Here is a 48,213-nt window from a genome sequence, read left to right as displayed (position 1 = left end):
ATGTATGGAGCTGACAGGTACTAATCGGTCGAGGGCTTATCCAAAATATCACTCTGAAGAGTGGCGTCAGGCTGAGCAAGCCGTGAAGAGCACTCCAAGAGAACTAACACGCAAAGACGTTTCGTATCCAGTTTTCAAGCGATTAAACGCTTGAATCGTTTGGTGGCGATGGCGGAGGGGTTCCACACGTACCCATCCCGAACACGACCGTTAAGCCCTCCAGCGCCGATGGTACTTGGACCGAAGGGTCCTGGGAGAGTAGGACGTTGCCAAGCAAAGACGAGAAGCACTGCCGATCATAAATCGGCGGTGCTTTTTTGCTTATGTTTATAAGCATGAATTTGGACGTAGTGAATATAAGAGAGAGTGCTTGATGGGGATGAAATATTATCCAAAAAGGGGCTGAAATGACGGGTTTGTGCGCCTTGAATAGACAGGCGTATGCGGTGGAAAGTCGTTGGCTTGTTTGGCTGCGGTTGTCCTTGACAGCCTATAGGGCCTTTGCTAAACTTGGCATAATATATTTTCGTAAGTAGCTCTAAGGCGCAAAAGGTTGCTGCGATGGAGCTGCTTTTCGTGCTATTACGTCGCAGACGTTTTTTCTTTGGATTCGGGACAAACCGCTCCATCCAGAGGTTCCTGATTTTGCAAGAGAAACAGCCGGGATATGGCCCGACAATCCAATAGTCTAAAGGAGGATAATTCACGGTGTGGGAAAGTAAATTTAACAAAGAGGGCTTAACATTTGATGATGTGCTTCTGGTTCCCCGTAAATCTGAAGTACTGCCTAAAGAGGTAAGTGTGTCTACTAGCTTGAGCGATAAGGTTAAGCTTAATATTCCGCTGATTAGTGCGGGCATGGATACGGTGACCGAGTCGGCATTGGCTATTGCCATTGCTCGCGAAGGTGGTCTTGGCATCATTCATAAAAACATGCCCATCGAACAACAAGCTGAGGAAGTAGATCGTGTCAAACGTTCGGAGAGTGGTGTAATTACAAATCCTTTCTCTCTGACTCCGGACCATCTGGTCTCGGATGCTGAGGAAGTGATGGGTAAATTCCGCATTTCCGGGGTTCCCATTGTGAATGAAGAGAATAAGCTTGTAGGTATTTTGACCAATCGCGATTTACGCTTTGTGCATGACTATAGTATTAAGATCAGTGAAGTGATGACGCGTGATGAACTGGTTACTGCTCCGGTAGGGACGACTTTACAAGAAGCAGAAGGCATCTTGCAGAAGCACAAAATCGAGAAGCTTCCGTTAGTAGATCAACAAGGCATTCTGAAGGGACTTATCACTATCAAGGATATTGAGAAAGCCATCCAATTTCCGAATGCAGCGAAGGACGCTCAAGGACGATTGTTGGTGGGAGCTGCGGTCGGGATTTCCAAGGATACGTTCGATCGAACCGATGCTCTGGTTAAGGCGGGCGTAGATGTTATCACTGTCGATTCGGCGCATGGCCATCACATCAACATTCTAGAGGCTGTAGCAGAGCTGCGCAAACGTTATCCGGAACTGACCATCATTGCGGGCAACGTTGCGACGGGTGAGGCCACGAGAGCCTTGATTGAAGCTGGTGCATCGGTCGTCAAGGTTGGAATTGGACCAGGATCGATCTGCACTACGCGTGTCATTGCCGGGATTGGCGTACCGCAAATTACGGCAGTTTACGATTGTGCGACAGTAGCCCGCGAGTACGGTATTCCGATTATTGCCGACGGCGGTATCAAGTATTCCGGTGAGATCACAAAGGCGGTTGCAGCCGGGGCACACGCGGTGATGCTGGGTAGCTTGTTTGCCGGTACGGAGGAAAGCCCGGGAGAGACAGAAATCTACCAGGGCCGCCGCTATAAAGTGTACAGAGGCATGGGCTCCATGGGGGCTATGAAGCAAGGCAGTAAGGATCGTTATTTCCAGGATGATGATAAGAAGCTGGTTCCGGAAGGTATTGAAGGACGCGTTGCTTACAAAGGTCCTATTGCCGACACCATTCATCAAATGATCGGCGGCTTGCGTGCAGGCATGGGATATTGCGGAACCGGCACATTGGACGAGCTCCGCAATGACACCCAGTTCATTCGTATCACCGGGGCTGGCTTGCGTGAAAGCCATCCGCATGATGTACAAATCACGAAGGAAGCACCGAACTACTCGCTATAATTATTACAGACCATAATTTTCCACATAAGGCAGGGTGATTTTCACCCTGCTTGTCTTTTTTTGTAGATACCCCTGTGATAGAATAGATAAAGCAAATGAAAGAATACGAGAGGAGCTTTTAAGGGCATTGAAACTCAAATTATTAAAATCTAAAACTATGACAACCAAGCAGCGCTTCCTGCGCAAGAGCGTAGCTTCCGTACTGCTGCTGAACTTGCTATGTTCTTCTCTCGTACCGGCGCTGGCGTTGGCGGAAGGCGAGCAGACCGAAACAGGAACGAACCAAACGACAACCACGGAGCAGACTTCGACACAGAATGCGGCAACCATTCCTTCGGTGGAGTCACTAGGACTGGAAGTGAAATCGGCGATCTTGATGGAGGTCTCTTCTGGACAAGTATTATTAAATGTGAATGCGGAGCAGCCGTTTCCTCCGGCAAGCATGACGAAAATGATGACCGAATATATTGTTGCCGATCTCGTCAAGCAAGGTAAATTCAGTTGGGACGATGTGGTTACGGTGCAGGAAAATGCAGCCGAGACTATAGGTTCCCGGATTTTTCTGGCTAAGGGAGACCAACATACGATAAGAGAGTTATATATTGCCATGGCGGTGGGATCAGCAAATGATGCCACAGTCGCGTTGGCTGAGCACGTCGCTGGTTCTGAGCAAAATTTTATTAAGATGATGAACGATGAGGCCAAGCGTATGGGGATGAAGACGGCTCATTTTGCCAACTCTACAGGACTCGACATTGCGGATATGCCGGAGAAGTTCCGAACCCCTGGCGATCAGGAGACGGTGATGTCTGCACTGGATGCAGCGATTTTGGCCCGGTATATCGTAACCGACCATCCTGATTTTGCTGAGTTCACAGCACTTCCGTCTTACCAGTTTAGAAAACGCGACAAATCACCCATTATCAATTATAACTGGATGCTGGAATCGAACAAAAATGTGACGAACTTCAAGCAGTTTGCTTACGAAGGTTTGGATGGCTTGAAAACGGGCCACACAAGCAATGCAGGCAATAACTTTACTGGTACGGCCGTTCGCGATGGAGTAAGAATGATCAGCGTTGTAATGGGGACAGCTACAGATAAGGCTCGATTTGTTGAAACCCGTAAAGTGCTCGATTATGGCTTTAATCATTTTGAAACGAAGCAAATCGTAGCACCCAAGACAACGGTGGTTGGTACCGAGACTGTAACCATAAAGAAAGCCAAGAATACGAAAATTCCGGTTGTTACGGATCAGGCGGTCAGCTTTGTGGTCCCGAAAGGCGTGGATACCAGCGCAGTAAAAGCTCAGGCTACGCTAGTGGATGAAACCGAGCTTGTAGCTCCATTACAGCAAGGTACGAAGGTAGGGACTGTAAAATACACCTTTAAAGCTCCAGGGATGGAACAGGAGTTGGAGAAGACGGTCAACCTAATTACGGTGGAGGATGCGGAGAAGGCAGGCTGGTTCAAGCTGATGATGCGGGCGATTGGACAATTTTTCAGCGATATGTTCAATGGAATTAAGAACCTGTTCTAATGAACAGGAGTCAAATCCGAGTAAAAGAGTTGTATTTTCAGGGCGATTATTGTAGAATAATAAGTTAGATTATTATCGGGGGGATTGGACATGGAAACAGGAACATCGCGTGTAAAAAGAGGTATGGCTGAAATGCAAAAGGGTGGCGTTATAATGGACGTCATGAATGCCGAGCAGGCTAAGATTGCTGAAGCGGCTGGAGCAACCGCCGTTATGGCACTGGAGCGTGTTCCTTCCGATATTCGGGCAGCGGGTGGCGTGGCCCGTATGGCGGATCCTACGATCGTTGAAGAGGTAATGAAGGTCGTATCCATTCCGGTTATGGCTAAGGCACGGATCGGTCATTATGTGGAAGCGAAAGTTCTGGAATCGCTTGGGGTAGACTATTTGGATGAAAGTGAAGTGCTGACTCCGGCGGATGAAGTCTTCCATATCGATAAACGTGAATTTACCGTACCGTTCGTTTGTGGAGCGAAGGATTTGGGCGAGGCTCTGCGCCGGATTAGTGAAGGGGCTTCTATGATCCGTACGAAGGGCGAACCGGGAACCGGGAACATTGTCGAAGCGGTACGTCATATGCGCTTGATTAATAGCCAAATTCGCAAGGTGCAAAACTTGTCCAAGGATGAACTGTATGCCGAAGCGAAGAACCTGGGCGTAGCCTATGATCTGTTGCTTGAGGTGCATGAGAATGGGAAGCTGCCAGTAGTCAACTTTGCCGCAGGAGGTGTAGCTACACCGGCTGACGCTGCTTTGATGATGCACTTGGGAGCTGATGGTGTATTTGTAGGTTCTGGTATCTTCAAGTCGGATAGCCCTGAGAAGTTTGCTCGTGCTATTGTAGAAGCGACAACTCATTATACAGATTACAAGCTGATCGCCGAGGTGTCCAAAAACTTGGGTACTCCAATGAAGGGCATCGAAATTTCCAAGCTGTCTCCGGCAGAACGTATGTCTGATCGCGGCTGGTAATTCCTGAATTGCTTCGCTTACTTTATTCATAGCAAGTAGGATATTCACCCCGGCCGTTGTTAACCAATGACCGGGGTACATATAGTTTAGGCTGCCAGAGAAAGAAGGTTTGTCATGAGAGTAGGAGTGTTGGCGCTCCAAGGCGCTGTTGCCGAGCATGTGCGCAGCTTGGAGAAGGCTGGTGTGGAGGGTGTTGCGGTCAAGCATACGCAGGAATTGGCCGAATTGGACGGCTTGATCATTCCTGGCGGGGAAAGCACCACCATTGGCAAATTGATGCGAAAGTATGATTTTATTCAGGCCATTCAGGATTTTTCGGGGCAGGGCAAGCCTGTATTTGGTACCTGTGCAGGTCTGATTGTGATGGCAAAGGAGATCGAGAGCGGTGAAGAAGCGCATCTCGGGTTAATGGATATCAAGGTATCGCGTAACGCCTTTGGACGCCAGAAGGAGAGCTTTGAGACAGATCTTGAGGTAAAAGGGCTGGAGGCTCCGCTTCGCGCCGTGTTTATCCGAGCGCCGTTAATTACGGCAGTAGGAGAAGGAGTCGAGGTATTGTCCGTTTACAAGGATGAGATCGTTACGGCCCGCCAGGGGCATTTGCTAGTATCGTCGTTCCATCCGGAACTGACGGATGATTATTCGCTGCATACGTATTTTGTAGAGATGGTCAAGCAAGCCAAACAGCCGTAAGCAGACCTTGACTCCTTTGATGGGTTAAGGTTTTATCTGTTTATACGGCGTTTCTATATTCCATAGCAGCCTTTCCGTCCGGAGAGTCTTCCAAAGAGAAGGTCGGCAGGTCTGTGCAGGGATGATTCTAGGAGGGACTACTCATGTTAGATGTGAAAGTAATGAGAAATGATTATGCCAGAGTGGAAGATGCGCTAAAACGCCGGGGAAAATCGCTGGATTTAATCGAAGGTTTTCCGCGGTTGGATGAGAAACGCCGTGAGCTGCTTCAAGAGAGTGAGACCTTGAAGAACCGCCGGAACACGGTGTCGGCGGAGGTGGCCCAGCGGAAGAAGAACAAGGAGAACGCGGACGAGTTGATCGGGGAGATGCGTCAGGTCGGTGATCGCATTAAAGAGCTGGACGAGGAAGTTCGGGCATTGGAAGCGGATATTGAAGAGCTGATGCTGTCGATCCCGAATATCCCGCATGAAAGTGTGCCTGTAGGCGCTTCTGAGGAAGAGAATGTAGAAGTGCGCCGTTGGAGTGAGCCGAAGTCCTATGCCTTTGCTCCAAAGGCTCATTGGGATGTGGCGGCGGATCTGGGCATTTTGGATTTTGAAGCAGCGGCCAAGGTAACCGGGTCAAGATTTACCTTCTACAAAGGATTAGGAGCCCGCTTGGAGCGTGCGCTCATTAACTTTATGATGGACTTGCACAGTAATGAACATGGTTATGAAGAGATGCTGCCGCCTTACATTGTTAACCGCGACAGTCTGTATGGAACGGGTCAGCTTCCTAAATTTGAGGAAGACTTGTTCAAGCTATCGGGCGGCAGTGACTATTATCTGATTCCGACGGCTGAGGTACCGGTGACCAACTATCACCGTGACGAGATTTTGAATGCTGAGGATTTGCCGCGCAAATATGTGGCCTACAGCTCTTGCTTCCGATCGGAGGCTGGGGCCGCCGGGCGTGATACCCGCGGGTTGATTCGTCAGCATCAGTTCAATAAGGTAGAAATGATCAAAATTGTGCACCCGGATCATTCGTATGAGGAATTGGAAACGATGACCGCCAACGCCGAACGCGTGCTGCAATTGCTCAATCTGCCGTATCGGGTTCTGGCCTTGTGCACGGGTGATATGAGCTTTACCTCGGCTAAAACCTACGATCTGGAGGTCTGGCTGCCGGAAAGTGGAGTTTACCGTGAAATTTCGTCATGCTCTAATGTTGAGGATTTCCAGGCGCGCCGGGCCAATATTCGATTCCGTCCGGAGCCGAAGGCTAAGCCGGAATTTGTGCATACACTCAACGGCTCCGGGTTGGCCGTAGGCAGAACCGTTGCCGCTATTCTGGAGAACTACCAGCAGGAGGATGGCAGTGTGGAAATTCCGGAAGTGCTGCGTCCATACATGGGTAATATTGAGAAGATCACAAAGAAAAAATAACTTGCATAATCAGTGCTTTGTATGGTAGAATCTGATTTGTTACGCTAATCGGATTCACCTTTGGAGAGGTACCGAAGTGGTCATAACGGGGCGGTCTTGAAAACCGTTAGGGTGCAAGCCCACGTGGGTTCGAATCCCACCCTCTCCGCCATATATATCGTCGAACCAGAGAGCAGAGATGCTCTCTTTTTTTATGCATAAAGAAGGCTGTTTCATCACACATTAAGCCTGTGTATGAACAATCTCCAAGGATGTTCATCATTTTGTATAAGAAGAGAGGATGAAACTGCTATGACTAAGCCTCAGACGTATCAGACTGCCGGCTCCGAGAACGAATCAGATCGCAAGCGTGAGCGGCACGAGGAGAAGAACGGGCAAGAGCCGTTGTCAGGCTCCAAAAAAGTAAAAAATCAAAATCATGTGGATCACCATAATCCACAAGGATAATTCGATGCTTTTCTCGCAACCCTCAGCCTTCGGCTGGGGGTTTTAGTGTCACTTCCGTTGTTAACGGCACTTAGCCACTCCTTGTGTATAATATAGAAATCACAAGACAGGAAGGGAATAAAATGTCATAATATAGATAAGTGTCTTAAGCCGTAGCAATAGTGCACGGGAACATAAGAGGCAGCCAAAAGGCAGAATGAACGCGAAAGGATCGTGATGCTTATGAACGTAATCAATCCAAGCCATGTTACGGACAATGACACCGCGACACAGGTTCGGCAACATAAACAACGCTCCATGCGGAGCGTGATGTTCAGAACATTGTTTATTGTCATCGGAGCCATGATTGTTTCAGTTGCTTTGGAGCTATTTCTGGTCCCTAACAAAATTACCGATGGCGGTATAACCGGTATATCCGTCATGACCTCGTATTTATTGGAGTTACCGCTGGGGATCTTTCTCTTTCTGTTTAATCTTCCATTCTTGATTATTGGCTACAAGCAAATTGGCAAGACGTTTGCTATATCCACGTTGATAGGTATTTCGATCATGTCTCTAGGTACGGCATTATTGCATCCGGTAGAGCCTTTTGTGACGGATACGCTATTGGCATTTGTCTTTGGCGGTATTTTGCTGGGTTTGGGGACAGGACTGGTTATACGCTTTGGCGGATCGCTTGATGGGACGGAGATTGTGGCTATTCTGATTTCCCGAAAGACGCCCTTTTCCGTGGGTGAAGTGATTATGTTCTTCAACTTCTTCATTCTGCTCTCTGCTGGTTTTGTATTTGGTTGGGAACGAGCCTTGTTCTCGCTGTTGGCTTATTTTATTGCTTACAAGACGATTGATATCGTCGTGGATGGATTGGATGAATCCAAATCCGTCTGGATTATCAGTGATCAAATTGATGAGATCGGGGATGCAATCCTGAGCCGTTTGGGTCGTGGAGTTACTTATTTGTCAGGCGAGGGGGGCTTCTCGGGGGACCCGAAGAGAGTCATCTTCTGTGTGATTACTCGCTTGGAGGAAGCCAAGCTCAAGGAAATTGTTAATTACTATGACGAGCATGCATTTCTGGCAGTGGGAAATATCCATGATGTTAAGGGGGGACGCTTCAAGAAAAAAGCGATTCACTGATACACCGAAATGTACCCCAAATGATATGTAACTATAGAAATGAAGCCCGTAGGAGGGTTTATGTTTAAGAGAAGTGTAACAATTACTTTGCTATTTGCGTTCGCGTTGATGCTTATTGCACCTGGCTGTACAGGGCAAAAGGCAGCGAAGGATGCCTTAAGCCTCGCTGTTAGCAAGATCGTTGAGGCAGATTCCTATGTGCTGGAGAGCCAAATTGAAGTATTGAGCGTGGAGCTGGACTTGGAAACCGCTGAAAAAGAAGTGGAAGAAGCAGAACCCACAGGTTCGTCAGAATTGTCAGCATGGAGTATACTTCTGCCTTGGCTAAAGGATGCCGACATTCGAGTGCGGCAGATATACCATAAGGAGCCGGCCCAAGCTGAGGCATTGCTGGAGATCAAGCTCCAGGGCAAAATGGCTATTACGGTGACCATTCCTTTAATCATCACTCCGGACAAGCTATATGTTCAGTTGCCAAGCACGCCGCTGCTCCCCATGCCGGAAGAACTGGCAGGGCAGTTCATAACGCTTGATTTCAAGGAGCTTGCTCAGCAAAGTGGCCAAGCCGCTACCGAGTTACCACAAGTGAGCGCTGGGGAAGTACAGAATCTTGGTTCTATATTCATGGCAGCCCTGCTGGCTGGCTATGATGGAGATACCTATTTCAAATATGTCGGGGTAGAGCAAGCCGCGCTACCGGAAGAGGTGCCAGCAAAGCAAGTGGTGCAGTTCGCAGTAAGCAATAATGAGGCGAAGCAAGCGCGAGAGGTTCTTAAAGGTCAGGTTTTGCCGGAAGTGCGGAGTATATGGGAACAAAAGGGATACCCTTTTATGCCCGAAGCTCTGGCTGATGCATTAGTAATTAATACAGTAACGGTTCACACCGCCATAGACGAGCAAAATTACCCTGTCTATACCTCGGGGGAGATGGACCTTACTCTGGATGCTCCAAATGCCCAGGAGAGCGCACGAATCGTCCTGAGGCTGACTCGCCAGTATAGTCAAATCAATGAGCAACCGCCATTTGAAATCGGTATCCCTACGAACCCAATAAGCACAAAGCAATGGCAGGAAGCTATGCATAGCTTCGGTTATTGACATAATATTCCATTTCGCCTATTGACTCTTGAAGTGAGCAGGTCAACATTATATAACCTCCGGCTTTATGTTTTTCCATAGGGCTGGAGGTTTATATGTTTTTAATAGAGGGTTATTTGCTGCGCAGCCTCCGGAAGAAGGTTGTCAGCAGGGAAGCACATTCCTCTTGCATAATGCCATGGGTGACTTCGGTGCGATGGTTGAAGCGCGGCTCCTGCAGCAGATTCATCAATGTACCAGCACAGCCTGCTTTGGGGTCGGGTGCTCCATAGATGACATGAGGCACGCGGCATTGGACTATGGCCCCGGCACACATAGGGCAGGGCTCTAGCGTTACGTAGAGACGACAGTGGAGCAGCCGCCAAGCCCCAAAATGATTACTGGCTTCGCGAATCGCAATCATCTCTGCGTGGGCGGTGCCATCGTGGGAGCTTTCCCTTAGGTTATGCCCGCGCCCAACTACTTCATCTCCCCAGACAACGATGGCGCCGATGGGTACCTCTCCGATGGCTTCAGCTTTACGAGCTTCCTCGATCGCTTCTGCCATCCAATATTCATGAGAGTGAATCGAGGCGGGGGGCTTGGGAATAAGGGGGGATGAGAACGGCATATCGAAATTCAGCTCCTTCAGATTCGTTAATATCCTCAACATTGTCCAACGAACAAGCATTCGTTGTTAACATGTTGTTAATAACATTGTGCATAAGTGCTGCATTATCCCCAATTTTACTCACATATTATCCAAAGTGCTTGTTAATATGTTAATATATTGTGGATAAATCAACCTGATGTGATTCAATACAATGAGTAACTTTTACTTATTGTAAGAAAGCAATCTAGGGATTTCAATGTCTTTGCATAACATTACATAACAGATAGGATGAGAATAGACAGCCCTGGATTCCCATAGATATCCACATTTATCTTGGAGGTGGGAAGCCACATGAAGATTAAGACCAAGCTCGCTTTAATTATATCTTCTTTTTCTCTGATTATCTTGTCTTTAAATATTGTGATTAGCTTTTTGTTGACCCGTGATAATTTACATAAGGACAGTGAAGATAATATGATGCTTACGGCCAATCACATAGCGATTGCTGTCGAGCAGAGTCGGTCGGTCTATAGTTATGTGAAATTGACGTTGGGCGACAAGATGAGTGAGGATATGATTGAACCCGTCCTGCAAATGACCAGCCCGGATCGTATTTGGGAGCGATCACTTACGCGAAACAAAAATTTGTTGGAAATTACCGGAATTGATCCGGGATACACGGATGATAGGCGTTGGTTGTTCGGTACATACAACTATAAAAATGATCAGGTTGTGGATGAGGCTGTTAAAGCGTCGATTGCCCAGAATCGCAGCCTGCTCTATAATACTTGGATCGATGGAAAGCATGTACTGGAGTGCTACGTTCCTATTGCGGCCAGTATGCAGGAGCCCTACGTCATCCGGGTTGTATCGAGCTACGATCCCATTGCAGCGGTGATTGCCGAACAAATTATGAGCCAGATTCTTGTTTCCCTTGGGTTACTCGGTTTGTTGATCCTGGCAAGCTATTGGCTGTCCGGTGGGCTGATTCGCCCAATTCGCCACATCCTTGACCAGGTGAGTGTCCTTTCGGCCGGTCAATTCGAAGCTCGCCTGAAGGTTGGTCGTCATGATGAACTTGGTTTGTTGGCACATAAGATTAATTCCATGGCCGACAATCTGGGGCAGTATATGGCAGAGCTGAAGCAGAAGAACGAAGAGAATCGCTCCATGAAGGAATACATGGAGTCCATCATTAGTCAGACGGCTGATGCAATTCACGTTACGGATGTGCAGGGGAGAGTGTTGCAGGTTAACTCTGCCTTTGAGAGCCTGTATGGTTGGACCAGTGAGGAAATCGTGGGTTCAGTGCTGGACTTTATCCCTTCCTCAGAGCAGGTTGGTCGACCAGTCTGGCAGTATGAGGCGGAAGTCATCAGCAGGTCGGCTTCTGTTCTTGCAGAGACGGTTCGCCTTCGCAAAGATGGTAGCCTGATAGAGGTAAGCATCAGTGTGTCACCGATCTTTAACCAGGAGGGGGAAATCACGGCACTAATCAGTATTTCCCGGGATATGACCGAACACAATAGAATGGACGAGTTGCTTCGTCGCTCGGAGAAGCTTACGACCGTTGGGCAATTGGCGGCGGGAGTTGCGCATGAGATTCGCAATCCGTTAACCACGCTGCGTGGCTTTCTGCAGATGCAACAACGAACGGGTACGATTAATGTTATGCATACCGATGTGATGTTATCGGAATTGGATCGAATCAATTTGATCGTTAGTGAATTTTTAATTTTGGCCAAGCCCCAGGCTGTACAATTTCAAATCAAGGATGTGCGTTTTATCGTGGGTGACGTTACCTCCTTGCTGGATAGTGAAGCGCATTTGCGCAATATTGAATTCAATGTGCTTTTCTCATCGAGTCCTATTCTGGTACACTGTGAAGAGAATCAATTGAAGCAAGTATTTATCAATATTCTAAAGAATGCCATCGAGGCTATGCCTAAGGGCGGAAAGATTATTCTTGATCTGGGGATTGGGAAACATCATGCCGTACTGCGGGTAGTTGATGAGGGCGAGGGCATTGCCAAGGAGCGGCTGCATAAGCTGGGTGAGCCCTTCTATACGAATAAGGAAAAAGGGACCGGACTTGGACTTATGATCAGTCATCGTATCATAGAGGGCCATCGCGGGACAATGGTGATTGAGAGTGAGCTAGGTGAAGGGACTGTTGTAACGATAACGTTGCCGCTGGCACAGCGAGTGGAGCGGGAGGAAAATGAAGTGCAGGCAGATCTCGCCAAATAAGGTGGGTTGCTAAGTACGAAAGGATTAAGAGAGGTTATCTATGCGAATTAATAAATTTATCAGTGAGACAGGATTTTGCTCTCGCAGGGAGGCCGACAAGCTTGTAGAGTCCGGTCAGGTAACGATTAATGGAGTCCAGGCCTTGTTGGGCAGCCAAGCGGAGCAGGGAGACGATGTACGGGTTAATGGCCGGCCGATTCAGTCGCAACGTACTCGGCATGTCTATATTGCGTTGAACAAGCCGGTTGGCATTACAAGTACGACAGAACGGCATATCAAGGGTAATATTGTAGACTTTGTAGGTCATCAAGAGCGCATATTCCCAATAGGGAGGTTAGACAAGGACTCGGAAGGGCTGATCTTGCTGACTAGTGACGGAGATATCGTCAACAAGATCCTGCGGTCGGAAGGCAAGCATGAGAAGGAGTACATTGTGACGGTGGACAAGCTGATTACTCCGATCTTTACCCGGGCCATGAGTGAAGGCGTGAAAATCCTTGGCGAGAAGACCTTGCCTTGTCAGGTGACACGAGTGACTGAGCGAGTGTTCCGCATTGTGCTGACCGAGGGGAAGAACCGGCAAATCCGCCGTATGTGCAGTGCCCTGGGATATGGAGTCCGCAAGCTGCAGCGCATACGGATTATGAATATTCGCCTGGGACAACAAAAGATCGGCAGTTGGCGTGAGCTAACAGAACAGGAGAAGCAAGAACTCGGCGATGCTTTGAACTACAAGCTAAACTAAATTGTTAAAACCGCATAGCGGAGATACAAAGGAAGGAGCCTGCCATCGGTCACTATGCAGTGAATGGCAGGCTCCTTCTCTTATGTCTCATGGTTTGATTAGTGTGCGGCAGTTACACCTAACTGCTGGCTATTATCCGAATACTTCCGGATGATGGATACTTCCACACGGCGGTTCTGCGCTCGTCCGACCGCCGAGTCGTTCTCGGCTACAGGATGATATTCCCCATAACCGATCGCACTGAATTTCTTCGGGTCCAAATGTTCATTAAGCAGCAGAATTTTCATAAAATTCAAGGCGCGAACGGAACTCAAATCCCAGTTAGAGGGATATTGATAAGTGTTGATTGGCACGTTGTCCGTATGTCCCGAGACGATGACTTCATAATCGGGAAATTGTTGCAGCATGACAGAGATCGCCTTGGCCAACAACCGGGCTTCGGGTTTCACTTCCGCTTCCCCGGAGGGGAACAAGGCTGTGTCACTGATAGTAATCATAAGCTGAGACTGATTGAGGTTCGTATCCAAGTCTTTCGTTAATCCATTTTGCTGAATATAATTGTCCAGTTGTTGCTTCAGGTCCTCCAGATTTTGCTGTTCCTGACGTTTCAACTCATTATGTTTGGAAATCAAATCAGAAGAGGATTCTGGCAAATCTCCCTCACTGTTCGAGGTGTTCGAATTGCTGATCATGGCGTTCTCATCCAGAATGCCTACTCCACCGGTGAGCACGCTGTTGAATGCTTCACTCATCTCCTGAAATTTCTGGGCATCGATGCTACTCATGCCGAACAGTACGATAAAGAGGGCCAGCAATAATGTCATCAAGTCAGAATAGGGCAGCAGCCAGCTCTCGTCGGCGTGCTCCTCATGTTCCTGATGCTTATTCTTTTTGCTCACCTTCACCCGCCCCCTTTTCTAGGATTTTAGCGCGTTCGGAAGGGGTTAAGAACACGGAAAGCTTCTGCTGGATTGCGATGGTGGAGACGCCGGATTGAATCGACAGCAGACCTTCTACCATCATCAGCTTTACTTCCATTTCTTGTTTGGAAAGACGTTTTAATTTGTTGGAAATAGGGTGCCACAAGACATAACCGGTAAAGATACCGAAGACGGTGGCAATAAATGCGCCAGCAATGGCATGGGACAGCTTATCGATATCACTCATATCAGCCAGAGCGGCAATCAAGCCAACTACGGCCCCGAGTACCCCGAGGGTTGGAGCATACATCCCTGCCTGAGCAAATATCAAGGCACCTGCTTTATGGCGTTCTTCTGTAGCGGCAATGTCCTCGGTCAAGACGTCCTGGACGAACTCCTGATCATTACCGTCAATGATCATCCGCATACCGCCGCGGAGGAAGTCATCATTAATTTCATCTACCTTAGCTTCGAGAGCGAGCAGGCCCTCGCGGCGGGTAATCGTAGCCCATTCCATGAATAGGGTTATCAGTTCGCCTTTGCTAATCATTTTAGGTTTGGTAACCGTCAGCTTGAGCAGCTTCGGGAATTTCTTCAACTCCGACATGGGGAAGCCTACGAACAGGGTTGCCGCTGTCCCGACAAATATAATGACAAAAGCTGCGGGGTTTTCAACCAGGGATTCGACAGGCGCGCCTTTTAGAAACATCCCCAAAATAAGAGCGACGAATCCGAGAATAAGACCAATAATTGTTGAAATTTCCATTGTACACCTCGTCCTTGAGATAAATTGATTCCTTTCCTTGCTTCTCCCGCATCCTTGCAGAATAGGCAGTCACTCCATTTGAAACGATGTATCTACTTTATCGACAGAATTCCCTTTTTTTTTAAGGGGTTTTTTCCGGTATAATAGGAATACAGTCCAAATCGAGACATCGGAAAGGAGGATATAGCAGTGGGCGTAAAGCATGGCAGAGATTATGAATATATTTTGGCCGATTTGATGAAAGCGGTTAGCCAGATTAGTGATAGCTATCTTTTCTTCGAGATGGAGCCTTCCGAGTGGGAGGGTTTGTCTGAAGCGGACCGGGAGGAAGTGCAAGAAGCATTGGCCGAAGATTTATTCTTCGCCTTGGGAACTGAGTCGGTGATAGAGGTTGGCAGTGCTATAGTTATTTATGATCCGGAAGGTCATCGAATCAACTTTCTGATGGGAGAAGCTGAGTTGACTTCAGTCACGCTAATCTGAAGGAATCATTCGCAGAGGTGGACAAGTCTTAGTGTTGCCTAATGTGGGTACGCATGAAGCTGTGAGGTTGGGAATACAATAGATGGAGAGCGAAGCCGGGACAGACCAACGGGGAATCCTGGTGCGCAGACCGCAGGCTTACATACAGGAGTTCTTGAAGAGGACGGGGAGGAAGAAATATGCCGTTTACACCGCAAGAAATAAAAGCGCATTTGGAGAAGCTGGAAGGCTGGGAGCTTGAGGAAGGGCGATGGATCTTTCGTAAATATACTTTTTCCAGCTTTATGAAGGGGATTGCCTTTGTGGATGAGGTTGCGGCAATTTCCGAGGCTTTCAATCACCATCCTTTTATTACGATTGATTACAAGACAGTTACGCTTCGATTGACCTCATGGGAAGACGGGGGTATTACCGCCGTTGATATTAAAGAGGCACAGCAATACAATGAGGCCTTCGAGAAGATGTCCTGATTCCAAAGTAAACACCCCCACCAAGGTGCAAAATGCATGGTGGGGGTGTTTGTCTATTGGCTATTTCTTCTCCGCAAGCCACATGGCTACGTTCGCAATTTCTTCGTCCTGCAAGCGGTCTTTGAACGCAGGCATCATGCCGCCTTTACCCTTGGAAATAGTGGAATATAGCTCTTCTGTTGTCATTTGGGCCCCGATTTTGTCCAGAGCTGGTCCTGCCCCACCCTGGAGCTGGTCGCCATGACAGCTAATACAGTTGGCTCGGACCAAAGCCTCGGCTTGCTCCGCATTCATCGTAATTTCAGGCAATTGCGGGGGCTTGGCTTCTTCTTCAGTTTGTTCTCGGCTAGGTAAGGTAAACATGAGTACAAGGGCAAAAGCGCCTGCTATAATGAACAAACCGCTCATGATCCACTTTTGCATTTCAATCGTCCCTCCTATGTGAGCTAACTATCATTATAACGGAACAAATTGCCCGTTCATAGCCTTTGTGACAAATTTGGGAACGATTTAACTTTAAATTCATTCGAAAATGTGCTTTAGTTCATAGTACATTACTAGTCAATAAAGAATGTATTGGTTTGACTTATTGAGCTGAAGTGGAACCATCTTTATATACCATGCAATAAAATGGCTTGGATACCCCGCCCGGAGTCATCTTCTCGTACAGATCTGTAATGGTAAACCCTACCTTCTGATAAACTCGAATCGCTCGAGTGTTCCAGGTGAGCACCTCCAGGTCGATCTCATTCTCGGGCTTGCGTCTGCGAGCTTCTGCGACTATAGCTTCGACAAATGACTTGCCTAAGCCAAGTCCGCATAACTCAGGTTTCAAGCCTATGCCCAGACGGGTAACACCTTGTAAGGGAAAATATTGGGCAAATCCCACCAGGGTTCCGTCTTGGTCCAGAACGGATATATACTGATCAGTCCGTATTACGGGATTGCCGAACTCTACATCGAGCGCTTTCATTTGTTCCCACGGCAGCCAGCTATAGATATCATAAGGAGAATCGTAATGCCATGTGCAAATTTCGGCGCCATGAGCTTCTTCCATCGGTGCAATCTGAAATTGGGTGATTGGTTTATCCATTTTGCCTCTCCTTTAACCTGGCATGAATGAGGTAATAGAACCGTAAATAATCTTGTACCCTCACAATAACGGGATTTATAGGGCTTGTAAAGGCTTTACCAAGGGAATTGTTTGTTTTCTGACCGGGGTATGAAGCAAATAAAAAACCCGCGAAGATGTTGTAATCAACATCTCCACGGGTTCTAGTGTTATGACCTATTCAACATCATCGTGCTCGGTAGAATCACCGGTCACTTCTTCATACTTATCAGTACTCAAAATACGTTTGGCACCAATATAGCGTTCTGCATAATATTTCTGGCTTAATTTGCTAATGATGACTCCTTTAGAAGTAGAAGCATGAGCAAATTCGCCGTCGCCTACGTAAATGCCTACGTGGGAGACTCCTTTACCGGAAGTGTTAAAGAATACCAAATCGCCAGCAATGAGTTCACTTTTATTTACGGCCGTTCCCATCTTATATTGTGATCCGGATTGATGAGGAAGTTTAATGCCAATTTTAGAGAACACATACATAGTAAATCCTGAGCAGTCGAAACCGGATGTTGAGGTTCCGCCAGCAACATAGTCGGTACCAAGAGCTCCATCAATCGCGGTGTTCAGTTTGGTGTCCGCGAAAGCGCTACCTGTTCCGAGGGTGAAAAGCAAGGCAAAACTTACTGCTGCTACGGTTAAACGCTTCTTCAAGAAGTTATGCTCCTTCCAGTGCCTGCGAGGTTAGCTTAAGGATTCGGTTGAAGGTCCCCTATGATCCCTCTACTGCGAGATCAATTCACCCAAAGTGGTTCCCCCGCTTCCCCGGTGAAGGGAATTCGGCTTTTGATTTCACACCTGAATTTGCTTTAATGGCAGATGGTAACGTAACGCTACCAAAGATGACAAAAGTAATTACAAAACTGTTACTTAAATTGCCTGCTGTTATTGTAGCAGAGGGTAGTATATTTTGGCAATGCCTAATTCACAAGATTAAGAGAGCAAATAGAGCACAAGGACTTTGCCAGCTGGCAAAGTCCTTGTGCCCCATGGGTTTGGAGAAGGTAAAGAAATTTTAACTTTTTTGTGTTTTCGCTCTCCAAAGTTGAAATTGAGAGGTAACCTGCCAAACTCTAAAAGTGCAACGAAAGAGAGGATAGGTTTGCTGTGCAATTAATGCGAGTAGGCCGGTCCAGATCCAGGATACGGTGCCCATGAGCAGGAATACCATGAGCGCGAGGAAACCAAGAATGAGGGCTATACTTAAGCCCTGAAGCAGATGGCGAATTCCCACCAGCAGGGAGTTCCATGCGCCGGACTTGAATAAGTAGCCGAATTGAATAAATAACAAGCATTGCCGGATGACCCAGCCGTATAGGAACCAACCCAGCAGGAGGCCCAGCCCGGTGAGCCAAATGGGCAAATGATCTACGGCACTCAGCAGGCCGGGCCATAGCGACCATAGCTTGGGGATGATCCATAAGGCTGGAAGCAGAACCAGGATCAGCTCTAACATGTAGAATAGCAAAACCGGCTTGCCGAACTCCTTTATTCCCCGGAATAGCGGGAAGCCAGGAGCACGCTCCTCAGGCGGGGTAAGTCCATAGAGGATGCCGGCTTGAATCAGCGGGGTAAGAAGAAGCCGCAAAACAACCATGCCTGCCAGCAGCCAGAGGTATCGCTGCACCTCAGGATGACTCCACAGATTAATTTGCCCCTCCAGCAGAAACAGTATCTTGGAGAGAGGGGTTGGCGGCGGGTTTGGGTACCTCTGCAATAAAGAAGTAATCGCCGTATCAGCGAGCCGGTATACAAACAGTCCCCATAGTAACTGATAGAGAAATAGTACAATCACCGAGAGTAACTGGCTCTTAAGGGCAGCAAAGCCCTGACGGACATAACTCATTTCATCCCTCCTTTATAGAAGCAACGGTATTCATTAGCGCTTATTCTCCAGCCTACCAAATGAGTATACCCAGGACTGCCTCCAGCAGCTTGGTGAAGCTCATATTGGATCGGGAGAGGATCGGCTCCGGAATGCTTGCTTTCAGGTAGTTGTTGATTCGCTTATTCTCCACGACCACGGTATACTCCGGATCGATTTGCACCCAATCCAGAGGGGCCTTGTACTGGAGCTTGAGCTCCAGTCGATGGTCCTCGCCGTTCCACTCTTTGCGCACGGTATGACCGTCGGTGAAAGAGAACAGTAGTGGAATCTTCGGATGCGTGGCCCCTCTGCGAGAGAAGGTTACGGCTGACTCATACTGAGATTGAGTGCTGTTCTCCTGCTGAATCGGTGTAATGCGAATGTTGTCCACGGAGAAATCCGCCATTTTATCATCAAATACATATTGGTTAAAGTAGGTCTTCCAGCTTCGACCGGTCACTTGCTCGACGATTCGCTGAAAATCGGCTGTAGTCGGGTGCTTAAATCGGTACTTGTAGCTGTAGGTATTCAGAATACGCTTCATCGTCTTGCTGCCGACTTGGCGCTCGATATCCAGCAGAATCAATTTGCCCCGATAATAAACGTTGTGAGCGTAGCCATCGCCTGAGCCATATTCCCAGGCTGGTTGTGTCAAAGGCTCTGGAGCAGAGATCAATGTCGATTGGATGGGCAGGTTGGGCACAATGCCAAATTCCTTCTCCATTAATTTGTCCTCGGCATAGGAAGCAAAGGCTTCATCCAGCCAGGCTTCTTCAAATTCATTGCTGGCGATCATTCCGTAGAAGAACTGGTGAGCAATCTCATGAATGACAGTCCGTTCAAGCTCATCAACATCCGGCGAATCGCTGCGAGCGCCGAAGGCTGTGACCAGGGTTGGGTATTCCATGCCGCCTGCACCATTGCCGATTGCCGGGGGAACTACAATAGTTAAGGTGGAATAAGGATAACGTCCGTACCACTCACTGAAGTTGGCCAGAGCCACCTTGGCGGCATAGAAATAGCGCTCCTTCAGGTCCTCATGTGCCGGGTCCAGATAGAGCTTGATCCGCACTCCTGGCACCTCAGTAGAAGAAAAGGGCTCTTCCGCGTAGATGAAGTCAGGTGAGGCAGACCACGCAAAATCGTGAACATCGTCAGCATAGAACTGCACGGTCTTTCGTCCCTCCTTGAGAGAGGCTTTCTTTGTTTGAAAGCCGGTGGCAGCTACGGTGTAATGCTCAGGCACATTGATTTTTACGCTATAAATTCCGAAATCGGAATAAAATTCAGAGTTTCCATGATACTGATGAAGGTTCCACCCTTCTGTATCGCGGCCCCGGGTTCCGGCTGGTTCATACACGCTCATCTTGGGGAACCACTGCCCAGCCATGACAAAGTCATCGGCAACCCCCATGCGGGCAAAGATTTTAGGCAGCTTGACAGTAAATTTAAGGCGAAGCGTCAGACTTTCTCCACCCTGCACGGAAACAGGCAAACGCACCTTGGCCAAGGTGCGATCCTCAGCATTACCGTCATCGGGTTGCACATATTGAATCCGGTGCAGTAGGGAAATCCCGTCTGTGGTTCGCAGCTCGGTGATCTCCATGAAGCCCCAGCCATCCTTCGGCATGGTATCATTGCGCAGCTTGCCGCCGGATTCCTTCATGAAGGTCGAGTTTTCCGAAGCAAAGGCATTGGGATATAGATGTAGATAAATTTCATTAATAGTCTTCTTGCCAGGATGTGTCCAGGTCAGTGTTTGTGATCCGGATAGCGTCCCTTCTTGTTCATTGAGCGTAGTATCGATATGGTACTCAACAACTCGATGGCTCAGCACTTCGGCAGTAGGCTGCTGAATCGTCTCGGCCTGTTTTGGAGCAGGAGGCTGCGGTGCCGTCAGGACAGCCTGAGGCTTGCCCGATTTAGGCGCAAGTGAAGCTAGTCCCTCTCTGAATTCGGGGAAAGCCAAAAAGCCGGCCCCGAAGGTCAAAAGCAAGGTGATCATGGATAGGCAATAGATCATAGTACGTCGGGTCATACAATGGATACCTCCCGTTGACAAGCATCTAAAGCATGTATATGTTTGCTTTTGGGAGATTATTAGCTAAAATTGAGAGGTAGTTCAAAAAGTCATTTTTTGATCACGGAACGATTCAGGAAGCTTGAGCATGATAGGCAAGAAGCATGATGGCAGGTTGCACCTGTCCTTTGGCAGACCGTGATTCGGAAATGTGGAAAAATGGAGGAGAACTATGGAGCAGTCACCTAAGGCGGGCAAGAAAATCTTCGCCCTGAATATTATTAGTAATGAAGAGAAAAGCAAGCATAAGGGCTTCGGTGCCGGTTCCATTGACTTAAACAGCTTGTCTCCGGTTATTATTGACGGTGATGAGGTCTACATTGACATCGGAGCCATGCATGCCAAGAGCAAGGTGGAGAAGGGCATCAAGTTCTCGGCAGAGCGGGAGACGGTGCCTGCGGGCCGTCAGGTATGGCTTGTCTGGGTAGCTGTAGACCGTGGCCCGGAAGGACAATTTTACGGCGGGATGACAGCCTGCGAAATGTGGATTGATACTGAAGCACGCCGGGGTTGGAAAATATTAGCCGAGCATGTGAACAAGATGGATTACGCTCTCAAGCGCAGAGTTATTCTGGACGGCTTGACAGCAGAGCAGAAAGCCGCGATCAAGAAGCTGCTGATAGACACCAATGCGGAATGGTGGGAACGCACACCGGAAGAACTGCGGGCGGCTTTGGAAGGGTAACATAGAAATAGCGATCATGTCAGGGGATTTCCTTGAAATGATCGCTGTTTTTGTTACGTTTCGGATATCCCGGTCCACAGGCTGGCTTGCGGGTCTGCTACAGATACGTATGGGTTGCCAGGGAGGTAAAACCGCCATGGCTTCGCCGCGTACTCCTGAGCATAGGCAATGTTGATTCGTGGGGCTTGCACCAGGCCTCCTGTTACTGGTGGTCCGCCTTCCAGCCAGAGCGGGCCTTCGGGTTGTATCAGTGGCAGTCCGTTCAGCGCCTTGTCGATTTGCAGCGCTCGGCACAGCTTGCCGGGGCCGCCGGACAAGTCGACCGGGCGCTTGGCTATGGTACCGCGATAGCGCCGCATCAAGGCCTCGTCGGCTGCGGTTAATGGCTCCACGGCCCGGATAAGCACGGCTTGGGGGTTCCCGGCGGGGCCGGTCACTACATTCAGGCAGTGGTACATGCCATATATTAAATAGATATAAGCCGTGCCGCCTTCGCCGAACATGATTTCGGTTCTCGCCGTACGGCGTCCGCCATAAGCATGGCTGCCCTTGTCCTCCACACCGCCATAGCTTTCCGTCTCGACAATACGACAATGGAGGTCGCTTTGGAGGTGCGGCGAGCCAGGACCTGGCCAACCAGCAGGGGAGCAGCCTCTAACGCAGGAAGCCGGTAAAAGCTTGCAGGAAGAGGGGAGCCGGGGATGAAGTCGCCAAGATCAGCCTCCATACACAGTCATCTCCTTTTCGTGTTTATATCCTATCGTAAATGCTCCCGCTGCCGTTTGTCCAATTTCATTGTTCAATTCGAGCTTGCAAGATACCGTCCTCTCGGCTAGTCCATCCACCAACGCTTCAAGTCACTCCACCAAGAGTGACTTTCGGGCCGTTCGCTCTCCGTCGGTGGAGGCAGAGGCTGGGGCGCGACTTCGCCATGCTCCATGCAGAATTCGGTAGGCTCGCTGCCTTGGATGAATACCTCCAGCTTGCGATCCGGGCAATCCTGTGTTGCGAGCAGACCGGTGTCCGGGTCAATATATACACTGACTACCCCATCGGGGATGGGGAAAATTTTCGGAGGTACTTTTTTTAGGGCCTCACTAGTGTATTTGGCAAAGATGGGAGCAGCTTTACGCGATTCGGCTGTACCCAAATGCTTGCCTTTGTCGTAACCTACCCAAACGGCGGTGGACAGCTCCGGCGTGAAGCCTACAAGCCAAGCATCGGTTCCTGTCGTTCCGGTCTTGCCCGCAACCGGTCGTTTGATCTCGGCGGATACGCGGCTGCCGGTGCCTCCGCTTTCAAAGACACTCTCCATCAGATGGGTAAGCACATAAGCAGCAGCGGGTTTTACAATTTGCTCGGTCACGGGAGGTTTCGCCTCATATAATATATGTCCCTGGCTGTCGGTAATCTTTAGTACCGCCACGGGGCTGACGCTGCGCCCTAGATTGCCAATAACTGCGAAGGCGGTGGCCATTTCAAACGGACTGACCGGGGAGGTCCCAAGCGCCAAAGAAGGCACAGCTTGCATCGGGCTGGTAATCCCCATTTTGCGCCCCATCTCCACGACTTGCTCGGCGCCTACTGTCAAGATTGTGTTGACCGCATAAATGTTATCTGAAGCTGCAATCGCTTGTCTCATGTCAATTTCGCCCAAGTACTTGTCGCCGAAATTTTTCGGGCTGTATGTCTTCCGATTGTCATCATAATGGAACAGGGTCGGTTGACTACTGAACTTGCTGGTGCTGGTCATTTTCCCACTGGATAGGGCTGCCAGATACATAATGGGCTTGAAGCTGGAGCCTGGCTGACGAGTGGAGGCAAATACGTGATTGTATTGGCTTTGTTTATAATTGGCCCCACCAACCATGGCTTTTACATGTCCGTTTCGTGGATCGATGGAGATCAAAGCCGCTTCTAACTCCGGACTGCCCTTTAATTCTCCGGCTACCGCTGCTTCCGCTGCTTGCTGGGCCTCTGGATCAAGCGTGGTGTAAATCTGAAGGCCTCCGTGCTCCAGCAGTGTTTCGTCGAAGCCCAGTTCGGTAACTATCACATTACGTATGTAATCGCGGAAGTAAGGAGCTTTGTTCACTGGATTTGGTTGTTTGGGCGACTGGAAGCTCAGCATAACCTCGTAGGCGTCCTTCGCTTCCTGTTGTGTGATGCTGCCGGTAGCAGCCAGCGCAGACAATACCGTACGCTGACGATCCTTGGCATTCTTCATATGATTGAATGGAGAATAGTAGGTAGGCCCCTTGGGTACCCCGGCCAGCATAGCGCTTTCGGCTAAATCAAGCTCTTTGGCGGATTTGCCAAAGTACATTTGTGCTGCTGCCTCAATGCCATAAGCCCCGTGACCGTAGTAAATTTCATTCAAATACATCTCTAAAATGTCGTCTTTGCTATGTTTCATTTCTAACTGAACGGTATACATCGCTTCCTTCAGCTTTCGTGACCAGGTGCGTTCATGGGATAAGTACAAATTTCTCGCCAACTGCTGAGTTAGGGTGCTTGCTCCCTGTACCATGTCCATCTCTTTGATATTGACCACCACGGCTCGGGCCATTCCTTTCAGGTCAAAGCCAACGTGCTCGTAAAAATGTCGGTCTTCCGTAGCGATGGTGGCTTGAATCAGCCAAGGCGAAATGTCGGAAAGCCGGGTGCTTTCCCTGTTCCGCCCGCCGTCGGAGAAGACGGCGATGGTCTCTCCGCGACTATCTATAAGCTGTGAATCCCGGTCTGAGCCTGCCAGCGGCAGTTCCGCCTGATAGAGATAGAGCAACAATAGACCAGCGGCACATAACCCTAACAGTCCAGTGATGAAGATCAGCTTGAACAGGAACCGCCAGCGAAGCCGGGAAGGACGCCGATGATGCCGATCGCTGCGTACTAGTTTGTGCACGAAGGATGCTCCTTTCTGTAAATAACAGGCTATGATTGCTAGCATTGTTTACCATGCTTCTAGTATGGGAAATTTTAGCTCAAGTCATTCATATCGAAAATTGCAGCTTTAAATGGGAGGGAATGTTTGGGAAAATATGACGTTAGAACCATGAGTAATGCCTCAAAAGTATGATAGTATGATTAATGTCACGGTTAATATCATTATTTTATGAGGAATAAGGCGGGATTCTTATCAGAGCGAATAGTCCAACCCGAAGATTACTAGCGGGTTTAACGATGATTTTGGTTGCAATGGCAGTAGGATGGATGTTTTATGGGCCACCAGCTCTTCCTTCCAGTAACCATGAAGGGAAGTTGCTGGACGATACGGGGAACTCTGCAGGAGACATCAAGGCAGAGGAACTGCCGGTTCAGGCGGAGTCTCCTTATTTGCTGGACAGGCTCCCTTTTGCGGCAGCGGAGGTTAGTGCAATTACAGTGGGAGGCCACGGGCATAGCTATGATATACCTGAGGAACGCCGGGCCGTCTTGCTGAATTCGTTGCGTTTCACGGATACGGAGAGCGCTCTTGCTGAGCCGGTTCCAGCAGCCTCCCGTCAGCCGATAGTGTTGCAATTCACCTTGCCTGGCAAGTCATTTAACCTCACTTATGATCTGACAACCAATGCGTTTGAGCATGAAGGGCAATATTATTATGCCGATGATCAGGTGTTGTTGCTGCTGCAAGGACTTCTGCGGGAGCGAGAGGAGCTGGCTTCACTGGATGCATTGCTGGAGCAGGCCAGAGTAGAGCAGGAGCAAGCGGACCTCGTTGATACGCAGGCACTTGCGCCTGAACAGGCCGAGATTGCGGGGCTGAACTACCTGGGCTGGGAGCAGCGGCTGGGACAGGCAGGAGCTGGGGAAATAGAGTGGGCGAAGCCATTTTATGATGATAGCACGGGAGAAGTGAAGGAGGCCCGGCTTTATCGGGATGGAGTGTTGTTGCTGAACCAAATGATTGTGTTTACCCAAGATGAGTATGCAACGAAGGACGGCATCAAGCCGGGCATCAGCACGCGCGAGGTGGAACGGAAGCTGGGTTCCAAGGCAGCGAAGCTCGCGAGCCGATGGAGCTATAAGGTGGGGGACTATTTTCGATTTCATGTATACCTCCAGAAGGGGCAAGTACAATATGTAGTGCTGAGCCAACCACTGTAATAATAGAACGAAGCCGCCGATTTGGCGGTTTTTTGTTAAGGCCGGCAAGGGACAACCTTTGTCTTTGTGGACCAATCGTATTGAATTGACGTGAGGAACTGGATATAGTAGTACAGTAAGGATCACGGTTTACGGTAGGTTGTTGTCACCAAGTCATGTAGTATGGAGAGAATGGAGAATGGGGTATGTCTGAGACGATACCGGTGAATTTATTGTTAACCAGCCGCCAAGGCGGGGACGAGACGGTTCAACGACTGCGAGGAAACGCCCTCTTGCGGGGTGAATCGGTATATATACGTTATGATGAGCCCGAACCTGGCCCTGAGGGAACTCAGACGCGCACGATGCTTAAGATTACCGGAGAAGAATTAAAGATTATGCGGCATGGGGGCGTAGAGTCGGAGCAAACCTTCCGAAGTGGCCAGCGTTTGCCGGGGTTTTACCACTCTGCCTTGACCCGCTTTCAATTATCTACAGATACCCTTAAATTGGATGCGCAATTGATCGGGGTAACTGGCTTTGTCAATTGGGAATATGATTTGTACGTGTATGAGGAATGTTCGGATCGCTTCATTATCAGTTTACATATACAGGAGGACGTTTAATATGCCACACAATCCGTTGGAACAAATGAACCAGTCGCTGAAGGCGGCTGTCATCGAGGCTATTGCTGCCGCAGGGCTGGCGCATCAGGACGAGATTCCGGCTATCGTGCTGGAGGTGCCGAAGGACAAGGCTCATGGTGATTTCGCGACGAACGCAGCGATGCAGCTATCCCGGATCGCCAAGAAGAACCCGCGTCAGATCGCTGAGGATATTTTGACCCACTTAAATCATGAGAAGGCCGGAATCGAGAAGGCGGAGATTGCCGGACCCGGATTTATCAATTTTACGCTGGGCAAGAGCTATCTGTACCCGATTCTATTGCAGGTATACCGTGAAGGAGAGAACTATGGACGCACGAACCAAGGGAAAGGGCAGAAGGTACAGGTCGAGTTTGTCAGCGCGAATCCTACCGGGAGCCTTCATTTGGGCCATGCCCGTGGAGCAGCCGTAGGTGATGCGTTATGTAATGTGCTCGACTTCGCCGGATACAAGGTTACCCGCGAATACTATATTAATGATGCAGGGAATCAAATCAACAATATGGGCAAATCAATTGAAGCCCGTTATTTGCAGGAACTTGGTCAAGATGTGCCTATGCCGGAAGATGGCTATCATGGTGAGGACATCAAGGGTTTTGCCAAGGAGCTTGTAGCCGAGCAGGGTGACAAGCTGGTGTATATGGATGAAGAGGAGCGCACGGCATTTCTTCGCCAGTTCGGTCTGGAGAAGGAGCTTAATAAAATCAAACGTGACCTTGGGCGCTTCCGTGTAGAGTTTGACGTGTGGTTCAGCGAAAGCTCGCTATATGCGGATGGCCAAGTGGAGGCTTCACTTGCCGAGCTGCGCGATAAAGGGCAAACCTATGAGCTGGACGGGGCGACGTGGCTGAAGACGACTGAATACGGGGATGACAAAGACCGTGTATTGGTGAAAAATGACGGAACCTATACGTACTTGACTCCGGATATTGCGTATCACCGTAATAAATATGATCGTGGCTTTGATCGCTTAATCAACATTTGGGGTGCGGACCACCATGGTTATATTCCACGTGTGAAGGCAGCGATGACCGCGATTGGCAAAGATCCGGAGAAGCTGACGGTATTGATTGCGCAAATGGTCAGCTTGTTCCAGGATGGCGAGAAGGTAAAAATGTCGAAACGTACCGGTAAAGCGGTCACGATGGTAGATTTAATGGATGAGGTCGGCGTTGACCCGATTCGTTACTTCTTTACGATGCGCAGTATGGACTCGCATCTGGATTTCGACATGGACCTGGCCATCTCGACATCGAATGAAAATCCGGTCTTTTATGTGCAATATGCACATGCGCGGATTTGCAGCATTTTCCGTCAGGCTGAGGAGCAAGGCATTGCTATTCCGTCTGCTGAGGACGTGAATTTGGCAAAACTGACGGCAGAGCATGAATACGACCTATTGCGTAAAATTGGCGAGCTGCCAGAAGAAATTAGCCTGGCTGCAGAAAACTATGCACCACATCGTTTGGTACGTTATGTGTACGAATTGGCAGCACAGCTCCACAGTTATTACCGTGCTGAACGCGTAATTACGGAGGACGCTGAGCAGACGGCGGCGCGTCTGGTACTGCTGGGCGGCGTGCGTGTGACGCTAGCTAACGTCTTGGCTTTGATCGGCGTATCTGCACCAGAGAAGATGTAACCGACAGCTTGTATATAAGATAGCAGAAGAAAAATGGCGGAGCTCGGGGGTAATCCTTAGACCCCGCCATTTTTGGTTTGTGGTTGTTATTGTCCCGTCGAGCGTGTTGCCAATCTAGCTTCTGCGGATAGGTCTGGCCTTGAGAAGACGGGCTGCGCTGAGCTCGCCAGCGCCTCCCTTGGCTCTGGAACCCGTGGCTCCGGGGAGTGATCTGGCGGTGCGGCAGAGCCGCCGCTTGATCTCGCCTGGCTTGAGATGGGGCTTAAGCGCCAGCAGCAGGGCAATGGAGCCACTGACATGCGAGGTGGCCATGGAGGTGCCGCTCATTTCTTTATATCCGCCGCCCAGCCAGGCGGAAGTAATCTTCTCGCCGGGGGCATAAATATCGATACAGGGGCCATAGTTGCTGAAGGAGGCTATCTTGCCGTCCTTGTTGGTGGCGCCAACGGAGATGGTCTGGGTGAAGCGGGCAGGGTAATCCGCACCACGGCCTTTCTTGTCATTGCCTGAGGATGCGACGACGATGATGCCTGCATTATAGGCCTTGCGAATAATATTTTGCAGTGCCTGGCTATTGCTCTTCATGCCAAAGCTCATATTTACGATATGCATTCGGTTTCTAACGCACCAGTCAATGCCCAAAATAATATCCGAGACATAAGCCGAGCCGTTATGGTCGAAGGCTTTGACGGGGAACACCAGGGAACGGGGAGCGACTCCCATCATCCCCTGCGATCCGCCAGCGGCGGAGATGGTTCCGGCTATATGAGTGCCGTGACCGTTATCATCAAACGGCAGGATGACCCGATTGAGCAGATTAATGCCTCGGGCCAGAGAATGACGAAGATCCGGATGATTGAAGTCTGCTCCTGTATCAATGACTCCGATTCGGATCCGATAGCCTGTGGTTGCAGACCAGGTTTCCGGGGCGCCAATTCGCCGGACGCCCCAAGGAATAGCAGGCGTCTTCCCCTTGCTCGCGGCGGCGGGACTATGCACACTGAGTCTACTGTCTTCTTCTACCTGAAGGCCGAACCGGGAACGGGCAAGGTCCCCTCCTGTGCCAAGGGGGCAGATCAGCGCTTGCAGCAGCGGTGAGGTGCGCACATGCCGTAATACCGGGTGACGCTGCTTTTGCCTAGACAATTGACGTGTGAATTCAGCGTAGGCGGCCGGATGTGCGAAGCGGATGATGGAACGTCCGCTCTTTCCGGAGGTGTCGACTTGATCGTTCAAATAACGAAGGAATCCGGAGTAGTTCATCGATAAGTAGCCCCTCCTGACGAAGCGTGTTGCAGTATATTATGACGATCCGATTTTCCTTGAATGGGAAAGCGGCCCTGTTCTTCAGGAAATGGGCCATGAACAAAGTTTAGCGCAAAAGTGGCGTGTCAAAGCGGTGGCTCAGACATAAAATGAAGAGAAGGCCATATCGGCTTTCACCAGATCCGGGAGTGTATAGTAACTTTTCTCGGGGAAGGATACAGTCGAGGGGCGAAGAACTTAGGTTCTTCGCTCCCTTTTCATGTTCTGAAACAGCCTGAAGGCAGGGGGAGATGCCGGGCGAATTTTTAAAACTTGCAATTTAGTGCCAAATAGGTTTTACTAAGTTGTGATATGAATAGGTTTGTGAAGGAAATCCTTGCTTTCGGGATGAAGCAAGTCCTTTGCTCCATAGTGATAGTGAACATTGCGTGAGAGGAAGTGTCCGTAACGTGAGTACCCCGCTTAATTTGAAAATTGACCCGGAGAAGGTTCAGGAAATCTCAATGGTGGATCTGGCCTTTATGATCTTGAAGGCGGCCAATACGCCGTACTATTATCGTGATCTGATGACTGAGGTCGCCAAGCTGCGCGGCATGAATGAAGCAGAAATCGACGAAGCGATTGCACAGCTCTATACGGAAATAAATATTGATGGCCGGTTTGCCTGCGTTGGGACCAACCTGTGGGGTTTGAAGCGTTGGTATCCAATCGAGCGTTCGGAAGACCCTATTGGGAATTCCAAGCGTCCTCGTATCATCAATGACGAAGATGATGATTTGGAAGATGACGATTTCGTGGAAGAAGATAATTACTCCTCCGGCGATGAAGAGGATTACGATGCCTTGAATGATGATTCCGAAGACGAGCTGTTCTCTGAGGATGATGAGGAAGACGTGGAGGAAGAAGAAGAACTGCTCGGTGACGAGGAGATCGACGAGGATGATGAAGACAAGGACGAACTGGAAGACGAGGATAGCTTCGACGAGAACGAAGAAGATTAATGTGAATCAGCGTACAATGAAAGAGGCGGCCACCGAGCCGTCTCTTTTTTGCGGCCAACCTTTATTATCCTCGGGTCCAAAACGTTGACAGCTCGCTTTAGGACATTATATAATTATGAAACTGATAATCATTATCAAATGAGAAACAAACCTTGATACATATATAATCCGGATAAGGAAGGTATGCAAATGTTCGCAACAAAAAGATTTTCATATACTGCTCTCATTATTCTAATTGCTCTTATGGTGGCTGTCGTAGGTTGTGGAAGCAAGTCTTCCAATGCTCCTGCTACAAACGCTGGTAATTCAGCCAATACAGAAACCCCGGCAGCAGAAAACACAGATTCAGCGGGTGGAGCTTCGGAATATCCAATTACAATCAAGCATGCGCTTGGTGAAACGGTGATTAAAAGTAAACCGGAACGCATAGTTACGATACAATGGGCTAACCAAGATGTTGTGCTTGCTCTTGGCGTTGTGCCTGTCGGCTTCTCGGCAGCGAACTTCGGTGTACAGGATGATAGCGGCTTGTTGCCATGGACCGCTCAGAAGCTGGAAGAGCTCGGTGTGAAAGACCCTAACGTGTTCCAAGATACGGATGGTCTTGATTTTGAAGCGATCTCCGATGCGGATCCTGACGTTATTCTTGCCGCATACTCAGGCATTACACAGGAAGACTACGACCTGTTGAGCGAGATTGCTCCCGTTGTAGCCTATCCGAAGGCTCCTTGGGCTACGACATGGCGCGAACAAGTTACACTTGATGCTACAGGGATGGGGATGGCAACAGAAGGTGAACAACTGATCAAGGACACGGAGAATTTGGTGAAGGAGAAGCTGAAGCAGTATCCGCAAATTGCAGGCAAGAAGGTGGTATGGGTTAACTTTTCAGCGAAGGACATGTCCCAATTGCACATCTACACACCTGCAGATTCCCGTGTTTCTTTCTTGTATGAACTGGGCATGGAATACCCTGAAAGCATCACCAGCCAAATCACCGACCCTTCGAGCTATTCTCTGAAGCTGAGCGCCGAGAATGCTGAAGCGCTTAACGATGCAGACTTATTGGTAGGCTATGGTAATGACGAACTTTACCAAGCGATCAAGGCTGATCCGCTTCTGAGCAAGATTCCTGCCATTGAGCGTGGTTCAGTAGCGTTTATCGATAGCGATACACCGCTGGTGGCTGCCGGTACGCCAAGCCCTCTGTCCATCGTATTTACGATTGACGAATACTTGAAATTAATTGGAGAGGCTGCCGACAAGATCAATGAATAGTTCGTCCCTCTCCAAGCCTAAAGAACTGCGCTTACACCTGCCGAAGAATTTTACGACGGTTCTGATGATTTGCATCGTACTGCTTGGTGTATGCGTGATTGCCTCGCTAGTTTTGGGCTCCAGGCTAGTGAGGTTCCAGGAGCTTATCGATGGTTTATTTCATCCGGATATTGACTCCTATGGAGCGAATATCGTGCGCAAGAGGATATCCCGAACCGTGTTCACGTTGTTTTGCGGTGCGGCACTTGGAGTTGCGGGGGCGCTGATGCAAGCGGTCACCCGCAATCCCATTGCTGACCCAAGCATACTTGGCGTGAACACAGGGGCATCCTTGTTTGTGGTTTTTGGCATCGCATTCCTGAACATTAGCACGGCCGAGCAATATATTTGGCTGGCTCTCGCAGGAGCGTCCATAACGGCGGTATTCGTATTCGGCATAGGTTCCATGGGGCGTGGCGGTGCCACGCCTATTAAGCTTGTTCTGGCGGGCGCAGCCACGAGTGCGGCCTTGTCCTCGCTGGTAACGGCGATAATGATTCCGCGTTCATACGCGATGGACCAGTTCAGATTCTGGCAGGTCGGCAGTGTTGGCTCTGCTAATTGGAACGCCATCATTACGTTTATTCCGTTCCTGACTGTTGGCATCCTGATTGCGTTGATTACGGCTCCGGCATTAAATGCGCTTGCGTTGGGAGATGAGACGGCTACTGGACTGGGTGTACGAACGGGAGTGCTTAGGCTTGTTGCTGCGGCAGGGGGCATTTTTTTATGTGGTGCCACCACGGCCTTAGCAGGGCCCATCGGCTTCATAGGGCTACTATCCACCCATGTTGTACGTCTTATCGTTGGCCCGGATCTGCGGTTGGTCATCCCGATGTCGGCCGTTTCTGGAGCAATCATCTTAACCCTATCCGATGTGTGCGGGCGACTGCTTGGTCATCCGGGAGAGCTGGAAGTTGGTGTAGTCACGGCATTCGTAGGCGCTCCCATCTTAATCATTCTAGCTATGAGAGCGAAAGTGCGTTCATTATGAGAAATCCACCCATTGAATTTATTATGGCAGGCAGATGCAAACGCCGCCGTCGCTGGAGCCTTGTCACGGGGCTGCTTGCCTTATTGCTGGTCGCCCTTTGTTGTGCCATGCTGTTATTGGGCAATACGATTTATCCCTTACAAGATGTTATTCGAGCGCTTTCCGGCGAATCTATTAAAGGGGTGTCCTTTGCGGTCAATACGATACGTTTGCCGAGGATGCTGGCAGGCCTGTTTGCCGGATTTGCCTTTGGCATTGCTGGCCATACCTTTCAGACCATGCTGCGCAACCCGCTGGCTAATCCAAATGTGATCGGTATTACTTCCGGATCCAGCGCAGCGGCGGTATGCTGCATCACCGTGTTTCATGCCAATGGAGCGGTTGTGTCCGCAGCATCGGTGCTGGCTGGTTTGGCTACGGTCACGGTGATTTACTTCCTCTCCAGAGGAAGGGTCTTCTCAATCGGACGGTTGATTCTGATCGGTATCGGCCTTCAGGCCATGCTGGATGCTGTTATATCCTATCTTCTGTTGGTTGGTGCACAGCAGGATATTCCGGCTGCCATCAGGTGGTTGACAGGCAGCCTCAACGGCTCTCAGCTTGATGAGCTGCCGCCGTTAATGATAGCGGTTTTGGTCCTTACGCCTGTTGTGGTTCTGCTGGGCAAGCATCTGGACCTTCTCGAACTGGGAGAACAAGCAGCCTCTTCCTTGGGAGTCCATACAGACAAGACGAGAATAGCGCTTATTCTTAGTTCCGTGGGTATGATTGCCATGGCTACAGCCACTACAGGGCCCATTGCCTTTGTGGCTTTCCTCTCAGGGCCTATTGCCAAACGGTTGGTTGGGGCAGGATTCTCAAATGCCATTCCTGCGGGGTTGGTTGGAGTTAACCTTGTTTTGGGAGCGGATCTCATCGGACAGTTTGCTTTCGAGACGAGATTTCCCGTCGGCGTCATTACCGGAATTCTCGGGGCGCCTTATCTGGTCTTCTTGCTTATTCGAATGAATCAAAGGGGAAGTTTATGATGAAACCAACGCATACCTTTAAAGCTGAAGCCGCCGTAGCCGGGTACGAGCATAAGACGGTGATTCAAGGCGTCAGTCTAGTGATTCCCAATAATAAAATCAGCGTGATCATTGGGGCTAACGGCTGTGGAAAGTCAACCCTGCTAAAGGCTATGGCCAGACTCATCAAGCCTACTTCGGGGGAAATTACCCTGGATGGGAAGCCGATCAATAAAATACCTCCCAAGCAATTAGCCAGGGTACTGGGCTTGCTGCCGCAATCTCCTATCGTTCCTGAAGGGATATCCGTAGCAGACTTGGTGGGCCGGGGGAGATTCCCGCATCAATCCTGGCTTAGCGGCTGGCGAAAACAGGATTATGAGGCCGTAGCCGAGGCGATGGAGATCATGAACATTACGGAGCTTGCCAACCACCACATCGATGAGCTATCGGGCGGACAACGCCAGCGTGTATGGATCGCCATGGCTCTTGCGCAACAGACCGATATTTTATTGCTGGATGAGCCGACAACCTTTTTGGACATTACATATCAAGTGGAGATTCTGGATTTGCTCACCGACCTCAACCGCAAGCGTGGAACTACTATTGTTATGGTACTCCATGATATTAACCTGTCTGCCCGTTATGCAGACCATATCTTTGCCCTTCATGAAGGCAAGCTGATTAAGGAAGGTCAGCCATCTGAGGTCATCACCAGTGAAATGGTTCATCAGATCTTTGGCCTGAACTGCACGGTCATCAAGGACCCGGTATCGGATTCCCCTTTCGTTGTGCCAAGAGGAAGATATCATGTGAATCAAGAAACAACTACCTAGTAAAACAGACTTTTGTACAGTGATGCCGGGCCGCTCGCGGTGCTGGTGTTAATCGGGATTCTATCGTTCGCTTAATTTCTCCGTACAATCCGACATGTGACCGTATTTTGAAGGAACGGCAAATGCCGCTTCACTTGACTTGACACGGGCAGGGGTAACGGGTAAACTATTGCATGGGCTTATGATTTAAACCTATAAAATATGAATTTTGAAAAAGTGCCCCGACCTATTCGGGTGTCACTTTTTTTGTTTTTATAGCCTTTTTGGCTATGCTTTAATGAGCATTGGGTTACGCTAATGATCTATAAGTTTCCCGAATTTCTGGATGTTGGCTGTTTTTATCGACACGTACTACTTTAGGGGGTTTTTGGTTGTGGCAAAATATATTTTCGTGACAGGCGGGGTTGTATCTTCGCTAGGCAAAGGCATTACAGCGGCTTCGCTCGGGAGATTGCTGAAGAACAGAGGCTTGAAGGTAACGATCCAGAAATTCGATCCATATATTAATGTTGATCCGGGGACAATGAGTCCTTATCAGCATGGCGAGGTATTTGTAACGGATGACGGGGCTGAGACGGACCTTGACCTGGGTCACTACGAACGTTTCATCGATATTAATCTTTCCAAGAACAGCAACGTGACTACGGGCAAGGTATACTCCTCGGTCATTGGCAAAGAGCGTCGCGGCGAATATCTGGGCGGAACCGTTCAGGTTATTCCTCATATCACTAATGAGATCAAGGAGCGGGTATTCCGCGCAGGCCGGGAAGCGGGTTCCGACGTTGTTATTACCGAGATTGGCGGTACCGTAGGGGATATTGAGAGCTTGCCTTTTCTGGAAGCGATTCGTCAGATCAAAAGTGATATCGGACGCGAGAACGTGATGTACATTCATGTCACGCTCATTCCTTATATCAAAGCAGCGGGTGAAGTGAAAACCAAGCCAACTCAGCATAGCGTCAAGGAACTTCGCAGCATCGGCATTCAGCCGAATGTCATCGTCTGCCGGACAGAGTATGAACTGTCCGATGATATGAAGGCGAAAATCGCCCTGTTCTGCGACATCGACCCAAATGCTGTTGTGGAATGTCGGGATGCTGCTACATTATATGAAGTGCCTCTGAATCTTCGCAATGAAGGCTTGGATGAAATTGTCGTCAATCATCTGAAGCTGACGACGCCATCTCCGGACATGAGCGAGTGGGAAAGCCTCGTTGAGCGAATCAACAAGCTGGAGAAGACGGTGGAGATTGCTATTGTTGGTAAATATGTCGCTTTGCACGATGCTTATTTAAGTGTGGTTGAATCCTTGTCGCATGCCGGATTTGCTGCGAATGCGGATGTAAAGATTCGTTGGGTTAATGCCGAGGACGTTACGGAGGACAACGTAGATGAACTGTTAGGGGGCATCGGCGGAATTCTCGTGCCTGGTGGCTTTGGTGACCGGGGGATTGAAGGGAAAATCACGACGATACGTTATGCGCGGGAGAAGAAAATTCCGTTCTTTGGCATTTGCCTGGGGATGCAGGTAGCTGTTATTGAGTATGCTCGCTCATTGGCCGGACTTGATGGGGCTAACAGCTCAGAGATCAATCCTGGTACGGAGTATCCGGTTATCGACTTGTTGCCGGAGCAAAAGGATATTGAGGACCTGGGTGGAACGATGCGTTTAGGTCTCTATCCATGCAAGCTGACAGCAAATTCGCTGGCTATGCAATGTTACGATGATGAACTGGTTTATGAACGTCATCGCCATCGGTATGAATTTAACAATGCTTATCGTGAGACGCTGGAACGCGAAGGTTTACATATTTCCGGGACGTCTCCGGATGGACGACTTGTGGAAATCGTAGAACTTCCCGATCATCCATGGTTTCTGGCGGTGCAATTCCACCCGGAATTCACTTCTCGTCCTAACCGCCCGCAACCGTTGTTCCGCGAGTTTGTGAAGGCTTCGCTTACCCATCTGTCATAAGGCGTAGTGAGCTCGTTCTGGCCGTGCCGAAGCAAGATTTGCCAGTAACATGAGCTGACGATTTATTAAGGTTCTTTTTTCCATTAGAGAAGGGATTTACAAATCGAAAGCGAATTATTGTATGTATGACCAGGATTGCTGGCGGTCTTGTAGGAGGGTATCACGGTGGAGGAGAAGAAAGTATTAATTGTCGATGATCAGAACGGTATCCGCATTTTATTAATGGAAGTGTTCAGCAGTGAAGGGTATACCACATTTCAGGCGGCCAACGGGAAGATGGCGTTGGAAATCGTTCGTAGCGACTCGCCTGATTTGGTGCTTCTTGACATGAAAATTCCGGGAATGGATGGTTTGGAAATTCTCAAGCATATCAAAGAGGTTAATCCGGACATCAAGGTCATCATGATGACGGCCTATGGGGAACTCGATATGATCAAGGAAGCGACAGATCTTGGAGCCTTGATGCACTTTACGAAACCCTTTGACATTGATGAAATGCGCGCAGCCGTTAATATGCAGCTGAAGCAGCGCACCACCTAGAGTGACTGAGAAATAATATAATCGTCAGGATCAAAATATTTCCCCAATGCAATGGGAACCTTTCCATTGTTGCCTTGGGGGATTTTTTTGTGAGCAAAGGGACTTGCATTGATCTGCTTCGTAAGCGGAAATTGAATCGGCTGCTGTGTTTTTGTTATATTTCCCCCTCAAGATTAATAAATTTCTCATTTTGTGCTTTCTTCAGAAGAAACGTTGAATAGTAATTTTGACAGGTTGTGTTATAATAAAAAAGTGTGTGAATGTCGGCTAAATAAGATAAATCCCATATCCTTAGGAGGATTGAAACCAATGCCATTAGTATCGATGACAGACATGTTGAACAAAGCCCTCGCCGGAAAATATGCCGTGGGTCAATACAACATTAATAACCTGGAATGGACTCAAGCCATTCTTGCCGCAGCAGAAGAAGAGAAATCTCCAGTGATTCTGGGCGTTTCTGAAGGTGCGGCACGCCATATGAGCGGTTTCTACACCGTTGTTAAAATGGTGGAAGGCCTGTTGCATGACATGAAAATTACGGTTCCTGTTGCGATTCATCTTGACCATGGTTCCAGCTTTGATAAATGTAAGGAAGCGATTGACGCGGGCTTTACTTCCGTTATGATCGACGGATCCCACCATCCGATTGACGAGAACATCGCCATGACGAAGAAAGTAGTTGAGTATGCCCATGCCAAAGGCGTATCCGTAGAAGCGGAAGTGGGTACCGTTGGCGGACAAGAAGACGATGTAATTGGCGGCATTAAGTATGCTGACCTCGCTGAGTGCGTACGTATCGTTAAAGAGACAGGTATTGATACATTGGCTCCGGCTTTGGGTTCCGTACATGGTCCTTACCACGGCGAACCAAACCTGGGCTTTAAAGAGATGGAAGAAATTCGTGATGCTGTTCAATTGCCATTGGTACTTCATGGTGGGACAGGTATCCCTACGCATGACATTACCAAAGCAATCTCGCTGGGAACTTCCAAAATCAACGTTAACACAGAGAATCAAATCTCCTTTACCAAAGCGGTACGTGAAGTATTGGCTGCTAAAGCGGATGTTTATGATCCTCGTAAATACATTGTTCCTGGGCGCGACGCGATCAAAGCAACCGTTGTTGGCAAAATTCGCGAGTTTGGTTCCAACAACAAAGCTTAAGATAATCGTGATTTTCCCCAGGCTGTACTTTGCTAGATTATATTGAGTTATGGTTTTTGGAGGGCATCATGAAAGCAGACTGCCCACATAAATAGGGTGACATGGAGAGCACACCGCTTAGACGGTGTCTTTCCATTTCTACCGCTAAATTAGGTGAACTTTGTGCCGACGCAATAGGTAGGGGGATTCTGGACTTATGGAGAAATTAATGATCCGTGGCGGACGTCCGCTACGCGGCAGTGTCTCAATCAGCGGCGCCAAGAATAGTGCGATCGCGCTGATTCCTGCTGCCATCCTGGCAGAATCCGAGGTTGTATTGGATAACTTGCCGGTGCTCAGCGATGTGGCGGTATATTCGGAAATTTTGGTAGAGTTAGGTGCGCGGGTGCTTTGGGAAGGCAGTCAAATGCGCATCAATCCTGCCGATATTCGCTCAATACCGATGCCTAATGGACCGGTAAAGAAATTGAGGGCTTCCTATTATATGATGGGGGCCATGTTAGGAAGATTTAAGGAAGCTACGATTGGCTTGCCGGGAGGGTGTAATTTTGAACCTAGGCCAATCGATCAACATATCAAAGGCTTTGAAGCTTTAGGAGCCACCGTGACTAACGAGCATGGGGCAATTCACTTGCACGCCAAGGAACTACGTGGTGCGAAGATTTATCTTGATGTTAGCAGCGTAGGGGCAACGATTAACATTATGCTGGCGGCTACCCGAGCCAAAGGCGCCACAATTATCGAAAATGCGGCCAAAGAGCCTGAAATTATAGATGTAGCTACCTTGTTGAACTCCATGGGCGCGGTCATCAAAGGAGCCGGCACGGAAACGATTCGTATCGAGGGCGTTGCCGAACTGAAGGGATGCCGCCATTCCATTATTCCGGACCGGATTCAAGCCGGTACATATATGATTGCTGCTGCGGCTACGCGCGGCGATGTCATCATCGACGGCGTGATACCCAAGCACTTGGAAGCATTAACAGCCAAGCTGATCGAAATGGGGGCCAGCGTTGAAGAATTGGATGAGAGCATCCGTGTAATCGGGCGTTCATCCTATGAGCATGTTGATGTTAAGGCCTTGGTGTATCCAGGACTCCCTACGGATGTTGGATCACCGATGACTAGCTTGCTGACGCAAGCTGATGGCGTGAGCGTCTTTAGCGATTTTGTGTACAGCAACCGCTTTAAGCATGTGCCTGAGCTTATCCGCATGGGAGCGAAGATTCGCGTGGAAGGTCGGTCTGCTATTATTGATGGAGGCATGCTGAATGCTGCGAAGGTGAAGGCGGCCGATCTCCGTGCAGGTGCCGCATTAGTCGTGGCGGGACTGACCGTTACAGAGGGTGTTACCGAAGTGACGGGTGTAGAACTGATCGACCGCGGCTATGACCAGCTAGTCCCTAATCTGCGTGCGCTGGGTGCTGACATTTGGCGGGAAGCCGAATAAGTTGTTGCTTACCCGCATAAGTCTGGCATAACAGGGAATACTGTGTCAGTAAGTCTATCATTTTTGCTGTATTTCATAGATTCCAAAAAAATTGAATAGGTGGTTATTTTATTATGGATTTGCAAATTGCTGATTTGGAAGGGATGAAGCTGACAGAGCTGTACAAGCTTGCCAAGCAATATCAAATTCCTTATTACGGTCAGTTGAAGAAAAAGGAATTAATCTTTGCGATTCTTAGGGCGCAGGCCGAACAAAGTGGATTGATGTTCATGGAAGGCGTGCTTGAAATTCTGCCCGAGGGTTACGGCTTTCTACGACCGATCAATTACTTGCCAAGCACAGAAGACATCTATATATCTGCCTCACAAATTCGTAAATTTGATTTGCGTACCGGGGACCTCGTCTCCGGGAAGTGTAGAACTCCCAAGGAAAATGAACGTTACTTCGGTCTGCTTCAGGTCAATGCGGTGAACGGAGAGAATCCTGCAGTCGCAGCTGAACGCCTCCATTTTCCGGCACTAACTCCACTTTACCCACAGACTAAGCTGGTGCTCGAAACTTCCCCAAATCACTTATCTACTCGCATTATGGACGTGCTGGCTCCGGTTGGTTTAGGACAGCGTGGTCTTATTGTTGCTCCACCTAAAGCAGGTAAGACCTTGCTGCTTAAGGAAATAGCCAATAGCATTTCTACCAATAACCCCGAGATCGAACTGTTTGTGTTACTGATTGATGAGCGGCCGGAAGAAGTTACCGATATGCAGCGATCAGTAAAGGGTGAAGTTATCGCCTCTACATTCGATGAGCTCCCGGAGAATCACATTAAAGTAGCAGAACTGGTGCTGCAACGTGCATTACGGTTGGTGGAGCATAAAAAGGACGTCGTTATTTTGCTTGATAGCATTACACGTCTGGCACGGGCATACAATTTGGTTGTACCTCCTTCAGGACGTACGCTTAGCGGGGGGATCGATCCGGCAGCTTTCCATCGTCCCAAACGTTTCTTTGGCTCCGCCCGGAATGTGGAGGAAGGCGGAAGTCTGACGATTTTAGCTACTGCATTGGTAGATACAGGCTCCCGTATGGATGATATTATATATGAAGAATTTAAGGGTACAGGCAATATGGAGCTTCATCTGGACCGGAAGCTGGCGGAACGCCGGATATTCCCTGCGATCGATATTCGCCGTTCCGGCACACGCCGTGAAGAGGTGCTATTGAACAAGGAAGAACTGGATACAATCTGGGCTATTCGCAAAAACATGAACGATTCTTATGATTTTGTCGAAGGATTCCTGAAGAAGCTGCGAGATAGCAAGACGAACGCAGAATTTCTTGCTTCGTTTGATGCTTCCGTGAATTCGTCTTCCAACAGCGGAGCACGGCGTCCGGTGCGTACAGGAAGCGTTTCTTCACGGACGAATTCCACCTCCTCGGGTGCGGGGAGCACAAATGGCAATAACGCCTAATCGTGAGTGTTCAAAATACAATTGATGGACTATGCAAATTGAAGCAAGAGGAGAACAACATGTACTTAGTGTATGCAGATGAGCAAGGGCAGGTCTACGATCACCCCTCATTGTACGGGCTTGCTCGTAGTGCGGATATGATTGTAGAGATTATGGAGGATGAACTGATTCCACTTCCGGAGGGGGCTACCCTGGTAGGGCTGCCGTCTACCCGGCCCATTGGCATGGACCCGGACACCGGTGAAATGAAGCCGCTCCCTGGCGATGTGCAGGCAGTAGGCGCTCTGCTCCCACAAGGCTATACACGTCTTTGCCTGCCGGGGTACGTGAAGACAGATAAGGACTATAAGCTTCCTTTGTTTGGTTACTCGGCGGTTGTGTGGAAGGACGGGCAGTTTTATGTTACGGCTCGGATGTCGGATGATCCCGAGAAATGGAATCCACTGAATTGCGATCCACTTGAGCTAAAAAGCCAGGTCAAATCCTATATTTCTCGTTACCCGGATAATCGTCTGTACGAGCATTTATCCAATTGTGCACTGGGATATGAGTGCTTGACGGCCTCCAATACGTTCTTGAACCGCTGGGAGGGGGCAGTGCCTGTCTCTTATTCCTGTAATGCAGGTTGTTTTGGCTGTATTTCCGAACAACCCGACGATAGCGGCTTTGTATCGCCGCAGACACGTATGAATTTTCGCCCGCGGGTCGAGGAACTGGTGGAGATCATGCTGGAGCATCTGACAACTCCGGAATCTATCATCAGCTTTGGACAAGGCTGTGAGGGAGAGCCCTCAACCCAGGCTAAATTGATTATCGAATCGATCCGTGAGGTTCGGCGTCAGACGGATATGGGCTACATCAACATTAATACCAATGCGGGCTTAAGCGATCATATCCGCGGTATCGTGGACGCGGGTCTGGACCTCATGCGCGTAAGCACCATCAGCGCACTGGATGGGCATTATAATGCGTATTACAAGCCGCGTGGCTACACGCTTGCCAATGTGGAGAAATCATTGCGTTATGCTGCGCAGCAAGGTGTGTACACTTCTATTAATTATCTGATCTTCCCGGGAGTTACCGATCGGGAGGAAGAAGTCGAAGCCATGGTCGAATTTGTTCGGCGCTCCGGTGTAAAGCTCATTCAGCTGCGCAACCTTAACATCGATCCCGAGAGCTATTTGGAATTGATTCCTAAGGCGGAGGGAGAAATATTGGGCATGAAGCAAGCTATCGAAATTTTCCAGCACGAGTTGCCTGACGTAGTGATTGGTTCCTATACTCATGTTCCTCCGGCTGAACTGGCTCGGGTCAAGGTTCGTGGATAAAACAAGCGATTGCGTCAAGAGATGGGCCGTGCTATAATTCGTTAGTGTATCATTATAACTCTGTGCACGATTGAGGCTCAGGGCGGAAAGAGGTGAAAGTGATGAACGAAGCAATTCAACCGAAATATCACGTAACTACGGTAACATGTGCATGTGGAAATACCTTTGAAACAGGTTCCGTGAAGCAAGACCTGCGCGTTGAAATTTGCTCCAACTGCCATCCATTCTTCACAGGTAAACAGAAATTCCTGGATGCTGGTGGACGTGTGGATAGATTCAAAAAGAAATACGGCATCTAAGATTACGTTAAACAACCATTGGACGAGAACGTCCCTTGCCACCAACTGGCAGGGGACGTTTTTTTTTACGGTCATGATTCTTGATCTATTTCTTGAACTCCACGCTTTGTTTGAGGCTGGTCCATTCTTCATTCTTAATGATACCTAGGCGCCATAGAGCGATGCCTTTAAGATCATGCCGCTTTGCCAATCCGACTAGCGTCTTGACGGAGGTCTGATTCTCACTGTTCATATTCATCCCGAGAATAAGCTTGTTCTTGGAGGTTTCCTTAAGCGCAAGCTGAATCGCTTCTTCAACCTTGTTGGCAGGCTGCGGTTTATTGCTGTTGTCGCCTGGCAAATAATCATACGCCATAATGACCAACTCATCGGCAATCGCGCCCAGTGCCTTATAGTCGTAACCTTGGTAGGATGAGTTCAGCGGATGTAGTGCCAAGGCCAGCTTCAGGCCCGAGTTCCCGGCCTGCCGGGCAAGGTCTTTGACAAAGGAGGTGAAGGCTTGTCTTGTGGATGTTTTGTCTGTCGTTAGTCCAAGACCCTCAAAGTCTAGCAAAATACCTTGAAAGGATTTGTCCTTGGCCGTATCAATCATGTCCTTGATGACTTGCTCGCGGAGTGTAATATCCTCGATGATTTTGGTCAGTTCACCCTGGGTATCTCCGGCATAGACCATCAGGTAAGGCAGGGTGCGATCATTAGCGGCTTCCTCAACCAGTGAATCGGGTGTAACATCCCCGGCGGCCTGAGGTAACTTGTAATCGTCCCCTGTAAGTGTGAATTGGCCGTTTTTGTCGATGCGGCTCCAGCCGAAAGCAACGGCATCGAGGCTTGGAATAACGTCCACTTCCGAATAGGAGGAAATGGCATAGAAGCCCAGCGTATACAGACGTTTTTGTGGAGATATGATGGAAACGGTGCGTGTAGCCTGATTCCAGGCAACTCCGGCCCCGAATTGCTGACTGAAAAAACTGAGCGGGATCAAGGTATTCCCATTGATGGAACGTGGTGCAACGGCTAGCGTAACAGAGTTATTGTTAACCTTGGCGGTATTGCTATCTAAGGTTAACTCGACTCGCAGCGCTCTAGCCCCTCCTCCTTTGACGGCCGTAATGGCTTTCGCTGCTTGATTCCAGGTCACGGAAATACCCAGAGCTTCCGAAATGGACCGGAACGGCACGAGCGTGGTTCCATTAACGATGACCGGATCTCCAGAGAAAGCCAGAGGGTAGCCGTCCAATAAGATTTGTACAGGAGCAGCCGCACTTGACTGGGATGGATGGATGCCGGCTATGCCTCCAGCCATGAGTGTGGCAACCAGCAAGAGTTTTCCAATCTTCTTCATAATGCTCTCCTCTCTCATGATATGTCATCTGTTTTCTATTCTATTAATATATCAAAATAAGGTGTCGAAATCTAAGTAGAGCTGTAAAAAATCGGCAGAATCAAGCGTCCGGGGAGCGGCGGTTGCAATTTGAACAGGCATGAGATATACTTATTTTCACCGTGCTAGACGGGGAGGTAGCGGTGCCCTGTAACTCGCAATCCGCTATAGCGAGGTTGAATTCCTGTTAGAGGTCTTGTCGATGTGAGGTCTGGTCTTTATGGCTGGCGTTGACGGACGGGTCCTCCGCAAGGAGCGCCTGTGAACCTGGTCAGGTCCGGAAGGAAGCAGCCATAAGCAGTATTGTTCCTGTGCCGGAGGGTTGCCTGTTCTGAGCTATGGCATAAAGGTGCCGCTCGGATCGCAATGATCGATAACAGGTGCACGGTAATATTAGGATGACACAAGCATACATCTTTGTCTGTGGACAAGGGTGTTTTTTTTGTACATAGACCAAGGGGCTATAGTATAATAAGGAAACGACATCCGTCGTTTATGGAAAGGAAGAGGTGCCGCATTATGGAGCATATTGCGCTGTACCGTGCTTGGCGGCCGCAGTCGTTCCAAGACATGGTGGGGCAGCAGCATATCGTCCGTACGCTACAGAATGCCATCCGCGAGCAGCGGTTGTCGCATGCTTATTTATTCAGTGGACCACGTGGAACGGGTAAGACCTCAACAGCCAAGATTTTGGCCAAGGCCGTGAACTGTGAGAGAGGACCAGCGGCAGAGCCTTGTAACGAATGCGATGCGTGCCGGAGAATCACTACTGGTGCCGTAATGGATGTGCTGGAAATCGATGCCGCATCCAACCGCGGGGTGGAAGAGATTCGCGATCTGCGCGAGAAGGTGAAATACGCCCCTACGGAAGTGCGACAGAAGGTTTATATTATCGATGAAGTTCATATGCTGACTACGGAAGCATTCAATGCGTTGCTGAAGACGCTGGAGGAACCTCCGCCCCATGTGATGTTCATCTTGGCGACAACGGAACCTCACCGCCTTCCGGCTACGGTGATTTCGCGATGTCAACGCTTTGACTTTCGCCGGGTTTCATTGGAGGAACAAAGCGCCCGTCTTCGGGTAATATGTGAGCAGGAAGGCATAGAGGCCGAAGAGGAAGCCATTGAATACATCGCCCGTCTGTCGGATGGGGGGATGCGGGATGCGTTAAGCATTCTGGACCAGATTGCTTCCTTCTCAGATCGACAGGTCTCTTACCAGCAGGTCTTGGATATGACCGGAGGAATCGCTTCGCGGCAATTTGCCGAGCTTGCGAAAACTTTGCTAGCCGAAGATGTTGGCGGCATGCTGCAAATGATTGAAGGGTTCATGCAAGAGGGAAAGAGCGCCGATAAGTGTATGGAGAATCTCCTCTACTACTTCCGTGATTTGCTGATGGTGAAGTTGGTGCCGCAGGCAGACAAGCTAACGGAACGGGTATTGGACCCGCAGGACTTCGCTGAAATTGCCCAGTCCTTCTCCAAGCCCCAGCTATTTCGCATTATTGACACCCTGAATCATTATCAGACAGAAATGAAATATGCTGTTCAGCCGCAAACGCTGTTTGAGGTGGCGTTGTTGAAAATCTGTACGTTGAATGGTGAAGAGGCTAAGGAGCAACCAGCGCAGGCCCGTGCCACTCAGTCGGCCGATGCTTCTGAGATGAATCAGCTAAAGCGCCAGATCTCTGAACTCGAAGCCAAACTGGAACGGGCGGTTCAAGGGGGGCTCTCCGCTTCGGGGGGAGGGAGCTCATCCGCATCCACCCAGCGCCCTGCACGAACCCAGGCTTCCCGAATCGCTTCCAAGGCCAAAATTCCCTCCGGTATGGAGCAATATCTTGCTGCTCGTACCAGTCCAGAATTTATGGAGATCCAGAACAAGTGGAATCAGGTGTTGCAGGCAGTCAAGGAAGAGCGGGTAACCATCCATGCCTGGTTCATGAATGGAGAGCCGGTCTCATTATTCGAGGATAAGGTATTGGTTGCCTTCAAGAATGATATTCATCGGGAGACTACGGAGAAGGCGGCGAACAAGCAGCTCATCGAGAGTGTGCTGGAGCGCAAGCTAGGAGCCCCATACCGTCTTGTTACGATGATGATAAAGGATTGGAACGATGCCATTCAAGGTACGTCTGAGCAGCCTGGCGAACCGTTTGCCTTGGAGCCTCCTCCTGAAGATGGCGGAGATAGTAAGGAACCCTGGGTTGACGAAGCCCTGAATATCTTTGGTGATGATTTGGTTGTCATTAAGGAATAAAAATCACAAAATGTAGGCTCGAATTATACAGATCATCTGAAGGAGATGTGAACAACGTGAATAATATGAACCAAATGATGAAGCAAGTAAAAAAAATGCAAGAGCAAATGCTGAAAGCGCAAGAAGAACTGGCTACCAAAACCGTGGAGGGCAGCGCCGGAGGTGGCGTGGTTACTGCTGAGGTGAATGGCCATAAAAAGCTGCTTGCCCTAACAATCAAGCCGGAGGCTGTGGATCCGGACGATGTAGAGATGCTGCAGGATCTGGTGCTTACCGCTGTAAACGATGCTTTGACCAAAGCCGAAGAACTGGCTAATCAAGACATGGGTAAATTCACGGGCGGAATGAAAATTCCGGGCCTGTTTTAATTTTATAAGCTGAAGGAGAGGCCCCATTGTATTATCCCGAACCGATCGCGAAGCTGATCGATGCGTTTACCCACTTGCCCGGAGTTGGTCCCAAGACGGCGGCCAGATTGGCCTTCCATGTGTTGCGCATGAAGGAGGACGATGTCATTGATTTCGCCAAAGCGCTGGTTAGCGTGAAGCGTAATCTGCATTATTGCTCTGTTTGCTGCAACATTACGGACACGGACCCTTGCCGTATTTGCCAGGATAAGACCCGCGATGCGTCGGTGATTTGTGTTGTGCAGGAATCCAGGGATTTGGTAGCCATGGAACGAACAAAAGAATTTAATGGCTATTATCATGTGCTGCAGGGAGCCATCTCACCGATGGAGGGTCTGGGTCCTGAGGACATCCGGCTTAAGGAACTGCTCAACCGTTTGAGCGATGAACGGGTTAAGGAACTCATTCTGGCCACCAATCCCAATATCGAAGGGGAAGCTACAGCAATGTATATTTCTCGGCTGGTGAGGCCGTTTGATATTCGTGTCACCCGTATTGCCCATGGGCTGCCCGTTGGCGGCGATTTGGAGTATGCCGATGAAGTAACCTTGTCGAAGGCGCTGGAAGGGCGCCGCGAGCTCAATTAACAAAATAATTAAAGCTTGTAAGAAGAACTTTAAGCCATTGGCGCAAGCCAGGGCTTGAGGTTCTTTTTTGCGTGTGGCAGGTTCTAAGTTTGTCCTCTTTTCGATACATATGGAATAAACCATAGGGGAGGGGAAGGACGATGAAAATCTGGAAATGGTGGGCTGCTAACCGAGTGAATAGGCTGTTTAGAGGAGAAATGCTTGAACATAAGCGTGAACTTTACGGTGAGGTGGCCAAGGCGCTTAAGGAGTGGGAGCGAGCCAACATTGCCTTTCAACAGGCGGTAGGGCCGGATGAGGTAGATGTGGCTATCTATACTCTTGAGGCAGCCGAACGGAGATACCAAATCCATTTAAAGGCGGCCAAGCAGGCCAAGCTGGATTGGGATGCTTTTCGTTATGGCTCGTTTTTTGGAGAGAGCTCTTAATTCTATATAAGGGAGGAAACCATGGTGAAGCTGGCGCTCGCAGGTGTTCTTATCGTATCATTGGTATCGTTGCTTTACATCCTGTTCTCGCGCAAGTTGGGGTTCGCTTGGATTACAAGACTGGGCTTGCATTTTGTTCTGGCTGCTTTGGGCATCTATGTCATTAATTTCTCAGGACTTATCACAGAAGCATATATCCCCCTAAACCTGGTGACGGTAAGCACAGTGCTTGTGCTTGGGCTGCCAGGGGTAGCATTGTTACTGGGCTTGAAGTTAATCATGATTTAATGGTTGACTGGGATTTGTGATATGTGGTACATTATAAATCGCTTCTCCGCTGGGACAAGCTTGCACCCGAAGCTGTACAAAGCTTTCGAGAAAAAAAGCTTGACTAACGGTATGCCAGCATGATATCTTATAAAGGTCGCTGCTGAAACGAAGCGATGATAAAAATGAAGGTTTGATCTTTGAAAACTGAACAACGAGTGAGTAAGAAATAAGAGAACGAAAGTTCTCGTCAGCAAGTTTACATGAGCAAGTCAAACAACACCTTTATTGGAGAGTTTGATCCTGGCTCAGGACGAACGCTGGCGGCGTGCCTAATACATGCAAGTCGAGCGGAGTGATTGGGGAGCTTGCTCC

At 49.2% G+C, this 48,213-nt stretch carries 46 protein-coding genes, 1 tRNA gene, 2 rRNA genes, 1 other RNA gene and 1 riboswitch; of the genes, 37 read left to right on the top strand and 13 right to left on the bottom strand.

Annotation, left to right across the window (positions count from 1 at the left end; all coding sequences use genetic code 11):
- Positions 1 to 158: 158 nt before the first annotated feature.
- The 10 genes from rrf (at position 159) to C557_RS0120685 (ending at position 9,483) form a co-directional block, all read left to right on the top strand.
- Positions 159 to 275: ribosomal RNA gene (rrf, locus tag C557_RS0120730) — 5S ribosomal RNA — on the top strand.
- 433 nt (positions 276 to 708) lie between these two features.
- Positions 709 to 2,166, top strand: a complete 1,458-nt coding sequence (gene guaB, locus C557_RS0120725) for an IMP dehydrogenase (RefSeq protein WP_018753774.1) — start codon at positions 709 to 711, stop codon at positions 2,164 to 2,166.
- A gap of 157 nt (positions 2,167 to 2,323) precedes the next feature.
- Positions 2,324 to 3,706 carry a D-alanyl-D-alanine carboxypeptidase family protein gene (locus tag C557_RS0120720; RefSeq protein ID WP_026263604.1) on the top strand — a complete coding sequence of 461 codons (1,383 nt, stop codon included), beginning with the start codon at positions 2,324 to 2,326 and terminating at the stop codon, positions 3,704 to 3,706.
- 90 nt (positions 3,707 to 3,796) lie between these two features.
- On the top strand, positions 3,797 to 4,678 hold the full coding sequence (gene pdxS, locus C557_RS0120715; protein WP_018753772.1) for a pyridoxal 5'-phosphate synthase lyase subunit PdxS: 882 nt from the start codon (positions 3,797 to 3,799) through the stop codon (positions 4,676 to 4,678).
- A gap of 114 nt (positions 4,679 to 4,792) precedes the next feature.
- Positions 4,793 to 5,371 (top strand): pyridoxal 5'-phosphate synthase glutaminase subunit PdxT, encoded by a 579-nt coding sequence (gene pdxT, locus C557_RS0120710; RefSeq protein WP_018753771.1) that lies wholly within the window; start codon positions 4,793 to 4,795, stop codon positions 5,369 to 5,371.
- A gap of 143 nt (positions 5,372 to 5,514) precedes the next feature.
- Positions 5,515 to 6,801 (top strand): serine--tRNA ligase, encoded by a 1,287-nt coding sequence (gene serS, locus C557_RS0120705; protein WP_018753770.1) that lies wholly within the window; start codon positions 5,515 to 5,517, stop codon positions 6,799 to 6,801.
- Between the two features lie 62 nt (positions 6,802 to 6,863).
- A tRNA-Ser gene (locus C557_RS0120700) sits at positions 6,864 to 6,952 on the top strand.
- 140 nt (positions 6,953 to 7,092) lie between these two features.
- Positions 7,093 to 7,248 (top strand): small acid-soluble spore protein P, encoded by a 156-nt coding sequence (locus C557_RS24625; RefSeq protein ID WP_018753769.1) that lies wholly within the window; start codon positions 7,093 to 7,095, stop codon positions 7,246 to 7,248.
- 222 nt (positions 7,249 to 7,470) lie between these two features.
- Complete coding sequence (locus C557_RS0120690; RefSeq protein ID WP_018753768.1) at positions 7,471 to 8,385, top strand: YitT family protein; 915 nt, start codon at positions 7,471 to 7,473, stop codon at positions 8,383 to 8,385.
- 60 nt (positions 8,386 to 8,445) lie between these two features.
- Positions 8,446 to 9,483, top strand: a complete 1,038-nt coding sequence (locus C557_RS0120685; protein WP_018753767.1) for a hypothetical protein — start codon at positions 8,446 to 8,448, stop codon at positions 9,481 to 9,483.
- 112 nt (positions 9,484 to 9,595) lie between these two features.
- Here the strand turns inward: C557_RS0120685 and tadA are convergent, their stop codons facing one another.
- Entirely contained in the window at positions 9,596 to 10,093 is a 498-nt protein-coding gene (gene tadA, locus C557_RS0120680) for a tRNA adenosine(34) deaminase TadA (RefSeq protein WP_018753766.1), read from the bottom strand.
- A 333-nt stretch (positions 10,094 to 10,426) separates the two neighbouring features.
- Here tadA and C557_RS0120675 point away from each other — a divergent pair, with 333 nt between their 5' ends.
- Together C557_RS0120675 and C557_RS0120670 are read left to right on the top strand one after the other, a co-directional pair.
- The gene (locus C557_RS0120675; protein ID WP_018753765.1) at positions 10,427 to 12,325 is read left to right on the top strand and encodes an ATP-binding protein; all 1,899 of its coding nucleotides are present in this window, start codon (positions 10,427 to 10,429) and stop codon (positions 12,323 to 12,325) included.
- Between the two features lie 40 nt (positions 12,326 to 12,365).
- On the top strand, positions 12,366 to 13,070 hold the full coding sequence (locus tag C557_RS0120670) for a pseudouridine synthase (protein WP_018753764.1): 705 nt from the start codon (positions 12,366 to 12,368) through the stop codon (positions 13,068 to 13,070).
- A gap of 98 nt (positions 13,071 to 13,168) precedes the next feature.
- Here C557_RS0120670 and motB read toward each other — a convergent pair whose 3' ends face one another.
- Together motB and motA are read right to left on the bottom strand one after the other, a co-directional pair.
- Positions 13,169 to 13,969, bottom strand: coding sequence for a flagellar motor protein MotB (gene motB / locus C557_RS0120665; RefSeq protein WP_018753763.1), 801 nt, complete (start codon positions 13,967 to 13,969; stop codon positions 13,169 to 13,171).
- Positions 13,953 to 14,756: a flagellar motor stator protein MotA gene (gene motA, locus C557_RS0120660; RefSeq protein ID WP_018753762.1), complete on the bottom strand. Its 804-nt coding sequence runs from the start codon at positions 14,754 to 14,756 to the stop codon at positions 13,953 to 13,955. Before motA ends, motB begins: the two co-directional genes overlap by 17 nt.
- Before the next feature lie 189 nt (positions 14,757 to 14,945).
- Here motA and C557_RS0120655 point away from each other — a divergent pair, with 189 nt between their 5' ends.
- Together C557_RS0120655 and C557_RS0120650 are read left to right on the top strand one after the other, a co-directional pair.
- Positions 14,946 to 15,239: a hypothetical protein gene (locus C557_RS0120655; RefSeq protein WP_018753761.1), complete on the top strand. Its 294-nt coding sequence runs from the start codon at positions 14,946 to 14,948 to the stop codon at positions 15,237 to 15,239.
- Positions 15,240 to 15,418: 179 nt separating this feature from the next.
- Positions 15,419 to 15,709: a 4a-hydroxytetrahydrobiopterin dehydratase gene (locus tag C557_RS0120650; RefSeq protein ID WP_018753760.1), complete on the top strand. Its 291-nt coding sequence runs from the start codon at positions 15,419 to 15,421 to the stop codon at positions 15,707 to 15,709.
- Between the two features lie 60 nt (positions 15,710 to 15,769).
- On the opposite strand, the gene C557_RS0120645 is transcribed toward C557_RS0120650, so the two are convergent.
- From C557_RS0120645 to C557_RS0120620, 5 genes are all read right to left on the bottom strand, one after another.
- Complete coding sequence (locus C557_RS0120645; RefSeq protein ID WP_018753759.1) at positions 15,770 to 16,132, bottom strand: c-type cytochrome; 363 nt, start codon at positions 16,130 to 16,132, stop codon at positions 15,770 to 15,772.
- Between the two features lie 163 nt (positions 16,133 to 16,295).
- A complete protein-coding gene (locus C557_RS0120640; protein ID WP_018753758.1) occupies positions 16,296 to 16,802 on the bottom strand; it encodes a GNAT family N-acetyltransferase in 507 nt (168 codons plus the stop codon).
- 195 nt (positions 16,803 to 16,997) lie between these two features.
- Entirely contained in the window at positions 16,998 to 17,489 is a 492-nt protein-coding gene (locus tag C557_RS0120635) for a C40 family peptidase (RefSeq protein WP_018753757.1), read from the bottom strand.
- Positions 17,490 to 17,493: 4 nt separating this feature from the next.
- Positions 17,494 to 17,630: riboswitch (cyclic di-AMP (ydaO/yuaA leader) on the bottom strand.
- Positions 17,631 to 17,850: 220 nt separating this feature from the next.
- Positions 17,851 to 18,681 carry a hypothetical protein gene (locus tag C557_RS0120625; protein WP_018753755.1) on the bottom strand — a complete coding sequence of 277 codons (831 nt, stop codon included), beginning with the start codon at positions 18,679 to 18,681 and terminating at the stop codon, positions 17,851 to 17,853.
- A 52-nt stretch (positions 18,682 to 18,733) separates the two neighbouring features.
- Entirely contained in the window at positions 18,734 to 20,740 is a 2,007-nt protein-coding gene (locus C557_RS0120620; RefSeq protein ID WP_018753754.1) for a M1 family metallopeptidase, read from the bottom strand.
- Between the two features lie 214 nt (positions 20,741 to 20,954).
- Here C557_RS0120620 and C557_RS0120615 point away from each other — a divergent pair, with 214 nt between their 5' ends.
- Positions 20,955 to 21,467: a YwhD family protein gene (locus tag C557_RS0120615; RefSeq protein ID WP_018753753.1), complete on the top strand. Its 513-nt coding sequence runs from the start codon at positions 20,955 to 20,957 to the stop codon at positions 21,465 to 21,467.
- A 53-nt stretch (positions 21,468 to 21,520) separates the two neighbouring features.
- Here the strand turns inward: C557_RS0120615 and C557_RS23875 are convergent, their stop codons facing one another.
- From C557_RS23875 to C557_RS0120600, 3 genes are all read right to left on the bottom strand, one after another.
- A complete protein-coding gene (locus tag C557_RS23875) occupies positions 21,521 to 22,027 on the bottom strand; it encodes a DNA-3-methyladenine glycosylase (protein ID WP_018753752.1) in 507 nt (168 codons plus the stop codon).
- On the bottom strand, positions 21,934 to 22,194 hold the full coding sequence (locus tag C557_RS25525) for a hypothetical protein (RefSeq protein ID WP_240472999.1): 261 nt from the start codon (positions 22,192 to 22,194) through the stop codon (positions 21,934 to 21,936). Before C557_RS25525 ends, C557_RS23875 begins: the two co-directional genes overlap by 94 nt.
- Before the next feature lie 105 nt (positions 22,195 to 22,299).
- Positions 22,300 to 24,372 carry a transglycosylase domain-containing protein gene (locus C557_RS0120600; RefSeq protein WP_018753751.1) on the bottom strand — a complete coding sequence of 691 codons (2,073 nt, stop codon included), beginning with the start codon at positions 24,370 to 24,372 and terminating at the stop codon, positions 22,300 to 22,302.
- A gap of 278 nt (positions 24,373 to 24,650) precedes the next feature.
- On the opposite strand from C557_RS0120600, the gene C557_RS0120595 reads away from it, so the two are divergent.
- The 3 genes from C557_RS0120595 (at position 24,651) to argS (ending at position 27,860) form a co-directional block, all read left to right on the top strand.
- On the top strand, positions 24,651 to 25,574 hold the full coding sequence (locus C557_RS0120595) for a hypothetical protein (RefSeq protein ID WP_018753750.1): 924 nt from the start codon (positions 24,651 to 24,653) through the stop codon (positions 25,572 to 25,574).
- A gap of 185 nt (positions 25,575 to 25,759) precedes the next feature.
- Entirely contained in the window at positions 25,760 to 26,179 is a 420-nt protein-coding gene (locus C557_RS0120590; protein WP_018753749.1) for a YwiB family protein, read from the top strand.
- Between the two features lies 1 nt (position 26,180).
- Positions 26,181 to 27,860 (top strand): arginine--tRNA ligase, encoded by a 1,680-nt coding sequence (gene argS / locus C557_RS0120585; RefSeq protein ID WP_018753748.1) that lies wholly within the window; start codon positions 26,181 to 26,183, stop codon positions 27,858 to 27,860.
- Between the two features lie 114 nt (positions 27,861 to 27,974).
- Here argS and C557_RS0120580 read toward each other — a convergent pair whose 3' ends face one another.
- Positions 27,975 to 29,123, bottom strand: coding sequence for a S8 family peptidase (locus C557_RS0120580; RefSeq protein ID WP_018753747.1), 1,149 nt, complete (start codon positions 29,121 to 29,123; stop codon positions 27,975 to 27,977).
- A gap of 452 nt (positions 29,124 to 29,575) precedes the next feature.
- Here C557_RS0120580 and rpoE point away from each other — a divergent pair, with 452 nt between their 5' ends.
- From rpoE to rpmE, 12 genes are all read left to right on the top strand, one after another.
- A complete protein-coding gene (gene rpoE / locus C557_RS0120575) occupies positions 29,576 to 30,127 on the top strand; it encodes a DNA-directed RNA polymerase subunit delta (RefSeq protein ID WP_018753746.1) in 552 nt (183 codons plus the stop codon).
- A gap of 189 nt (positions 30,128 to 30,316) precedes the next feature.
- Positions 30,317 to 31,405 carry an iron-siderophore ABC transporter substrate-binding protein gene (locus C557_RS0120570; protein WP_018753745.1) on the top strand — a complete coding sequence of 363 codons (1,089 nt, stop codon included), beginning with the start codon at positions 30,317 to 30,319 and terminating at the stop codon, positions 31,403 to 31,405.
- Positions 31,398 to 32,438, top strand: coding sequence for a FecCD family ABC transporter permease (locus tag C557_RS0120565; protein ID WP_018753744.1), 1,041 nt, complete (start codon positions 31,398 to 31,400; stop codon positions 32,436 to 32,438). The genes C557_RS0120570 and C557_RS0120565 overlap by 8 nt, the downstream gene beginning before the upstream one ends.
- Positions 32,435 to 33,466: a FecCD family ABC transporter permease gene (locus tag C557_RS0120560; protein WP_018753743.1), complete on the top strand. Its 1,032-nt coding sequence runs from the start codon at positions 32,435 to 32,437 to the stop codon at positions 33,464 to 33,466. Before C557_RS0120565 ends, C557_RS0120560 begins: the two co-directional genes overlap by 4 nt.
- Positions 33,466 to 34,281, top strand: coding sequence for an ABC transporter ATP-binding protein (locus tag C557_RS0120555; RefSeq protein WP_018753742.1), 816 nt, complete (start codon positions 33,466 to 33,468; stop codon positions 34,279 to 34,281). The genes C557_RS0120560 and C557_RS0120555 overlap by 1 nt, the downstream gene beginning before the upstream one ends.
- A gap of 373 nt (positions 34,282 to 34,654) precedes the next feature.
- On the top strand, positions 34,655 to 36,256 hold the full coding sequence (locus C557_RS0120550) for a CTP synthase (protein WP_018753741.1): 1,602 nt from the start codon (positions 34,655 to 34,657) through the stop codon (positions 36,254 to 36,256).
- Positions 36,257 to 36,421: 165 nt separating this feature from the next.
- Positions 36,422 to 36,796, top strand: a complete 375-nt coding sequence (locus C557_RS0120545) for a response regulator (RefSeq protein WP_018753740.1) — start codon at positions 36,422 to 36,424, stop codon at positions 36,794 to 36,796.
- A gap of 309 nt (positions 36,797 to 37,105) precedes the next feature.
- The gene (locus C557_RS0120540) at positions 37,106 to 37,960 is read left to right on the top strand and encodes a class II fructose-bisphosphate aldolase (protein ID WP_018753739.1); all 855 of its coding nucleotides are present in this window, start codon (positions 37,106 to 37,108) and stop codon (positions 37,958 to 37,960) included.
- A 196-nt stretch (positions 37,961 to 38,156) separates the two neighbouring features.
- Positions 38,157 to 39,410, top strand: a complete 1,254-nt coding sequence (locus C557_RS0120535; RefSeq protein WP_018753738.1) for a UDP-N-acetylglucosamine 1-carboxyvinyltransferase — start codon at positions 38,157 to 38,159, stop codon at positions 39,408 to 39,410.
- 113 nt (positions 39,411 to 39,523) lie between these two features.
- Positions 39,524 to 40,879, top strand: coding sequence for a transcription termination factor Rho (gene rho, locus C557_RS0120530; protein ID WP_018753737.1), 1,356 nt, complete (start codon positions 39,524 to 39,526; stop codon positions 40,877 to 40,879).
- A 59-nt stretch (positions 40,880 to 40,938) separates the two neighbouring features.
- A complete protein-coding gene (locus C557_RS0120525) occupies positions 40,939 to 42,207 on the top strand; it encodes a radical SAM family protein (RefSeq protein ID WP_018753736.1) in 1,269 nt (422 codons plus the stop codon).
- A 101-nt stretch (positions 42,208 to 42,308) separates the two neighbouring features.
- Positions 42,309 to 42,506 (top strand): 50S ribosomal protein L31, encoded by a 198-nt coding sequence (rpmE, locus tag C557_RS0120520; protein ID WP_018753735.1) that lies wholly within the window; start codon positions 42,309 to 42,311, stop codon positions 42,504 to 42,506.
- An 85-nt stretch (positions 42,507 to 42,591) separates the two neighbouring features.
- Here the strand turns inward: rpmE and C557_RS0120515 are convergent, their stop codons facing one another.
- Entirely contained in the window at positions 42,592 to 43,848 is a 1,257-nt protein-coding gene (locus C557_RS0120515) for a stalk domain-containing protein (RefSeq protein ID WP_018753734.1), read from the bottom strand.
- 159 nt (positions 43,849 to 44,007) lie between these two features.
- Between C557_RS0120515 and ffs the strand changes: the two genes are divergently transcribed.
- From ffs to C557_RS0120485, 7 genes are all read left to right on the top strand, one after another.
- Positions 44,008 to 44,275: signal recognition particle sRNA large type (ffs, locus tag C557_RS24620), an RNA gene on the top strand.
- A 131-nt stretch (positions 44,276 to 44,406) separates the two neighbouring features.
- The gene (gene dnaX / locus C557_RS0120510; RefSeq protein WP_018753733.1) at positions 44,407 to 46,149 is read left to right on the top strand and encodes a DNA polymerase III subunit gamma/tau; all 1,743 of its coding nucleotides are present in this window, start codon (positions 44,407 to 44,409) and stop codon (positions 46,147 to 46,149) included.
- A gap of 56 nt (positions 46,150 to 46,205) precedes the next feature.
- Positions 46,206 to 46,517 (top strand): YbaB/EbfC family nucleoid-associated protein, encoded by a 312-nt coding sequence (locus C557_RS0120505; protein ID WP_018753732.1) that lies wholly within the window; start codon positions 46,206 to 46,208, stop codon positions 46,515 to 46,517.
- Positions 46,518 to 46,543: 26 nt separating this feature from the next.
- A complete protein-coding gene (gene recR, locus C557_RS0120500; protein WP_018753731.1) occupies positions 46,544 to 47,143 on the top strand; it encodes a recombination mediator RecR in 600 nt (199 codons plus the stop codon).
- A 140-nt stretch (positions 47,144 to 47,283) separates the two neighbouring features.
- Complete coding sequence (locus C557_RS0120495) at positions 47,284 to 47,571, top strand: DUF2508 family protein (RefSeq protein WP_018753730.1); 288 nt, start codon at positions 47,284 to 47,286, stop codon at positions 47,569 to 47,571.
- Positions 47,572 to 47,592: 21 nt separating this feature from the next.
- A complete protein-coding gene (locus tag C557_RS0120490; protein ID WP_018753729.1) occupies positions 47,593 to 47,859 on the top strand; it encodes a pro-sigmaK processing inhibitor BofA family protein in 267 nt (88 codons plus the stop codon).
- 264 nt (positions 47,860 to 48,123) lie between these two features.
- Positions 48,124 to 48,213 (top strand): 16S ribosomal RNA (locus tag C557_RS0120485); the annotation flags it as partial.

Origin of the sequence: Paenibacillus sanguinis 2301083 = DSM 16941, assembly GCF_000374825.1 — a bacterium.
Taxonomy (GTDB): Bacteria; Bacillota; Bacilli; order Paenibacillales; family Paenibacillaceae; genus Fontibacillus; species Fontibacillus sanguinis.
The sequence above is the reverse complement of the archived record's forward strand: the minus strand, read 5'-3'. Positions and strand labels throughout refer to the sequence as shown.

What these genes read in the sequence shown, in the direction of transcription:
- C557_RS0120515 (WP_018753734.1), bottom strand. Translation starts at nt 43,848, where the DNA reads ATGAAGAAGATTGGAAAACTCTTGCTGGTTGCCACACTCATGGCTGGA.
- serS (WP_018753770.1), top strand. Translation starts at nt 5,515, where the DNA reads ATGTTAGATGTGAAAGTAATGAGAAATGATTATGCCAGAGTGGAAGAT.
- C557_RS24625 (WP_018753769.1), top strand. Translation starts at nt 7,093, where the DNA reads ATGACTAAGCCTCAGACGTATCAGACTGCCGGCTCCGAGAACGAATCA.
- tadA (WP_018753766.1), bottom strand. Translation starts at nt 10,093, where the DNA reads ATGCCGTTCTCATCCCCCCTTATTCCCAAGCCCCCCGCCTCGATTCAC.
- C557_RS0120490 (WP_018753729.1), top strand. Translation starts at nt 47,593, where the DNA reads ATGGTGAAGCTGGCGCTCGCAGGTGTTCTTATCGTATCATTGGTATCG.
- C557_RS0120590 (WP_018753749.1), top strand. Translation starts at nt 25,760, where the DNA reads ATGTCTGAGACGATACCGGTGAATTTATTGTTAACCAGCCGCCAAGGC.
- C557_RS0120720 (WP_026263604.1), top strand. Translation starts at nt 2,324, where the DNA reads ATGACAACCAAGCAGCGCTTCCTGCGCAAGAGCGTAGCTTCCGTACTG.
- C557_RS0120645 (WP_018753759.1), bottom strand. Translation starts at nt 16,132, where the DNA reads ATGCAAAAGTGGATCATGAGCGGTTTGTTCATTATAGCAGGCGCTTTT.
- C557_RS25525 (WP_240472999.1), bottom strand. Translation starts at nt 22,194, where the DNA reads ATGGAGGCTGATCTTGGCGACTTCATCCCCGGCTCCCCTCTTCCTGCA.
- C557_RS0120580 (WP_018753747.1), bottom strand. Translation starts at nt 29,123, where the DNA reads ATGAACTACTCCGGATTCCTTCGTTATTTGAACGATCAAGTCGACACC.
- C557_RS0120570 (WP_018753745.1), top strand. Translation starts at nt 30,317, where the DNA reads ATGTTCGCAACAAAAAGATTTTCATATACTGCTCTCATTATTCTAATT.
- C557_RS0120670 (WP_018753764.1), top strand. Translation starts at nt 12,366, where the DNA reads ATGCGAATTAATAAATTTATCAGTGAGACAGGATTTTGCTCTCGCAGG.
- pdxT (WP_018753771.1), top strand. Translation starts at nt 4,793, where the DNA reads ATGAGAGTAGGAGTGTTGGCGCTCCAAGGCGCTGTTGCCGAGCATGTG.
- C557_RS0120620 (WP_018753754.1), bottom strand. Translation starts at nt 20,740, where the DNA reads ATGACCCGACGTACTATGATCTATTGCCTATCCATGATCACCTTGCTT.
- C557_RS0120675 (WP_018753765.1), top strand. Translation starts at nt 10,427, where the DNA reads ATGAAGATTAAGACCAAGCTCGCTTTAATTATATCTTCTTTTTCTCTG.
- rho (WP_018753737.1), top strand. Translation starts at nt 39,524, where the DNA reads ATGGATTTGCAAATTGCTGATTTGGAAGGGATGAAGCTGACAGAGCTG.
- C557_RS0120640 (WP_018753758.1), bottom strand. Translation starts at nt 16,802, where the DNA reads ATGGATAAACCAATCACCCAATTTCAGATTGCACCGATGGAAGAAGCT.
- rpmE (WP_018753735.1), top strand. Translation starts at nt 42,309, where the DNA reads ATGAACGAAGCAATTCAACCGAAATATCACGTAACTACGGTAACATGT.
- C557_RS0120535 (WP_018753738.1), top strand. Translation starts at nt 38,157, where the DNA reads ATGGAGAAATTAATGATCCGTGGCGGACGTCCGCTACGCGGCAGTGTC.
- C557_RS0120555 (WP_018753742.1), top strand. Translation starts at nt 33,466, where the DNA reads ATGAAACCAACGCATACCTTTAAAGCTGAAGCCGCCGTAGCCGGGTAC.
- dnaX (WP_018753733.1), top strand. Translation starts at nt 44,407, where the DNA reads ATGGAGCATATTGCGCTGTACCGTGCTTGGCGGCCGCAGTCGTTCCAA.
- C557_RS0120690 (WP_018753768.1), top strand. Translation starts at nt 7,471, where the DNA reads ATGAACGTAATCAATCCAAGCCATGTTACGGACAATGACACCGCGACA.
- C557_RS0120595 (WP_018753750.1), top strand. Translation starts at nt 24,651, where the DNA reads ATGATTTTGGTTGCAATGGCAGTAGGATGGATGTTTTATGGGCCACCA.
- motA (WP_018753762.1), bottom strand. Translation starts at nt 14,756, where the DNA reads ATGGAAATTTCAACAATTATTGGTCTTATTCTCGGATTCGTCGCTCTT.
- C557_RS0120625 (WP_018753755.1), bottom strand. Translation starts at nt 18,681, where the DNA reads ATGAGTTATGTCCGTCAGGGCTTTGCTGCCCTTAAGAGCCAGTTACTC.
- pdxS (WP_018753772.1), top strand. Translation starts at nt 3,797, where the DNA reads ATGGAAACAGGAACATCGCGTGTAAAAAGAGGTATGGCTGAAATGCAA.
- C557_RS0120685 (WP_018753767.1), top strand. Translation starts at nt 8,446, where the DNA reads ATGTTTAAGAGAAGTGTAACAATTACTTTGCTATTTGCGTTCGCGTTG.
- C557_RS0120650 (WP_018753760.1), top strand. Translation starts at nt 15,419, where the DNA reads ATGCCGTTTACACCGCAAGAAATAAAAGCGCATTTGGAGAAGCTGGAA.
- C557_RS0120525 (WP_018753736.1), top strand. Translation starts at nt 40,939, where the DNA reads ATGTACTTAGTGTATGCAGATGAGCAAGGGCAGGTCTACGATCACCCC.
- C557_RS0120565 (WP_018753744.1), top strand. Translation starts at nt 31,398, where the DNA reads ATGAATAGTTCGTCCCTCTCCAAGCCTAAAGAACTGCGCTTACACCTG.
- C557_RS0120495 (WP_018753730.1), top strand. Translation starts at nt 47,284, where the DNA reads ATGAAAATCTGGAAATGGTGGGCTGCTAACCGAGTGAATAGGCTGTTT.
- C557_RS0120540 (WP_018753739.1), top strand. Translation starts at nt 37,106, where the DNA reads ATGCCATTAGTATCGATGACAGACATGTTGAACAAAGCCCTCGCCGGA.
- C557_RS0120615 (WP_018753753.1), top strand. Translation starts at nt 20,955, where the DNA reads ATGGAGCAGTCACCTAAGGCGGGCAAGAAAATCTTCGCCCTGAATATT.
- C557_RS0120560 (WP_018753743.1), top strand. Translation starts at nt 32,435, where the DNA reads ATGAGAAATCCACCCATTGAATTTATTATGGCAGGCAGATGCAAACGC.
- argS (WP_018753748.1), top strand. Translation starts at nt 26,181, where the DNA reads ATGCCACACAATCCGTTGGAACAAATGAACCAGTCGCTGAAGGCGGCT.